We start from the raw sequence: 56,991 nt of genomic DNA, 5'->3' as shown, positions 1-56,991 counted from the left end.
CCAACTGGCCGAAATATTGCCGGTTGGGCAGGCCGGTGAGCGCGTCGAAGCGCACCATGTGCAGGATCTTCTGCTCCGCCTTCACCCGGCTTGACACGTCCTCGAAGATCAGCACGGCGCCACCGTCGGCCCTGCGGCTGGCGGAGAATTCGAGCGACAGGCTCTCGGGAAAATGAATGAGCGTGCGCGACAGGCTGCCCTCGGCGACCTGGGTGAGCTGGCGCAGGATGAGCTCCGGTTGCGAGGCATCCATGAAGCTGTAGCGCGCGCCGTAGCGCAGCACGGCGCCGAGGTCGCGGTCCTTCAGCCGCTCCGGCGCACCGATCTTCAGAAGCTCGCAGGCCTTGCGATTGACCACCTGGATGCGGTTTTCGGCATCGACCATGACGAGGCCGTGCGGCATGTTGTTGAGAGCCGTATCGAAACGGTCGGCAATGATGGTGATTTCCCGGCGCGCAATGACGTTCTCATAGAGAAACTCGCGCACGCCGTTCGCCATGGCCCGCGTCGTCAGCCAGAAAGGAATGAGGAAGATCGACAGAACGCCGCGATAGAAATCTAGCACCAGCAGGCTGCAGACGATCATCGGCAGGCAGCAGAAGAACGTCTGGAGGTCGACTGCGAAGCGCGAGCCGTAGTTGCGGCCGACGACGGAAACCATGGTTGCCATGGTGACGGAAATGCAGGCAAGCTCCGCAAAGGAATCGCGCACGACGAAGATGGCGTAGCCGCTGGCGATGCCGAGGAGCGCCGTGGTGCAGGCTCCACTGGCAACGAGAATCCGCTCCCACCGTTCGATTCCGGCGTGCGACAGGCTCTGCTTGTCGACACGATCGAACTGCCGGAAGATGGCCATGCGAGCGCCGAAGACCAGAAGGAAGGCGACCGACAGCAGGATGTAGATGGAGTATTGTGTCTTGGCAGCCACGGCAAGGCACGTCGCAACATGTACAATCACGCCAACAAGAAGCGTCATGCGATTCCCGGAGAGGGAACTCACAAACGACAGATACACATCTATTGGGACCCTGTTCGGGTTATCTGGCTTCATCCACACTTTCCCTGTGCGCGGGAATTCTAAGCCCAACCCTTTAAAAATTGATTTCAATGGAATCAAACATTTGGTCAAATTTTCTAAAACCACAGGATGAACCGCACAGCCTACGCGAGTTAATGCAGCCTACCGGCGAGATTACTGAAATAATTTATCCACGCCTGGGTTGTTGAAATATTCGACGGCCATATGATCCTACCTGCGCACTTAAGACTATACTCAAACGCGAGGCATTTATCCTTCCAATTTCAAAGGCCGTGGTCTACATCGATTGCAAGAGAGAAAAGCTGCCGGAAAACCGGCGGGACAAGAATAAGGGGAGGCGAATGTCGGTACTTCTGGCCGCAAGCCGGCTGATCGATTCGATCAGTCAGTTCATGGGCAAACTTTCCGAATATATGGTGCTGTTCTGCTGTCTGATCAGCGCCGGTAACGCCATCGTCCGTTATGCCTTCAACTACAGTTCGAACGGCTGGCTGGAGATCCAATGGTATCTCTTCGCCTTCGTCGTCATGCTCGGCGCCTCGCATGCGTTGCGCAACAATGAGCATGTCCGCGTCGATCTGATCTATGGTTCGGTTTCCGACAAGGCGAAGATCTGGATCGACATCGTCGGCCTCATCGTCTTCCTCCTTCCCGCATGCGTCTATCTCACCTGGCTGTGCTGGCCCTTCTTCGCGCTCTCCTACCACCAGGGGGAAATATCGGGCAATGCCGGCGGGCTGATCCGCTGGCCCGTCAAGCTGATCCTCGTCGCCGGCTTCGCGTTGCTGTCCCTTCAGGGACTCTCGGAACTGGTCAAGCGGATCGCAGCGCTCACCGGCTATCTCAGCATCGATACGAAATACGAAAAGCCGCTGCAGTAACGCGGGCTGGGAGACACGGATTTGTTTGATTTCGGCATCATCCCGCCGGCCATGTTCCTGGGCATGATCATTTTCATGCTCTACGGCTTTCCGGTCGCCTTCTCGCTCGCCGCCGTCGGCTTGTTTTTCGCCATCATCGGCATCTTCACCGGCCATTTCGGCGAGGTCTTCCTGCAGGCTCTGCCGCTACGCTTCTTCGGCATCCTTTCCAACGATCTCTTGCTCGCCATTCCCTTCTTCACCTTCATGGGCGCGGTGCTGGAGCGCTGCGGATTAGCCGAGGACCTGCTCGAGGGCACCGGCAAGCTCTTTGGCGGCATACCCGGGGGCCTCGCCTATGCCGTCATCCTCGTCGGCGCCGTTCTCGGCGCGATCACCGGCACGGTGGCTGCCTCGGTCATCACCATGGGGATGATCTCGCTGCCGATCATGTTGCGCTACGGCTACAACCCGCGCCTTGCCACCGGCGTCATCGCCGCCTCGGGCACGATCACACAGGTGATCCCGCCTTCGCTCGTGCTCGTCGTTCTCGCCGATCAGCTCGGCAGGTCGGTCGGCGACATGTATCTCGGCGCGATCGGCCCCTCAATCCTGCAGGTGACGATCTTCGTGCTCTTCATCCTGGTGATGTCGATTATCCGGCCGAAATCGATGCCGCCACTGCCGAAAGAGGTACGCGGCGATTTCAACTGGGCGCTGCTCGTGAGGGTGCTGATGGGCATGGTCCCCTCGATCGTGCTGATCTTCCTGGTGCTCGGCACGATCTTCATGGGCCTTGCAACGCCGACGGAAGCAGGCGCGCTCGGCGTCGTCGGCGCCATTGTGCTTGCCGCCATGAATCGCCGCCTCACCTGGCCGCTGATCCGCGAAGCCATGTCATCGACCACGCACATCACATCCATGGTGGTGATGATCCTGATCGGCTCCACCTGTTTCAGCCTGGTCTTCCAGGGCATGGACGGCTCGCGCTGGATCGAGCACATGCTGTCGGGCATTCCCGGCGGGCCGGTCGGCTTCCTGATCTTCGTCAACATCTTCATCTTCGTGCTCGCCTTCTTCCTCGATTTCTTCGAGATCGCCTTCATCGTCATCCCGATGCTCGCACCCGTCGCCTCCAGTCTCGGCATCGACCTGATCTGGTTCGGCGTCCTGATCTGCGTCAACATGCAGACGAGCTTCATGCATCCGCCCTTCGGCTTCGCGCTTTTCTACCTGCGCTCGATTGCCGGCAAGGATGTCAAGACCTCGGATATTTACATGGGGGCTCTACCCTGGGTGGGTATGCAGCTGATCCTGGTGGCGATCGTGATTTTCTGGCCGCAATCGGTCACCTATTGGCTGGATCACGGCCCGAAGGTCGACCCGAACTCGATCAAGATCGAAGTCCCGGGCTTCGGCGGCCAGCTCGGCCTGCCGCCGATGGGCGGCGGCGGCGGCAATGGCTCGCCGCAGATCCCAGGCCTGACCCTGCCGCCGCTGAACGGCCTGCCGGGAGCACCGCCGCCACCGGCCAAATAGTCCAGCAAAAAGCAAAACCCCGGATGGATATCCGGGGTTTTGTTATTGCGCTCGTCTGAAGCGTCGACGGCGGAGAGCTTAAAGCTTTCCGGCCCGCTGCTGGATCATCATGAACGTATCGAAGGTGTATTCCGAGAGCTGCATCCAGAGATAGGCGTCCCGCTTGAAGGCGGTCTGGTCGTCGTAAATCTTCTTGAAATACTGGTTCGTGCCCGAGATTTCGCTGTAGATGCCCGTGGCTGCCTGGAAGCAGGCTTCCATGATCTCCTGGCTGAACGGGCGCAACGTCGCGCCCTCCGCGACGAGCTGCTTCAGCGCGGTTGGGTTCTTCGTGTCGTACTTCGCCAGCATGTTGGTGTTGGCAAAGGCGCAGGCGTCGGTCAGCGCTGCCTGATAATGCTTGGGCAGGCTGCTCCACTTTTCGAGATTGAAGAATCCATGCACCGTCGGGCCACCTTCCCACCAGCCCGGATAATAGTAGTACTTCGCCACCTTGTGGAAGCCGAGTTTCAGGTCGTCATAGGGGCCGACGAATTCCGCCGCATCGATCGTGCCTTTTTCCAACGCCGGATAGATGTCGCCGCCGGCGATCTGCTGCGGGATGACGCCGACCTTCTCCATGACGCGGCCGGCAAGGCCGGCAATGCGCATCTTGACGCCCTTGAGGTCATCGAGCGTGTTGATTTCCTTGCGGAACCAGCCGCCCATCTGCGCACCGGTATTGCCGGCCGGCAGGGCATACATGCCCTGCGTGGCATAAAACTCGTTCATCAGCTTGTTGCCGTTGCCTTCATAGTACCAGGCATTGGTCAGACGGCTGTTCAGCCCGAATGGAATGGCCGTTCCAATGGCATAGGTCGGGTCCTTGCCGACGAAATAATAGGAGGTGGTATGGGCAGCCTCGACCGTGCCGGCGGCAACGGCATCGACGGCCTGCAGGCCCGGCACGATTTCACCGGCCGCAAAAGGCTGGATCGTGAAATTGCCATCCGTCGCGGCGGCAACATGCTTGGCGATATCCTCGGCTCCACCATAGATCGTATCCAAGCTCTTCGGAAACGACGACGTCATGCGCCACGCGATCTTCGGATTCTCCTGCGCGATCGCAGGCGCTGCCAATGCCGTTGCGGCAACCGCACCGGCGCCGGCGGTTCCCGCCTTCTTGAAAAACGAACGACGATCCATCAAAAACCTCCCGTATAGATGGTACTGCGCGGGCGATCTTCACCCTACCTGCAGTAAGGGCAAACCTAAGCATGGCGGGGGCCGCGATTCAAGCTTTAGTCTATTAGCCTTTGGCATCAAGACGGCAATAAGGCGGCCCCCAGGCGCCCATCAAAATCAGCGGCTTAGCCGCAAACCGGAGAGCCTCCGTACCGCTTCCGCCGCAATTTGGCCACCTCACGCAGCCAAGCGTTGACTTGATGGTCGTTCTGGCGGCAGAAACGGCAAGCACAAAGATTTCACCGGGGCTGATATGACGAAACCGATCGTTGCCATTCCTGCCGATATCCGCAGCTTCGACGGCGCTACCTGGCATGCCGTACAGCATCAATATCTGCGTGCCGCGTTGAATGCCGCCGGCGTCATGGCCTTCATGATCCCGGCCTTCGAGGAAGGCTACGATACCGATGCGATCCTCGACCGCGTCGACGGTCTGCTGGTGTCCGGCTCGGCCAGCAATGTTCATCCCTCGCTCTACGGTGCCGAGGTGAATGACAAGCACGGCCCGTTCGACCCCGCCCGCGACGCCACCAGCCTGCCGCTCATCCGCCGCGCCATCGACCGCGCCGTCCCGCTGCTTGCCATCTGCCGCGGCATCCAGGAACTAAACGTCGCCCTTGGCGGCTCGCTGGCAAGCGAGATCCAGGAACAACCCGGCATCTCGGACCACCGCCGGCCGGAAGGCGTCGACCGGGACGGCATGTACGCCATTCGCCAGACCGTCCACGTCAAGGAAGGCTCCTGCATCGCAGGCATCCTTGGTCCGGGCGAGATCCGCGTGAATTCCCTGCATCGCCAGGCAATCGCCAGAACCGCCCCACGCCTGCAGGTGGAAGCGATCGCCGAAGACGGCACGGTGGAGGCCGTTTCCGTCATCGACGCCAAGGCCTTTGCCGTCGGCGTGCAATGGCATCCGGAATATTGGGCTGAAACCGACAAGTCTTCGAACCAGCTGTTCGCCGCTTTCGGCGACGCCGTCCGCAGCTATGCCGCCGCGAAGCTGCCGATGATCCCCGCGCAGGCGATCGCCTGACGGCGCGGCGCCGGCCAAGGATCGTCCGCGGAGCCAGCTATGCTAAGCCTTCTGCGGCGTCTCCGGCACCGGCGTCAGCGCCGCACCTTTCTCGAACCAGGCAATGAGATTGTCGGCGACGAGATCGGCCATCGCATTGCGTGTCGGCACCGACGCGGAGGCGACATGCGGCAGCAGCACGGCATTGGTCGGTTCCAGCAGGTCGGCCGGCACGGTCGGCTCTTCATAGAAGACGTCGAGACCGGCAGCACCGAGCGCCCCGGAAGCAAGCGCCGCACTCAGCGCCTTCTCGTCCACCGTCCAGCCGCGGCCGACATTGACGAGAATGCCGTCAGGGCCGAGGGCTGCCAGAATATCAGCATCGATCGTCTTGTGCGTCTGCGGCGTCTTCGGAACGATGGCGATCAGCGTATCCACAGCATTCGCCAGCCCCTTCAGCGTCGGGTAATAATCGTAGGACACACCGGCATGGCGCGAACGTGTGTGATAACTGATCTTCACCTTGAACGGCTCCAGCCGCTTGGCAATTTCGAGCCCGATGCGGCCAAGGCCGTAAAGCCCGACATGCCGGCCCTTCAGCGAGAAACGCGACAGCGGATAGGCCGTGCCCGGCTTCCAGTTACCGGCACGCAGCCAGGCTTCGGCCCGCGGCAACTCGCGGACTGTGTTCAGCAGTAGGCCGATCGCCGTATCGGCGACCTCGTCGTTCAGCACATCGGGCGTATTGGTGACGACAATGCCTTTTTCGGCGGCATGTTTTACATCGACGCCGTCATAACCGACACCGAAATTGGCGATCACCTCGACACGCGGCAGTTGGTCCATCCAGGCGCCCGGGAAGGAGCCGGACACGGCGACAGCGCGGATGCGGCCGGCAATCTCGCCGTCAAGCGCAAGCGTCTCCTCGCGCGGGACGGCGACAATCTCAAAACGATCCTTCAACCTGTCGAGAACACGCTCGTGTATCTTCCCAGGAACGAGAATGGCGATGCGGGACATGGCTTTTCCTCTTGGATGGCGGTCTTGGTTCAGGCGCGCGGCCGATGGGGACTGGTGGACTGGCGAATGCGCATTTCCGGCTTGATCAGATGCATACCGTCAGGCTCATGGCTGCCGGCAAGGCGATCGAGCAGCGCCCGGGCGGCTAGGCGCCCGACCTCGGCCTGACCGTTCCAGACGGTCGTTAGCGCGGGCGTAGCGATCGAGGCCTCCTCGAGATCGTCGTAGCCGGTGACGGAAATATCGCGTCCCGGCACCAGGCCGGCGCGCGCAATGCCGTTCATCAAGCCGATCGCCACGAGATCGTTCCAGCAGACGGCTGCGGTCGGCTTCTGCGGCAGCGAAAGGAAATGCACTGCAGCCTCGAAACCGCCCTGTTTCGAGCGCGGACCGGGAATGCGCAGGTTCGGATCGACCTCGATGCCGGCCTTGCGTAGCGAATTGACATAGCCCTGGTAGCGATCGCGACCCGTGGATGTCTGGTCCGTGCCGCCGATCATGGCGATCGAGCGATGACCGAGGCCGATCAGGTGGTTGGTGGCAAGCGAGATACCGTAGCTGTCGTCGCCGCGATAGGTCGGCAGGTCCTGCCCTTCCATCGAGCGGGCGACCAGGATCGCCGGCATGCCGTTGTCTTCCGCCAGTTGCACGTCCTCCGGCGGCGTACCGATCGCCGGCGACATGATGACGCCGTCGCCGCCGAGCTGCAGCAGCGTCTCGATAAAGGTGCGCTGCTTTTCGACATTGTCGTAATGGTTGGAAAGGATGAAGGTGTGCCGGCTGCGGTCGAGCTCGCTTTCGATCGCCTTCAGGATCTCCCCGTAGAACGGGTTCATGATGTCGTGCACGACGACCCCGATGATGCCGGAGCGTGAGGTCCGAAGGCTGGCGGCACGGCGATTGTAGATATAGCCGAGCGCACGCGCCTGTTCCTTGATCTTCTCCCGGGTATTGCCGGCGACGAGCGGACTGTCGCGTAAGGCAAGCGATACAGTCGCCGTTGAAATGCCGAGCGTTTCGGCGATTGTCGAAAGCTTGATCTTCTGGACCACGTGTCCTCCTCCAGGCAGCACGCAAGACAGCCAAGACCCCGCCGTCAAACCGGCGCGGCCCTTAAAATGTTTAATTAAAAGATTTAATCGTTGGAAGCAATTCGTCTTTCAGGGAAATTTCAGTCTTCGTCCGGTTCTTCGATATGAATGGCTTCGGCCTGCAGATTGGCATCGATCGCCTTCAGCAAGCGGACGAGATTGCGAATTTCCTTTTCGGAGAACTCCTGCGTCGCCAGCCTGTCGCAGGCCGAGGCCGCCATCTCGATCCCCTGAACGCTGCCGCGGCCGAGTTCGGTGAGATAGACCTTGGTGAGGCGCGCATCTTCCGCATCGGGCTTGCGCTCGAGAAATCCCTGCGCCTCCATGCGGCCGATCGTGCGCGTCATCGTCGGCGCCTTGACCCCGAGCTTCTGAGCAAGACCGCCTGCCGTCATGCCGTCGCTCTCGGCAAGCGAGAGAATGACGCCGTCCTGGCCGGCATAGAGGCCGCTTTCAAGCAGGTTGCGCGAAAGCACCGTCCGCATGGAACGCGCTGCCTGGGTCAGGGCCGGGGAGAGATCGACGAGCGTATACTCGGTCTGGTCCTTCTTCTTCTTGTTCTTTTTGCCGTCCTTGTGCTTCTTTCCCATAGCCATCCCTTTGATCTTTAAGCCCCGACGCCGCTGCGATATGACATTGCTCAGGATCTCGTCATAAACAAGAGGCAACGACCGGATGATGACACCTTCGCCGCGCTTCGAGGACGGCAACCCGGTCTTTGCGCCTGAGGGGCGCCATCTGATCGCCGTGTTGCCGCTTGGCGCCCATGAACAGCACGGCCCTCACCTGCCATTCGAAACCGACGCCCTGATTGCCGAAGGCATCGCCGGGCGATTGAAGATAGCCTTGCCCACCGGCCTGCCGGTCACCTTCCTGCCCGCCGAATCTGTCGGTTATTCCATAGAGCATATGGATGTTGAAGGAACGAAGACGCTTGCCTTCGACGAAGCGGTATACCGCTGGCTCGGCATTGCCGAGCGGCTTGCAAAGCAGGGTATCCGCAAATTCGTGATGCTGAACGCCCATGGCGGCAATTCGCCCGTCATATCAGTCGTCGCCACCGAGGCGCGGGTCCGCTTTGCCATGCTGGCGGTGGCAACGAGCTGGACCCGTTTCGGCGTGCCGGATGGCGTGATCACGCCGGAGGAAAAGGCGATCGGCATCCATGGCGGCGATATCGAGACCTCGGTGATGCTGGCGCTTCATCCCGATAAGGTGGATATGGCGAAGGCGGCGGACTTTTCCTCGCGACAGACGGAATTCGCCGAGCGTTTCAAACATCTGCGCGCCTACGGGCCGCACGCCTTCGGCTGGAAGATGTCGGATCTCAACACGGAAGGCGCGGCAGGCAACGCCGCGGCTGCGACGGCAGAGAAAGGCGAGGCGCTGATTGCCCATGCGGTAAAAGGACTGGTGGAATTGCTGAGCGATGTCGATGCGTTCGATGTCGTGCAACTGCGATGAATAAGGGGCATCTGCACCGCGCAACGATGTGATCTTATAACATTATAAAACCCTTTGAACTGCCACGCTCAAGCCATTATATGAGACCAACCGTTCAAGCAGCCGATCCCAGCCGCTCGGCCGCACGCCTAATCCTAGAGGTTCTCATGACCGACGCGATCTCCACCCAGAAGCCCATTCCCGTTACCGTGCTCACCGGTTATCTCGGCGCCGGCAAGACGACGCTGCTCAACCGCATTCTCTCCGAAAATCACGGCAAGAAATATGCGGTCATCGTCAACGAGTTCGGCGAAATCGGCATCGACAATGACCTGATCGTCGAGTCGGACGAGGAAATCTACGAAATGAACAACGGCTGCGTCTGCTGCACGGTGCGCGGCGACCTGATCCGCGTCGTCGAAGGCCTGATGCGCCGCCCCGGCCGCTTTGACGGCATCATCGTCGAAACGACCGGCCTTGCCGACCCAGTACCGGTCGCCCAGACCTTTTTTATGGATGACGATGTGCGCGCCAAGACCGAGCTCGACGCCGTCGTCGCCCTCGTCGATGCCAAGCACCTGCCGCTGCGCCTGAAGGACAGCCGCGAGGCCGAAGACCAGATCGCCTTCGCCGACGTCGTCATCATCAACAAGAGCGACCTGGTGACCCCGGAAGAACTTGATGTGATCGAGGATATCGTCCGCGCCATCAACCCGGCCGCCCGCGTCTACAAGACCAGCCGCTCCGGCGTCGACCTCGCCCGCGTGCTCGATCAGGGCGCCTTCAACCTGGAGCGCGCGCTCGAAAACGATCCGCATTTCCTGGAGCACGGCCATGACGACCACGTCTGCGGCCCCGATTGCGATCACGACCACCACCATCATGACCATGATCACCACGGCCACCAGCATGATGGTCACGACCATCATCAACATGGCGCCCATCAACATGGCGCAATGTCGGCGATCCATGATGTGACAGTGCAGTCGGTCTCGCTGCGCGGCGGCGAGATGAATCCGGAGCGTTTCTTCCCCTGGATCCAGAAGATCACCCAGACGCAGGGGCCGAATATTCTGCGTCTCAAGGGCATTATCGCCTTCAAGGAAGATCCCGAGCGTTACGTCGTTCAGGGCGTGCATATGATCATCGAGGGTGATCATCAGCGGCCGTGGAAGGAAGGCGAAAAGCACGAGAGCCGTCTCGTCTTCATCGGCCGCGAACTCGACCGCGAGAAGCTCGAAACCTCCTTCAAGGCATGCGAGGCAGCCGCCTGATGCCGACAGTTGCACCGCTTGATCTCGACGGCCACGTTCTGGCCGTCGAGTTTTTAGGTGATGTTCCCTTCTTCGCAAGCGCAAACGGTACATTCCACCGGCTGAACGGCGGCGACAGGGTTTCTGAAGCCCACCAGGGCATGCTAACCGCGATCCGCGACCCCTACAGCGAGAGCCTGATTTCGGGCGGCGAGGACGGCAAGGTGCTGCGCATTGCCGCCGACGGCAGCGTCAGCGAGATCGCGACCGCGCCGCGCAAGTGGATTTCGCAGGTGGCAGCCGGCCCGCAGGGCGCCGTTGCCTATTCCTACGGCAAGAGTTCGCTCGTGCGCCTTGCCGATGGCACGACCAAGGAATTCCCCGAAGAGCGCACCGTCGAAGGTCTTGCCTTTGCGCCGAAGGGCCTGCGCATCGCGGCCGCGCGCTACAACGGTGTGTCGTTGCACTGGATCGGCATGAATGCCAAGCCGATCGATCTGGAATGGAAGGGTGCGCATACCGGCGTCACCTTCTCGCCTGATGGTAATTTCCTCGTCACCTCGATGCAGGAAAACGCATTGCACGGCTGGAAGCTCGACATCAAGCCCGGCACCGAAGCCCGCCACATGCGCATGACCGGCTACCCTTCCAAGGTGAAATCGCTCTCCTGGTCGGTCAAGGGCAAGTGGCTCGCGTCTTCAGGCGCGCCTGCGGCAATCGTCTGGCCCTTCCAGGGCAAGGACGGGCCGATGGGCAAGGCGCCGCTGGAGCTCGGCACCCGCGCAAATATCATGGCAACCGCGGTGAAATTCCATCCGCTCGAGGACATCCTCGCCATCGGCTTCATCGACGGCATGATCCTCGCCGTGCGCATCGCCGACAGCAAGGAAGCGCTGCTGCGCCGGCCCGGCAAGGGTGCGATCACAGCGATGAGCTGGAGCAAAAACGGCAAGCTGCTCGCCTTCGGCTCGGAAGCCGGCGATTGTGGCGTCATCGATATTTCGGCTTGAGGCCCGTTGCCGGTAATGGACGACGCCCTGACGGAACCCGAAATCATGGCGCTCACCGCCGATCACATGCAAGCCGCGGCCGGAATCAGACGTGTCGCCCTGTGGCAACGGCTGCCCTGGCTGCCGGATGTACATACGCCTGAGGAAGAGGAGCAGTACTGGCGCATGCATCTGCTGCCGAATTGCTCCATCCTCGGCGCTGCCATGGGCAACCGGCTCGTCGGTGTCATCGCCTATGGCGACAGCTGGATAGAGCAGCTTTACGTTCTCCCCGGTTTCCAGGGCATGGGCATCGGCTCTTCACTCCTCGGCCGCGCCAAGGAGGAGATGAACGAGATCAGGCTCTGGACGTTTAAGCGTAATGCAGGCGCTCGTGCTTTCTACGAACGGCACGGTTTTACCGCTGAAAAGGAGACCGATGGCGCCGACAACGAAGAACGGGAGCCTGATGTGCTCTATCATTGGCGCCGGCTTCCGGAGCTGAATCCTCGCCTCCAGCCATCCGGTGGTTAGAATATGCTATCGGACTCAAGGCCGTAGGATATCGGGGGCTTGCCAAACGCCGTGCCCGGGCGAAACATGAACCACGAGCAGGAAGCGCTTTGCGCTGCAGTGGCTGACAGAGGAAACGGAAATGTCGAAATCGACCCGCCTCGGTTTAGCCGGGCAACAGCCGCAGGCTTTGGCCGACGCATCCGTCTGGACCGTGATCCGCGCCGAGGCGGCCGAGTTCGCCGCGCGCGAGCCGATATTGAGGCAGCTGCTTGCCGCTCAAATAACGGACACTGCCAACAATAATGAGATCATCGCCCGCGTGCTGGCCGCGCGGCTCTCCGTAGCGCAGGTGGAAACGGGTGATCTGTTCGATCTCATTCTGTCCACACTTGATGACGATATCATGCGAAAGGTCGAGGCCGATCTCATCGCCGTGCGCGAGCGCGATCCGGCCTGCACGACATTTCTGCACGCACTTCTCAATCTGAAGGGCTTCCATGCGCTTGAGACGCATCGCATCGCCCATGCGCTCTGGATCGCCGGCCGTCCGGAGATCGCCAGTTGGCTCGCCAATCTCGTTTCGCTGGTCTTCGGCCCGGATATCCATCCGGCGGCACAGATCGGCGCATCCATCATGCTTGACCACGGTTCGGGCATCGTCATCGGCGAAACGGCTGTCATCGAGGATGAAGTGTCTATCCTGCAGAACGTCACGCTCGGCGGCACCGGCAAGGAGACCGGCGACCGCCACCCGAAAATCCGCCACGGTGTGATGATCGGCGCAGGCGCCAAAATCCTCGGCAATATCGAAATCGGCGCCTTCAGCAAAGTCGCCGCCGGCAGCGTCGTGCTCAAATCGGTTCCCACGCATTGCACGGTTGCGGGCGTGCCGGCAACGGTCGTGCGCATCCACCGCGCCGACGAAATCCCGGCCGAGACGATGGACCAGAATATCTAGAGCAATTCCAGCAAAAGTGCGTAGCGGTTTTGCGTCCGGAATTGCGCAAAGGCAAAAAGATAGAGCCGCTTCGACATAGGAACATTCGCCCCGTTCCTACGCGGCCTGCTGATTCTCCCCGAAGGCTTCAACCCGGTTGCGGCCTTCGCGCTTCGAACGGTAGAGCGCCTCGTCCGCCTTCTGCATCAGCCGCTCAAAATCTCCGTCGCTTTCCGCACGCGCGGCAACGCCGATGCTCAGCGTCGGAAAGACGGCCAGATCCGGCCGCTGCATGACGGCAGCGGTGAAAGCGAGACGGATACGCTCGGCAATCGCCACCGCATCTTCCCGGGAAACATTTTTCAGCACCGCCAGGAACTCATCTCCACCTTGACGGGCAAGCAGATCGTCCGAGCGCATGATGCCCCTCGAAACACGGGCGAAAAGCCGCAGGACGTCGTCACCGGCGGCATGGCCATGCCTGTCGTTCAGTTGCTTGAAATGATCGATATCGATGATCAGCAGCGATACCGGCTGGGAACCGAGAGCCGGCAGATGCTGGGCAAGGCCGCCGCGATTGAGCGCGCCGGTCAGCGGATCGTGGTGAGCGAGTACGGTCAGCTGATTTCGGCTGCGCTCGGCGGCCATCAGCACCATGGCCATGCTGCGCAGCATGATGAAGGCGACCGCCGATACCGCCATCCAGCTGTGAATTGCACTGCCGCCGAAGGGATCCGGCCCGCCGATCTCACCGGTCGCCGCGAGAATGCTGCGAACCGCAAAGATCGCGGCAGTGCAGGTGTAGAGGCCGACAAGCAAGGCTGCCGAATAAAGCCTCTCGCGCCGGACAATGCCGATCGCCTCCCTTGCAACGGCAAGATCGCAGAGGCAGCAGATGACGGAGACGTAGAGGAGCCTCGCCGAGACTGCCGATGGATCGCTGACGATGAGGACGACAGGAACGCTGACGAGCATGATCGCAAGCCAAAAAGTGCGCTGCTCGAGCGCTCGTCCCGAAAAGACGCGCACGGCAAAGAACATCAGCATATAGCCGGCGATGGTGACGATATTGCCGCCGTCGATCGAGACGGAGGTGGGAACGAGATTGCGCAGCGCGACGAGAAACGAGCCGACACCGACAAGAAGGTTGCTCAAGCCCCACCAGAGCGGCCACCTCTCGAAGCGACCCGTCGCATAGGCTGCAAGCTGGAGAACGCCCAGCACGAAACAGCTCACGGCAACAATGAAATAGATTGTCCTGAGATCCAGCAGCATGGCGCTTTCCCGAAATTCTCGCGGAACTTACAGGAAGCGTTTTGCGGTTTGATTGGAGCCTTCGCTAAAAATTTAACGATCGGGGTTTTTCGCCGCTGCATAATTCAAAGTCCTACAGCGCGTCTGAAAGACGCGCGGCCCTGTCGTCAGGCGGCACGCACCGAGCCGATGATGTCCGCCAACAGACCGTGCAGCAAGTCCCTGTAGCCGCTTCGGGCAGACGGACCGCTCTCTTCCGAGGTCATGACGACGGTGAGATCGAGCGACGGCACGATGTAGAGCATCTGCCCGCCATATCCCCAGGCGAAATGCACCTGCTCGCCGCCGATCTGCCGCGTGAACCAGCCATAGCCATATTCGTCGCCCGAGAAGCGCGAGTTGGTGCGCTGCTGCCACGACTGGGCAATCCAGTCGGCAGGGACGATCTGGCGGCCGTTGGCGGTCTTGCCGCCGTTGCGGTAGAGTTCACCGAAGGCAAGCAGGGACCGGGCGCTCATCGCCATCTGATTGCCGCCCAGATAGATGCCCTGCGGATCGCGCTCCCATGCGCCAATGCGGAAACCTTCGACGGGACCCAGCCATTCGCGCGCCAACACCAGCGTCGGCCGCCGGCCGACCTTGGTGAGAATGGCCGAAAGCAGATGCGTGGATGCGGTGGAATAGAGCATCTCGCCACCTGGCTGATCGACGAAAGGCTGCGACAGCGCAAAGCGCACCCAGTTGCGCGAGGAGACCCAGCGGCCGTAGTTCGCCCCCGACATGCGTTCGAGCCCCGCCTGCATGGAGAGAAGATTGCCGATGGTGATGTCGTTGATGCGCGGGTCTGGTGCTGCCGGAAGATCGGCCTTCAGGATCGGCGCGATCTTCTGGTCCGGCCCCGTCAGCAGGCCTTTGTCGATGGCGATACCGACCAGCGCCGAAATGATCGACTTCGAAGCGGATTTGATATTGGTCGATTCCGAGGGCGAATGACCGTGGAACCCACGTTCGCTGAGCACGCGTCCGTCGCGAGCGACAATCACCGTCCTGAGAGGCCTCATCGCGGGGTCGCTCGCCGCGCGATCGAGACGCGGGCCAAGCCCGCCGACGCCGGAAACCGTGCTCTGAGCAGTCGCCGGCCCCGTTGCGGCAAGCGGCAGGCAGAAGAAAAGCAAAAGGGAAAGAAGGCGGATCATGCGACGCAAGATAGGATATCGCCGCGATATGTTCGCCTGCCGGCGCCCTTTTTCACGCGATTGTGTTCCGCGTGCTGCCGGCGCCTTTTCGAAACTTGATGCCAGAAAGACAATCCGCGCCGCAACCACACCAGGCCCGCCTGCCTGCGTGGTCAAACGGCGCGGATCTTACCAGCCGGGGGAAAAATTCCCAACCTGGCCGGCCGGTCGGCGCAGCCTTACGGCTCTGCGCGTCGTTTCAGGCCCACCCGGCCCAATCCCGTTCTAGGCTGCGCGGCGAACCGGCGCGCTGGCCAGCATGCGTCCCGAGGGCACGATCATGCCGGCCGCGCCGTCAAGCCAACCTTCCGTGAGCTCGAGCGCCAGAAAGCGCGAGCGTTCGAACGGACCTGGCATGACGAGATGGCGAGCCTTTTCGGCAAAGAAGCCGAAACGTTCGTAATAGGCAGCATCGCCGACGAGCAAGACGGCGCCGTGCCCGCGCTTCTTCGCTTCGAGAATCGCCGCGCGCATCAGCGCCGAGCCGATGCCCTTGCCGCCCTGATGCGGCGCAACGGCGAGCGGTCCAAGCAGCAGCGCATTGATCGGTGTGCCTTCGTCATTGACGCCGGCCTCGATGTTCCAGAGCCGCACCGAGCCGATGACATGGCCGTCGCGATCGCGCGCGACGAGCGCAAGGCCCTCGGCCGGGACGCGGTTGCGGCGGATCTTCTCCGACGACTTCTTGCGGCGACCCGGGCCCATGACGCGGTCGAGCAGATTTTCACGCGCAACGACATCCGAGGGATTTTCGGCGTCGATGGCGAAAGTGGTAGGCGCAAAGAATGCGCGGACAGAATCAAGAACAGCGGCCATCTTGGCCTCCCGTACCCAATACCGTTATCAGCGGCGATGAAGGAAAATTGTGAAATTGCCGCCCCGGCTGGTTACGGGGCCGGCGGAAACGACCTTAGATGACGTAGGCCTTCAACGGGTCGAAACCGTTGAAAGCGACCGCCGAATAAGTCGTCGTATAGGCGCCGGTGCCTTCGATCAGGACCTCGTCGCCGATCGAAAGGGAGATCGGCAGCGGATAGAGGTTCTTCTCGTAGAGCACGTCGGCCGAATCGCAGGTCGGACCGGCAATGACGCAGGGCTCCATCTCGTCGCCGTCGTGTTCCGTACGGATCGGATAGCGGATGGCTTCATCCATCGTCTCGGCGAGACCGCCGAACTTGCCGATGTCGAGGAAGACCCAGCGGGCATCGTCATTGTCCGACTTCTTCGAAATCAGAACGACTTCCGCCTTGATGACACCGGCATTGCCGACCATGCCGCGGCCCGGCTCGATGATCGTCTGCGGGATCTGATTGCCGAAATGCGTGCGCAGCGCCTGGTAGATCGACTTGCCGTAAGCTTCTGCGGACGGAACGTCACGCAGGTACTTGGTCGGGAAGCCGCCGCCCATGTTGACCATCTGCAAGTGGATTCCCTGCTTGGCAAGCGATACGAAGACGCGCTTGGCATCGGCAAGCGCCGAATCCCAGGCATCGACCTTGGTCATCTGCGAACCGACATGGAACGAGACGCCATAGGACTGAAGGCCAAGCTGATGGGCGTAGACGAGAACGTCGACAGCCATCTGCGGAACGCAGCCGAACTTGCGCGACAGCGGCCATTCGGCGCCTTCGCCATCGGTGAGCACGCGGCAGAAGACACGGGCGCCGGGAGCGGCGCGCGAAATCTTCTCGACTTCCTCGTGGCTGTCGACGGCAAAGAGGCTGACGCCGAGCGCATGCGCGCGGGCAACGTCACGTTCCTTCTTGATCGTGTTGCCATAGGAGATGCGGGCGGCGGTCGCACCGGCTTCGAGCGCCATTTCGATTTCGGCAACGGATGCACAATCGAAATTGGAGCCGAGGCCTGCAAGAAGCTTCAGCACTTCGGGAGCCGGGTTGGCCTTGACGGCGTAATAGATGGCGCTGTCCGGCATGGCGTGACGGAAGGCGTGGAAATTGTCGCGAACGACGTCGAGGTCAACCACGAGGCAGGGACCATCGGGACGTCGGGTTGCGAGAAAGTCGCGGATGCGCTGAGTGGTCATATCGATTCCCTCTTCCAATTCCAGAGCTCCGGCATGAACCGGAGGACAAAGGGCATACGATAGCTCGCATTGGAACCAGCCGGTGGAGACCCCGGAACCATAGCAAGCGCTCGATGCGCAGATAGTGAACCAACGCCGCGATGCGGTGTAAGTTCGGCTTTGTCTGCCATGGATTGGAGGGAGAATCCCAACCGCACTTCCGGCAATGATGGTGTGCCTCTTCAGTAACCCCCGCTGATGGAAAGCAGGGAGAGAACAAAAAGGCCCGCACCGTCGTTGCTTCAGGCGTCCTCGCATTTTCCGGTTGGCCGGAATAGCGACTGGAGGGGTTAATTCCAGGTACCTTACCGATTTCCTCACCAATTCGAGGGTTCGGCGGACACCCATGGGCACGTGCGACTTTGGGCTGAGTGGGAAATAAGAATATTCGCCTTCATAATCAAGCGATTTTTTGATCTTGGGGCTAAAAAAATTATTGAACAAGACGAGCCAATTTGTTCAACATTCCGAAACAGCCTGAGGGGTGCCATGGATACCTTGACCCGCATACGCGCCTTCATCGATGTCGTCGAGGCCGAAGGCTTCTCCGCTGCGGCACGGCGCACCGGCCGCTCGAAGGCGCTGCTCTCCAAATATGTGCGCGAGTTGGAGGACGAGCTCGGTGCGCTGCTGCTCAACCGCACCACCCGTCAGTTCTCGATGACCGAGGCCGGCCATACCTATTACCGCACCGCCTCCGATATCCTGAAGGAGATCGACAACCTCGCCGATCTCGTGCGTGAAAACAATGCGCAACTCAAGGGACGGCTGCGCATCTCGGTGCCGCGCACCTTTGTCGATGCCGATGTCGGCCAGTCGCTGATCGACTTCGCCAAGGAGAACCCGGACCTTTCGCTGGAGATCGCCGCCGACGACCGGTTCGTCGATCTGATCGAGGAAGGTTTCGACGTGGCGATCCGCATCACCAAGCTCGAAGATTCCGGCATGATCGCCCGCAAGATCTCGGATTTCCGCATCCATATCTGCGCTACCCCTGAATTTCTCGAGCGCTATCCCGATCTCGATCACCCGGCGGCCCTTTCCAGCGTCCCCTTCATCGTCGATACCAATGCGCGCACCCAGGCGAGCATCCGCTTCCACAATCCCGACAACACCTCGTTCGCAGTTGCCGTTTCCGGACCGATAGAGGTGAACAGCCCGCATGCGACATTACGCGCAGCACTGGCCGGCATCGGCGTAGCCTTCATCCCGGATTTCATCGCCCGCAAGCCAATCGAGAGCGGCGAACTGGTGACCCTGTTCAACGATTACATCCCCACCGACCGCGGCATCTATGCCGTTTACCCACACCGGCGCTACCTGCCGGCCAAGGTGAGGATTTTCGTCGATTACCTGCACAACTGGTTCAAGAAGCACCCATGATGCGACAACAGGTTCCATGTTGATCCACATGGCTGAGACGATCGGACGGCGACGATCGGGGAACCGCCAGTGAAGCCTGTCCCAATTCCGTCCCAATTTCTGGCAAGAAGTCAGGGTCACCGAACAGAGCAGCGGAATAGATGAAACATTCAACGATACTGATGGCGGCGCTTCTTTCGCTGGCGCCGGCCGCCGCCTTTGCCCATCCGCACATCTTCGTGGAAGCGCGCCTCGAAGTCGTGGCCGGCAAGGACGGCAGTGTCGAGGAGCTGCGCAATGTCTGGCGCTTCGACGAGGTCTTTTCGTCCTCCGTCGTCATGGATTTCGACAAGAACACCGACCTGAAGCTGGAGCCGAACGAGCTCGCGGAGGTCGGAAAGACGGTGAAGCAGTCGCTTGCCGACTACGATTACTACATGAACCTGACGATCAACGGGAAGAACATCACCGTCCAGAAGCCTGACATCATCCATGTCGACTACAAGGAAGGTCAACTGCTGATGTTCTTTGCGGTGAAGCCGGTGGAGAAGATGCCACTCAAGGGCAGGCTCAGCTTCGGCGTCTATGACCCGACGCTCTATACCTCGATCGACTTTCCCACGGACGGTGAGCTCGCGATCGTCGGAGACGGCTTCAAGGCCTGCAAACATCAGGTAGTGCGGCCCGATGCCGACCAGGTGATATCGGAAAACAAACAGTCGCTGACGGACGCTTTCTTCAACGATCCCACCGGCACCAACATGTCCAAACTCTTCGCCACCCGGCTGGAGGTCACATGCTGACAAAACGCCTGCCCCTCATTTTTTCCGCAGTCGTCCTCGCGCTCCTAGCGGCGGCAAGTCTCGCCCATGCGCAATCTCCGCTTGGCATCGGCACGGCGGAGCCGAGCTTCCAGCCGACCGGCGGTCCGCTCGCACCGCTTTTGCTCTATGTGAATTATGAACAGCAGGCCTTCTACCGGGCGCTGACCGGCGCCTTAAAGGCGATGCGTCAAGACCCATGGCAACTGGCATCGCTGATCGGCCTGTCCTTCGCCTACGGCGTCTTCCATGCAGCCGGCCCGGGCCACGGCAAGGCGGTCATCTCCTCCTATATGATTGCCAACGAGATCGAGCTGAAGCGCGGCGTGATGATTTCCTTCATTTCGGCCTTCATCCAGGGCGTGGTGGCGGTAGCGCTGGTCGGCGGCGCCTGGTTGGTGTTGCGCGGCACCGGCATCACGCTGACGGCAGCGACCCACGCGATGGAGATCGCCAGCTTCATCATGGTCATCCTGTTCGGCGGCTGGCTGCTGTTTCGCAAACTGCGCTCGATAGCCGGCAATATGCCACGGCGCCGGCTGATGGCGACGCCTGCCGGCCCGGTCAGCATGATGCTCGACTGGAAGGATAATGCAGCCGAACGCCAGGCCTATGCCTTCAACGGCAAGGCGCAGGCTGTCGAAGCCGGCCACACCTTTGTTCCCGGCATGGTCTGCGAGACCTGCGGCAATGCCCACGTGCCCGACCCGGCCCTGCTCGGCGGCGATAAGTTCAGCGTCCGCGAGGCCTGGTCGGCAATCGTTGCCGTCGGTCTGCGCCCCTGTTCCGGCGCCTTGCTGATCATGACCTTCTCACTGCTGAACGGGCTCTATCTCGGCGGCGTGCTGTCGATCGTCGCCATGTCGCTCGGCACGGCGATTACCGTTTCCCTACTTGCCACACTTGCCGTCACTGCCAAGAGCGCGGCCGTCCGCCTCTCCGGACGCGGCTCGACCGCCTCGATCTGGGTCGGCAATGCCATCGAAATCCTCGGCGCCGTGCTCGTCATGCTGATGGGCGCCCTGCTGCTTGGGGCCTCGCTGCAGGGTTAAACCTATTTCCCCCGGCTGCGCTGGTAACGCGCCCGCAACCAGAAGACAGCGAAAAACGCCATGATCAGGCAGACGCCGACGACGATCGCCAACGTCGGCGAGAAGTTGCCGATCCACAGAACGATGGTCGGCAGGAAATAGATGACGAGGGCAGCGCTAAGCAGGATGATGCCGGCGGCGGTCGCCTGCGAGCGGCTTTCCGGGCTCATACGAGCCTTTCCTTTTCGAGATCGGCGCGGATATCCTGCAGGCGGCGGATCTGATCGCCCTCGGCGTCGAAATTCGCGGGGGAAAGCCATGCTTCGAAGGCATCGTTGATCACCGGCCATTCGGCATCGATCATCGAGAACCAGGCGGTGTCGCGGTTGCGATGCTTGGAGATCATGTGCTGGCGGAAGACCCCTTCGAAGCTGAAGCCGTAACGCGCGGCCGTCGTCTTGCTCGCCTCGTTCTTATTGTCGCATTTCCATTCGTAGCGGCGGTAGCCGAGATCCTCGAAGACGTGCTTGGCCATCAGGTAATGCGCCTCGGTCGAAAGCGGCGACCGCTTCATCTCGGCCCCGTGCGCCACTCCGCCGATCTCGACGACGCCGTTTGCCGGGTCGGCGCGCATGTAGTTCGCCATGCCGACAATCTTGCCGGTGGCGTTGTCGCGGAAGATATGGGTGAGCCAGCCGGACTTGGTATTGACGGTTTCCAGCCAGTTGGCGAAATCGTCGATACCGGAGAAATCGTCCTGCGCGAAATAGAGAAGCAGCGGGTTGATGCCCATGCCGCCGAGCCCGTCCCACAGCGCCTCGAGATGTTCCGCGCGCCGATAGGGCTCGACAGTGACAAAACGGCCCTTCAGCGTCACCGGCTTCGGCGCCGGGCAGCCGTTGAAATTTGCAAGATCGCGCATCTTCACTCCCCTTTTCGGAAGAGTGGATAGGCCAGCCGCCCGACAAAGGCAACCGGCCTAGATGTCACTGTGACAAGGTCACCTTGGCGGACGACACCGTCGCCTCGATATGGTCGACCAGCTGGTCGGCGAGGCCGAGGCGGCCGGCGAGCAGGTCGAGATAACCGCGCTCGGCGCGTGAATCCGGCTCGATGGTGAGCCGCGAGGCGGTGTAGAGCTCGACGCGCTGTTCTTCCGTCACCGCGGCGGCCACGAGCGCATCGATATCCGTCGGCGAGGCGAGTTCATGCTCGATGAAGGCCGCAGCCTCGCCGCTGACATCGGCGGCCTTGACCTTCTCCATGATGAGGGCGCGTTCGGCATCGTCGATATGGCCGTCGGCCTTGGCGGCGGCAATCATCGCGCGGATCAGCACCAGGGCGAATTCATTGCTGCCGGCAGGCGACGTCGGCCCGAAACCGGATTCGGCAGGCGGCGGCAGAAGCACCGGATTATTGGCCGACGGTGCATCGGAAGGGGCAGCGGGGGCCTGCCCGGCCTGGTAATTCTTGTAGGCTTGGTAACCGAGGCCGGCAATCGCGGCAAGACCGCCGATCGCCAGTGCATTGCCGGCAATACTGCGACCGGTCTTGGTGCCGAGGAGCGCGGCAGCAATGGCACTGGTCTTCATCGGATTGTTCCTGGCCGTCTGAACGGCATCACCCGCCCTGTCGCGGACCGAGCCGCCGAGACCCGGCACCTGCGAACCCAAGAACTGGTCAAGAAGCTTTTTTGCGTCGAACATTCCTCGTCATCTCCCTGTTGAAACTGGAGGAGTACATAGGTTTGCGACGGCTGAAATACAAACTTGGGGAGCGGGATTGAGCCATGAGGCTCACCCGCCCTTGCCGAAAATCAGGCCTTCAGCGCCGCCGCCTCTGCCGCGAGCTTGGTAATGCCGGCCCAGTCGCCGGCCGCGACCAGTTCCTTTGGCGCCACCCACGAGCCGCCGACGCAAATGACGTTCGGCAGCGAGAGATAATCATTGGCATTCTTCAGCGAAATACCGCCGGTCGGGCAAAACAGCGTGCCGGCAAGCGGCGAGGACAGCGCCTTGAGATAGGCGGCGCCACCAGCCTGCTCGGCCGGGAAGAATTTCAGCACCTGGTAGCCTTCTTCGCGCAGCGCCATGACTTCGCTGGCGGTCGCAGCGCCCGGAAGCAGCGGCACGTCGGAATCGGCGGCGGCATCGAGCAGTTCCTGCGTCGTGCCCGGGCTGACGATGAACTTCGAACCGGCCTCGACGGCGGCTTCCCAATGGGCGACATTAAGGATCGTGCCGGCGCCGACTTCGGCCCCCTCGACCTCTGCGGCGACGGCGCGCACGGCCTCGAGCGCCGCCGGCGTGCGCATGGTGATCTCGATCGCCTTCAGGCCGCCCGCGACGAGCGCACGGGCCAGCGGCACCGCCGTCTTCGCATCGTCGACGATCAAGACCGGAACGACAGGCTGGAGTTTCAGGATGGAAAGGAGCTTCTCTGTTTTCTCGCCCATGGTCGCGCGACCTCCTTGAAACGATTGAATTCGGACCCCGAATAACGCCCCCGCGGAACCTTGTCGAGATAAAACCGGACCGCATGCCGAGAAGGGTATGAAATGCGTGGAAATTGGGCTACCGTGCCGCAATCGTCACAAAAGGTTCACCGGTATGGCGAAAGAGATCGAGCGGAAGTTTCTTGTACGCAGCGATGGATGGCGTTCCGCCGTCGAGACGAAGTCTGTCCTCAGGCAGGGTTATATTGCCTCGATGGACGACCGCTCCGTCCGGGTGCGCATCCTCGACGGCAGGAAGGCGAAACTGACGATCAAGATCGGCCGCAGCGCCATCACCCGTGACGAATTCGAATATGACATCCCCATCGCCGATGCCGAAGAGCTGTTGCAGAACGCGATCGGCGTCGTCATCGAGAAGACGCGCTATCGCGTTCCGCATGAGGACTTCGTCTGGGAAGTCGACGTCTTCACCGGCGAGCACCGCGGACTGGTGATCGCCGAGGTGGAAATGACGGCGGAGACCGATGATCCGCCCCTGCCTACCTGGCTCGGCCGCGAAGTGACCGGCGATTTCCGCTATTCCAATCAGGCCCTTGCCACAGAATACGGGCACGACAGGCATGGCCTATCGCATTCGGCCTGACGCCGATTTCACCAAGGCATTCCGCAGCGTCGCGACGGAGCAGCTGGAACGCGCCGTCACTATCCTTGAGGAGCGCCCGGACGGCGCGCATGAGGCGATCCATTCTTTCCGCAAGAACCTGAAACGACTGCGCTCGCTCTACCGCCTCGTGGCCCGCGAGGTGCCGGATTTTCAGGCCAAGGAAAATGCGAGGCTGCGCGATACCGCACGCTCGCTTTCGGCGATCCGCGACGCTGCCGCCCTCATCGGCACCGCGGAATATCTGCAGCACGCAGCCCGCGGAAAAGAGGAGAGCGAGGCGCTCGGCCGCATCGTCACCATTCTCGAAGGACGCCGTGACTGGATGGTGCAGGCCGAAAGCGGCCTGGAACAGCGGCTCGCGGAAACCTCCGACGTTCTGAAGGAAGCGATCACCGCCCTGGATGCCGTCTCCTTTGATGGCGGCCACCGCAAGAATGCCCGCATGCTGGCAAAGAGCTGGCGACGCACGGCGCGGAAGGCCAAGACCGCGCTTGCGGCTTGCCATGGCGAGGCAACGGCCGACGTTTTCCACGATCTGCGCAAACGCACCTACGACTATCGGCTCTACCATGCGCTTTTGCGTGACGTCTGGCCGGGCGCGATGAAGGCCAAGCGCTATGCGGCCAAGGAACTTGTCGAGGATCTCGGCCACATCCACGATCTCACCGTGCTCTCCGAACTGGTCGAGGCCGAACCGCAGCTCTTCACCCGCAATGACGACCTGGCGCATCTGCTCGACATCATCATCTTCCGCCAGCAGGAAGAGCGTCGGCAAGCGCTGGTCAAAGCCGAAGCGGTCTTCGCCGATGATGCCGACGAGGAAGCCCAGCGCATCGAGCTTCTCTGGTTGATGACTGGAAACTGAGAGAAGGCCGCCACTGGCGAAGGCAATTGCGCGGCCCGCCGATTTTCTGTATTTCCCGCCCATGACCGACAGCCCGACACACACCAGCCCGTTCCTCGTGGCCGCACTCTACCATTTCGTTTCCGTGCCGCACTTTGCCGGCCTGCAGGCGCCGTTGCAGACGCTTTGCGAGGAGAACGGCGTCAAGGGAACGCTGCTTCTGGCGCATGAAGGCATCAACGGCACGATCGCAGGCCCGGATGCCGGCATTCACGCCGTGCTCGCTTTCCTGCGCGCCCAGCCGGAATTTTCGGGCCTGGAGCACAAGGAAAGCCGCGCCTCGAAAATGCCCTTCCTGCGCATGAAGGTGAAGCTGAAGAAGGAAATCGTCACCATGGGCGTCGAAGATATCGACCCCAACAAGGTGGTCGGCACCTATGTGGCTGCCAAGGACTGGAACGCGCTGATTTCCGACCCCGACACCATCGTCATCGACACCCGCAACGACTACGAGACGGCGATCGGAACCTTCCGCGGCGCGCTCGACCCGAAGACCAAGAGCTTCCGTGAGTTTCCGGAATGGGTGCGTCAGAATCCCGGTCTGCACAACAAGCCAAAGGTCGCCATGTACTGCACCGGCGGCATACGCTGCGAGAAGGCCACCGCCTTCATGAAGGCTGAAGGCTTCGACGAGGTCTATCATCTGAAGGGCGGCATCCTGAAATATCTGGAGGAAGTGCCGCAGGAGGAGAGCCTCTGGGATGGCGCCTGCTTCGTCTTCGACGAGCGCGTGTCCGTCGAGCACGGTTTGAAGGAAGGCGAACACCGGCTCTGCCACGCCTGCCGCAACCCGATCACCGCCGAGGAAATCACCTCGCCGCTTTACGAGGAAGGCGTTTCCTGCAGCCACTGCTACCACATGCGTACGGAGGAAGACCGGCTGCGTTACCGTCAGCGTCAGCATCAGATCGCCCTGGCGAAAAAGCGCGGCCAGCGACATATCGGCAGCTGAGCCGGAATTCTGATTGGCCTGAGGATCAGGCTGCCGGTCGAGCTGCGCCGACGTGGCGCCGGGCCGCAGGCTCCGCTTTGCGTCGCTCCTGCAGCATCTCGGTGATAAGGTCCGATGTCACAGGCTTTCCGAACCAATAGCCCTGAAGGCAGTCACAGCCGAAGAGGCGCATGGCGATCGCCTGCTCCTCGGTCTCGATACCTTCGGCCGTCACCGGAATATCGAGCGAACGGGCAAGTGCTACCGTCGCCTGCAGCATCTCGCGCTGGCGTTTGTCGTTGACACCCATGACCAGCGAGCGGTCGATCTTGATGCGGTCGAAGCCGAACTGCCTGAGATAACCGATCGAGGAGAAACCGGAACCGAAATCGTCGAGCGCCACCTTGACCCCCAGCCCCTTCAGCCGTTCGATCGACTGGCGGGTGCGCTGCGGATTCTGGATCATGTAGCCTTCGGTGATCTCGAGCGTGATGCGGTCGGCCTCGATCTCCGTCTGTTTCAGCACGTAGCGCACATAGTCGGTAAAGGCGGGATTGCGGAACTGGCCGGGCGAGACGTTAACCGAGACATTGAGTTCCGGCCATTGCTTGGCCGTCTCGCAGGCCTTGCGCAGTACGAACAGGCCGAGCGATTCGATGAGACCGCTGGTCTCGGCAATCGGGATGAACAGCTCGGGCGAAACAGGACCATGGCCCGGGCGGTTCCAGCGCACCAGAGCCTCGACGCCGGTCATCGCATGTGTGCTCGCATCGATCAGCGGCTGGTAGGCGAGCGTCAGGTCGCCGCTTTCGATCGCCATCCGGAGATCGAGCTCCAGCGCATTACGCTGCTCCCGATCCGCATCCATCGACGGATCATAGAGCATCATCCGCGCGCGGCCGGCCTCCTTCGCTTTGTACATGGCAAGATCGGAGCGGCGCACCAGCTCTTCGCGCCCGACCGCACCCAAAGGCGACATGGCGATGCCGATACTGGCTCCGACGACGACCACGCGGCGGCCGATCTCTAGCGGCTCGACCAGAAAATCGAGGATCTGTTCGGCAAGCTGCAGGGCGGCGGCATTCTCGCCGTCGGAGAGAAAGGCGATCGCAAATTCATCGCCGCCGATGCGCGCGAGAACCGCACCCTGCGGAATGAGCACAGCGAGCCCGGCCGCGACCGCACGGATCAGCTGGTCACCGGTGCCGTGGCCATAACTGTCATTGACTTCCTTGAAGCCATCAAGATCAAGATAGAGGAGCAGCACGTTGCGCTTGGCCTGGCATGCCTCGACGACAAAGCGATCGACGGCGAGCCCGAGACCATCGCGGTTGGAAAGACCGCTCAACCTGTCGCGCAACGCCTCCTCGCGGGCGCTGCCTTCCTCTGCCCTCAGGCGGCGGCCGGCAAGCCAGCCGATGACCAGCAGCACTACGAAGAACAATCCGACGAGGCCGAGAGCCTGGATGACCATCGGCCGCACCTGAGCATAGGCGATATCGCCGGGTGAACGCGAGGTCCAGACGAGCTTGCCGAGCGTTGCCCCCGTCGGATCGACGATCGGTACGCGATAGTCGGCAGCAAAACTCGGCGGCGCCAGCCTCAGCCCGCCGATGACATAGGTCTGGCCGAGCGCGGTCACTCTGTCGTCATCGAGATGGCGGGCGAAAACAAGATAGCGGCGCTGGCCGACGGGCGCATCCAGCGCACCGGACTTTTCCCGCACCAATGCCACGCCGACAGCGGCAATGCCGCGTTTGGTGGTGACGAAGCCGACCGCTTGAGGACGATCGGCCGGGCCGGCCGCCTTCACCCTGTCGAGCAGGACCCAGAGCGACGGCGCGAAGAAATCCGTGAGCGGCTCCTCCATCGGTTTGCCGTCGCGATAGGTCATGATCGCCTTCTTCTCGCCATCGATGACGATCGCCACGTCAAACAGCGAGCTATTGACCGACATCTCGCCGTAATTGCTCACCGTCCAGGCCATACCGTCCGGCGCGTAGACGTTGGCGGCGGCATCGTCCCAGGCGGCATAATCGTCGAGCGTCGCGCCGAGCTGATCCTCGAATGTCTTCACCGCGCCGATCGTCGTTTCGCGCGAGCGCTCGTCATCGAGGAGATTGGCGTTTTCGGTCACGCGTTCGAGTGCCGTCAGCACCATGACGGTGACGACGGCGACGATGACCGCGAAGGAGAAAAGTACGCCGGTGACGGTAATGTGACGGCCTATTCCCGATCCCTTGCTCTGCGACTTTCCGACTGCCTGCATAACAGCTCCCTGACCGGTGCACTTTGCCAGCCAAGGGTTCAAAAACGTTTAAACAACCGCCTGTTGCACGTGTCTGACGATCGATTTTTGTCCGTGCCGCCGGTGGTCGCGAAATTGACGGCAAGCAGCGTCAGCTTGCCGTGCCGCCGGACGGGCAAGTTCAAAAGGCGCCTGGATCAAGTGCCCGCTGGAGTAATTGCGCTAACCCGCTTTGTGATTGCCCTTCGGGAACTGAGCCGCCAGTTCGCGATACCACTTGCCGCTCTTCTTTACCGTGCGTAACTGCGTCTGATAATCGACATGGACGAGGCCGAAGCGCATGCGGTAGCCTTCCGCCCATTCGAAATTGTCCATCAGGCTCCAGGCGAAATAGCCGCGCAGGGGATAGCCGTCCTTGACGAGGCCGGCCACGATGTCGAGGTGATCGCCGAGATAGTCGAGGCGCATCACGTCGTCGACCTCGCCGTCGACGACATCGGTATTGTCGCAGGCGCCGTTCTCGGTGATGTAGCATTCCGGCAGGTCGTAGCGCCGGTAGAGGTCCTCGACCGAGAGCTTCAGGCCCGGCGCATAGATTTCCCAGCCGATATCGGTCTTGACGTCGCTTGCCGGCGGCGCTTCCACCGTCCAGGGGAAATCGCCCTTGCGTTCGGCATCGTCGGTGACCCGCTCGGGCTTATAATAGTTCAGGCCCCACCAGTCGAGTTTCTGGCTGATGAGTTTCAGATCGCCATCCTCGATGACGGGCATGCGATCGCCGAGCGCTTCGACGAATTCCTTGGGATACTCGCCCTTGAAGACGGGGTCGAAGAAAGCGCCGTTGTGGAACTGATGCGCTCGCTCGGTGGCGGCGCGATCGGCCGGGCTGTCGGAGCCGGAAATGATCGAGGCGGCATTGAGCACGAGGCCGACCGGCACATTGGGGGCTTCCGAGCGAATCGCCTCGACGCCGAGGCCGTGTGCCAGGTTCATGTAATGCATGGCGTGAAGGGCGGCCTGCATGTTGCGCTCGCCCGGAGCATGGATGCCGTAGAGGTGGCTGAGCCAGACGATGCACCAGGGCTCGTTGAAGGTGGCGACACTGTCAAGGCGATCCCCCAAGCGGTTCATCACCGTCTTGGCGTAGCGCTGATAGGCGTAGGCGGTCGAGCGCGCAGTCCAGCCGCCCTCGCCGGCGAGCAGCAGAGGTAGGTCCCAATGGTAGAGTGTCGCGAAGGTCTTGATGCCCCGCGCCTTGCAGCCGTCAACCAGCCGGTCGTAGAAATCGAGGCCGGCCTCGTTTACCGGACCCGTACCGTCGGGGATAATGCGCGGCCAGGCGATCGAGAACCTGTAGGCTTCGACACCCATCTCCTTGATGAGATCGAGGTCCTGCTCCAGGCGATTGTAGTGGTCGCAGGCAACGTCGCCGTTATCGCGATTATGGACGCGGCCGGGCATATTGCAGAAAGCATCCCAGATGGATGGCTTGCGGCCATCGGCCTTGCTGGCGCCTTCGATCTGGAAGGCGGCGGTGGCAACGCCGAAAGTGAAGTCGCCGGGAAAGCGCTCCGCGAGTTTCTTCGGATCGATCATCTGCAAATCCTATCTCTCAGGTTCAGCCGTTTGCGCCGGATTTAGCCAAGCCCGAGTGCAAAGTACAGGCTGGCGGCGAGAAAATCTGCAACGTTGCAGGAGGAAAAACAGAACAGCTGCAACGCCGCTCCCTATCCGGGCAACCACCCTCATAACGGCATTGTCAGCAGTCGTGACTTGGCCGTTGAGACGGAGATCCTTACACGGGAAATGGAATCACAAATGTGAAAGGAATCCAATGCTCTCTTCGTTCCATTCGCTGCAGCCTCATCTGCTGAGCCTGTTGCGCATCGTCTCGTCACTCGTGCTTTTCAGCTACGGAACACAGAAAATCCTGCATTTTCCGGCTGCGGCAAGCGTGCCGCCCGCGGGCTCGCTTTCCTGGATTGCCGGGCTGCTCGAACTCACCTTCGGCTTCCTGGTCCTGGTGGGATTCCAGACTCGTATCGCAGCCTTCGTGCTCTCGGGCCTGATGGCCTTCGCCTATTTCATCGGGCACGCGTCAAAGGGCATCTATCCTGCGCAGAACGGCGGCGTCGCGGCGATCCTGTTCTGCTTCGTGTTTCTTTATCTGGTGGCGGCAGGTGCCGGACCGTTGAGCGTCGACAATCTGCTGAAGCGCGGGCGCACTGCTACTGCCTGACCAAATAAACAAAATGCCGAGACGGCTTGACCCCGCCTCGGCGCTTTCATGGCGCAATCCAGATCGTTAATTCAGACCTTGACCCAGGCGCCGTTCTTCTTCGAAGACGCGACGCAGGCTTCGACGAAAGCCACACCCTTCACGCCGTCATCGACTGTGGGGTAGACCACTGCCTTGTCGACGGCCTTGTCCTTTTTGCGGGCGTTGATCGCATGTGCGGCTTCCGTATAGATCGTCGCGAAGGCTTCGAGATAACCTTCCGGATGCCCTGACGGTACACGCGTGACACGGCCGGCAGCCGCGCCTGAACCGGCGCCGCCCCGGGTGATCAGCCGCTTCGACTCGCCGAAAGGCGTGTACCACAAGTAGTTCGGGTCCTTCTGGGTCCATTCCAGCCCGCCCTTGGTGCCGTAGACGCGGACCATCAGACCGTTTTCATGGCCGGGCGCCACCTGGCTGCACCAGAGCATGCCCTTGGCTGGCTTCTCCGAGCCCTTCGCCTTGAAGCGCAGCATGACATGCGCGTTATCGTCCAGCCGGCGGCCGGGAACGAAGCTGTCGAGATCGGCAGCGAGGCTGTCGAGCTCCAGGCCAGTGATGAAGGCGGCGAGATTATAGGCATGCGTACCGATATCGCCTGTCGAGCCGCCGACGCCGGACTGTGCCGGATCGGTGCGCCAGGCAGCCTGTTTCTGGCCGGTTTGCTCGACCGCTTCCGTCAGCCAGTCCTGCGGATATTCGGCCTGGACGACGCGGATATCGCCGAGTTCGCCATTCGCGATCATCTCGCGCGCCTGGCGGACCATCGGATAGCCGGTGTAATTATGCGTCAGCACGAACAGCGCGCCGCTCTCGTCGGCGATCTTCTTCAGTTTCTTCGCATCGGCAAGGTTTGACGTCAGCGGCTTGTCGCAGATGACATGAATGCCGCGCTTGAGGAATTCCTTGGCTACATCGTAATGCACATGGTTCGGCGTGACGATCGCCACCGCCTCGATGCCGTTCTTCAGCTTCGCCTCGCGGATTGCCATCTCGCGGTAGCTGGAATAGGTCCGCGACGGATCGAGGCCGAGGTCGCGGCCGGATGCGATCGCCTTTTCGGACGAAGCCGACAGCGCGCCGGCGATGAGATCGTACTGATCGTCGATGCGTGCCGCGATACGGTGCACCGCGCCGATAAACGCGCCCGCGCCGCCGCCCACCATACCGAGCCGGATGCGCGGCTCGCGGGTCTGTTCGGATGATGCTTCGATTGCCATTGATTCCTCCTGAAATTTGAACTTGGTGCGGATATGCCCCTCATCCGACTGCCGCCACCTTCTCCCTGCTCGCGGGGAGAAGGTGTATGCCGCGGCGTCTTTTCCGCTCTCGACGCTTGGTCGGGCAAGTCCCCTCGCCCCGTTTACGGGGAGAGGGTCAGGGTGAGGGGCAACCAACCAATATGAACTGATTTAGGAAAGCCCCAGCATCCGCCGGTTGGCCGCCTGGTCTGTGCCGCTGCCGGCGAAATCGTCGAAGGCTTTCTCGGTGACGCGGATGATATGGGCGGCAACGAATTCGGCGCCTTCGCGGGCACCGTCCTCCGGATGCTTCAGCGCACATTCCCATTCGACCACCGCCCAGCCGTCGAAATTATTCGCCGTCATCTTCGAAAACACCGCGCCGAAATCGACCTGGCCGTCGCCGAGAGAGCGGAACCGGCCGGCGCGTTCGACCCAGCCCTGATAGCCGCCGTAGACGCCCTGGCGTCCGGTCGGATTGAACTCCGCATCCTTGACGTGGAACATCTTGATGCGGTCCTTGTAGATGTCGATATTGTCGAGATAATCGAGGCACTGCAGGACATAGTGCGAGGGATCGTAGAGCATGTTGGCGCGCGGATGGTTCTTCACCCGCTCTAGGAACATCTCGAAGGTGATGCCGTCATGCAGGTCCTCGCCCGGGTGGATCTCGTAGCAGACGTCGATACCGTTCTCGTCCGCATGGTTGAGGATCGGCGTCCAGCGGCGGGCAAGCTCGTCGAAGGCAGTCTCGACCAGACCGGCAGGACGCTGCGGCCAGGGATAGATGAAGGGCCAGGCAAGCGCGCCGGAGAAGGTCGCATGCGCCGTAAGCCCGAGGTTCTTGGATGCGGTCAGCGCCATCTTGACCTGCTCGACCGCCCATTCCTGACGCGCTTTCGGATTGCCACGCACCTCCGGTGCAGCAAACCCGTCGAAGGCTTCGTCATAGGCCGGGTGAACGGCGACGAGCTGGCCTTGCAGATGGGTGGAGAGTTCGGTGATCTCGATGCCGTTTTCGCGCGCCTTGCCGGCGAATTCGTCGCAATAAGCCTTGGATGTGGCAGCCTTCTTCAGATCGATCAGCTGGCTGGCCCAGGTCGGCACCTGGACGCCCTTGTATCCGATGTCGGCCGCCCATCTGGTGATGGCGTCCCACGAATTGAAAGGAGCAGTATCGCCCGCGAACTGGCCAAGGAAAAGGCCGGGGCCCTTGATCGTCTTCATGTCAGATTCCTCCCTGAATATCGACCGTAAACGTTTCTGAAGTGTTGTAGCACGCTATTTGGCGGGAGCAAGGCGCCTCCTCGCCCTTGCGTCGAATTTGGCGCGAGGCCAAATGCGATATGGCTGCGAGCTAATCATGATGGGCTTTGGCGGGCAAGAGGTACGTGCAGCATTTTCGGCCAGCCGCTGTATGGAAGCATAAAAAATGCGCCCATCCTTTCGAATGGGCGCTTGTCTCAAGTCGATGGATTAGAACGGCGAATCCGGGAAATAGAAGTCCTTGGCATTCTCCTTGGTGACGAGCGTCGCATCCAGAATGTAGCTGCCATGAACCGGAACCTGATCGTAGAGGGCCGCCGCCGTCAGCTCCATTGCCGTGCCGACCATTGCCGGCGGATAGAGAACGTCGACGGGGATCATCTTGTCGCCGTCCATGACCTTCTTGACCATGTCCTTGGAGCCGGCGCCGGCGACGACATACTTGATGTCTGTGCGCTTGGCCTGCTCGATCGCCTGAAGAACGCCGACGGCCATGTCGTCGTCCTGGCACCATACGACGTCGATCTTCTGGTACTTGGTCAGGTAGTCCTGCATGACCTTGAAGGCATCGTCGCGGTTCCAGTTGCCATATTGGCGGTCGAGAACCTTGACGTTCGAGCCGGCAATGCCCTTATCGAAGCCGTCCTGGCGCTGCTGATCGATCGGGATCGGCAGACCGCGGATGATGACCACTTCGGCGTCCGGCGTCGTGTCCTTGATGTACTTGCCGGCGACTTCGCCGAGAGCCGGGTTGTTGCCGGCGACATAAAGGTCGCGCACGGAATTGTCGTTGTTGCTCGGCGCGCGGTCGACGAGGGCGACGAACTTGCCTTTGGCCTTGACTTCCTTGATGGCGTTGACGAGCGGATCCGGGTCCGACGGCAGGATGACGAGGGCGTCGATGCCTTGCGTATCGAGATCCTGCACGGCGTTGGCCTGGCTGGCGGCGTCCGGCGAGGTCTTGACGATGACGTTGAGACCGGGATGTTCGGCCATCAGAAGCTTGGCGACGCGTTCGGCATGGAACACGACGCCCGACGTCCAACCGTGGTCGGCGGCCGGAATGGATACGCCGATCGTGAATTTCTTGTCCTGGGCGTGAGCGGCGCCGGCGAACGTCACCGCCGCAACCGCCAGACCCAACATCAATTTACGCATGCTATTTCCTCCCAATAAGGTCAGGGACTTTTCCATACGGGACCGGACGCCCTGTAAGTCCGGTCAATTCATGATTTGGCAATTCAGGCTTTGCGCACCAGCGAGCGCTGGACGAACATGGCGATGATGATGATTGCACCCTGGATGGCGCCGATCAGATACTCGCTGATGAAATTCGAAAGCAGCATGATGTTGCCGACCAATTCGAGAATAAAGGCGCCGCAGATCGTGCCCCAGACCCTGCCCGCGCCACCCTTGAGCGCCGTGCCGCCAACGACGACGGCGGTGATCGCCTGCAGTTCCCACAGGATACCTGTCGTCGCCGAGGTCGAGCCAAGACGGGGAACGTAGAGCAGCACGGCAATGGCGACGCACAATCCCTGGATGACGAAGGCAATCGTCCGCACACGGTTGACCGCGATGCCCGAATAGCGGGCGACATCGCTGTTTGATCCGACCGCGACGACGTGGCGCCCGTAACGGGTGCGGTAGAGGATGAAGGCAGCAACCGCCGTCACCGCCAGGATCACTACGATCGGCACCGGTATGCCGGCGATATTGCCGAAATAAGCAGGGCGATAGAGCGTCTGGATATCCGCGGAGCGAAGCGTGATCGCGCCGCCCTGCGACAGCCATGTCGTCAGGCCGCGATAGATGCCCATCGTGCCGAGCGTCGCGATGAACGGCTCGATCCTGCCGACCGTCGTGATCAGGCCGTTCGCCAGGCCGCAGAGTGCGCCGGCAACCATGGTGAAGACGACCGCGACCACCAGCATCAAAGCAGGGTTTTCGATGGCGCCTGAGTTCATCAGCAGGATCATCAGGCTGGCGACGAAGGCCACCATCGAGCCCACCGACAGGTCGAGATCCCCCGCCGATATCACGAAGGTCGCACCGACCGCGATAATGGCGATGAAGGCGCTGCGCGTCGCGACATTGGCAAGGTTGGTGATGCCGATGAAATTAGGATTGACCAAGGCTCCGACGATCAGCAGCAGCGCCAGGGCGACAAAGGGCGCGACCGCACGCAGGTCGACATCCCGCCAGGATCGGCGCCGGATTTCCCTGGTCTCCTCGTTGACACTCATTTCCAAAACCAACCTCCCGTCCCATATTTTCTGGGAATCTTATCTGTCACCCTGATCGGTAAAGCCCTGCTTCAGCCTTCAGGCAGCTGCCTTCTTCTTGAGCCCGGCGGCGTAACGCATGATCTCCTGCTCGGAAATCTCCTCGCCCTCGAGCACGCCGACGATACGCCCTTCGCGCATCACCGCCACTCTCGTGCAGAGGCCGATGACCTCCGGCATCTCTGACGACACGACGATGATTGACCGGCCGTCCCGGGCGAGTGCCGAGATGAAATGATAGATCTGCTGCTTGGTGCCCACATCGATGCCGCGCGTCGGCTCGTCGATGATGATGATCTGAGGTTCGGTCTCCATGACCTTGGCGAGCAGCAACTTCTGCTGGTTCCCCCCCGACATCCGGCCGGCGACGATATTGCTGTCGCGAACCCTGATATCGAAGCGGCGTTTGGCCTTTGCCATCGCGGCCGCCTCGCTGCCCGGGCTGAGATAACCGTGGCTAGCGTGCCTTCCAAGCGATTGCAGTGTCAGATTGGTCACCATGCCGGAGCGCAGCAAGAGGCCTTTCGACTTGCGGTCCTTGGTCATATAGGCGAGCCCGCAGCGATTGGCGGCATGGACGTCGCCGGAGGGAACCGTTTCGCCCTTGATGACCACCTCGCCCTCGAGACGGGTCCGCAACCCGGCGATTGCTTCCATCAGCTCGGTGCGGCCGGAGCCGATCATGCCTGAAAAACCGATGATCTCGCCCTTGCGCACCTCGAAGCTCGCGTCATTCACATAGCCCGTGGACAACGACGCGACCCTGAGGACAATCTCCTCGTCGATATCAGGCTCGACCTTGGCGGGATAGAGGCTGGAGAGTTCGCGGCCGACCATCAGCTGCGCGATCGATTCTCCGTCCAGAATGGATGTCGGTGAAGTCTTGATCCATTGGCCATCGCGAAGGACGGTGACCCGGTCGGTCAACTCCATCACTTCGTCGAGTTTGTGGGACACGAAGACGAAGCTGGTACCCTGGTCGCGAAGTTTGCGAACCTGCTTGAACAGCATGCTGGTCTCTTCACTCGACAGCACTGCGGTCGGTTCGTCCATGAACACCACCCGCGCATCGCGGCTGATTGCCTTGGCGATTTCCACCATCTGCTTGTCGGCGATGGAAAGTGTGCTGATCAGCGCATTCTCATCAACATGCGAACCGAGCACATTGAGAACCTTGCGTGTCTCCGACCGCATATATTTGCGATCGAGCACGCCGAAGCGCGTGACTTCGCGCCCGAGAAAAAGGCTCTCCGTCACGGTCAAATGTTCGGCGAGGTTGAATTCCTGGTGAATGATGACGATGCCGAGCGCCTCGGCGGCGCCATTCGGCGGCAGGACGACCGGCTTGCCGTCGAGCAGTATTTCGCCGGAACTCGGCTGTTCGAAACCGGACAATACCTTGACGAGCGTGGATTTTCCGGCGCCATTTTCACCCATGAGTGCATGGATTTCGCCGGCGCGGAGATCGAAGTTCACGCTGAAGAGAACCTGCACTCCACTGAAGGATTTGCATATGCGCCTGGCGGACAGCACCACGGGTGCGGTGTCGGCAGCTTCCACAGTCATCCGGTCCTCCCAAAGCGGCATCCCACCCGCTCTGGGGCTTATGTAAACCTTTACATACATCATGTAAAGGTTTACATCGTTGATTTACACAGATCAGTTGAAGCATGCCTTTGACCTCTCGACAAGTCTGTGTAGTGTCGCGGCGAAGACAGCCCCAAGGCAGAGCCAAGTGTCGAATTCCACGCCCGCAACCATCGAAGACGTCGCCCGGATCGCCGAGGTCTCCATCGCGACGGTTTCCCGGGCAATCCACATGCCGGAGAAGGTCGCCAACTCCACCCGCCTCAAGGTCAACCAGGCGATCGCCATCACCGGCTATACGACCAACGCCATGGCGCGCAGCCTGAGGCTTGGCCGCTCCAACATGATCCTCGTCGTGGCGCCCGATATCGGCGATCCCAATTTCTCCAACATTCTCGTCGGGCTGGAAAACGAAGCGCGAGCTCACGGCTACGGCATCCTGATCGGCCACACGCAGAACGATGCGCAGCGCGGTCTGGAATATCTGAAATTCTTCAATTCCAACCAGGCGGCCGGATTGATCCTGTTCACCGGCATCCTGCCCTTCGGGCATCAGACCATGACCGCGCGGCTGCCGCCGAGCGTCGGCGTTTTCGAGCCCGTCTTCAACGGCGGCATTCCCTATGTCGGCGTCGACGACACCGAGGGCGCTCGCAAAGCGGTGGATCTGCTGCTGGCCGAAGGGCATCGCAAGATCGCCTTCATCGGCGATTCGCGCACCCGGCTTGCCTATACCAGACGCCGCATGGGTTACGATGCCGGTCTCGACGCAGCAGGCATCCCGCCCGACACCAGGATCGTGCTCGAAGGCGACGGCACGATCGAAAGCGGGCGGCATGCGGTCGAACAGCTTTTCATGCGCGACACGCTTCCAACCGCCTTCATGTGCGTGAACGACCAGACGGCGATCGGCGTCATGATTGGTCTCGGCGCGCGAGGCTACGACATTCCGCGGGATTTCTCGGTGACCGGTTTCGACGACGTGCCGCAGGCCGTCTTCATATCCCCACCGCTGACCACGGTCCGCCAGCCGAGAACGGCAATCGGCAAGCAGGCAATGGCGCTGCTGCTGGAACTTCTGTCCGATGGCCGGCCGGCCGAAACGGAAATCCTGCTGAGGCCGGATCTGGTGGTTCGGAACTCAGTCTCGGCGCCGTCGCGCAACTGGTCGAAGCGTTGAACCCATATCGCTGAGCGCTTAAGGCGCATTTAGCCGGCAAAATTGCGCCGGCGACCAATGGCCGCCGACGCACTTTATCAAACGTAACGGTTGACGACGTTCTCCAGCAGTTCCTGCTTGCCCGACCGTGGCTGCGGGTTCACGTCGTGGCTCTCGACATAGTGGGTGATCTCATCCAGCGAGTACTCGCCGCGGAAGAGCTTCTGCGCCTCGGCGGATTCCCAGCCGGCGTAACGATCGGCGAGCGGCTGCGACAGAGCCTTGTCCTCGATCATCCTGGCAGCAGCCTTCAGGCCGCGAGCGCAGCAATCCATGCCGCCGATATGGCCGATCAGCAGATCCGCCGGGTCGAGAGACTGACGGCGCAGCTTCGAGTCGAAGTTGGTGCCGCCGGTCTTGAAGCCGCCACCAGCCAGAACATGGTAGTAGGCGAGCGCCATTTCGGGAACATTGTTCGGGAACTGGTCGGTATCCCAGCCGGACTGGTAGTCGTTGCGGTTCATGTCGATCGAGCCGAAGATGCCGAGCGCATTGGCAAGCGCCAGCTCGTGCTCGAAGGAGTGGCCGGCAAGGATCGCGTGACCCTGCTCGATATTGAGCTTCACCTCGTTTTCAAGGCCGTGCTTCTTGAGGAAGCCATAGACGGTGGCAACGTCGTAGTCATACTGGTGCTTGGTCGGCTCCTGCGGCTTCGGCTCGATCAGGATCGTGCCCTTGTAGCCGATCTTGTGCTTGTATTCGACGACGAGGTTGAGGAAGCGGCCGAGTTGGTCGAGCTCGCGGCCAATATCGGTGTTGAGCAGCGTCTCGTAACCTTCGCGGCCGCCCCAGAGCACGTAGTTTTCGCCGCCGAGCTTCTGCGTGGCGTCGATGCAGGTCTTTACCGTCGCGGCTGCGAAAGCGAAGACGTCAGGATCCGGATTGGTCGCAGCGCCCGACATATAGCGGCGGTGGGAGAAGAGGTTCGCCGTGCCCCAGAGCAGCTTGGTGCCGGTTGCGGCCTGCTTCTCGGCGAAATAATCGACGATCTCGTTGAGGTTTTTAGTGTTCTCGGCAAAAGTCTTGCCTTCCGGACGCACGTCGGCGTCATGGAAGCAGTAATAGGGCGAGCCGAGCAGCGAGAAGAATTCGAAGGCGACGTCGGCCTTGAGCTTGGCGGCCTTCATCGTGTCCTCGAACCAGGGACGCAGGAAGGTCTGCCCGCCGAAGGGATCGCCGCCCGGCCAGGTGAAGGTGTGCCAGTAGGCCACCGCAAAGCGCAGATGGTCCTCCATGCGCTTGCCCATGACGATCTCGTCCGGCTGGTAATGGCGGAAGGCCAGCGGATTGGTGCTGTCCGGGCCTTCGTATTTTACTTTCTGAATATCGCCGAAAAATCCGGTGCTCATTTTGGTTCTCCTTGGGTTCGTATCTGTTGGCAGTTCCGAATTCTTGTCTACGCCAGGGGCTCCCTCATCCGCCTGCCGGCACCTTCTCCCCGATGGGGAGAAGAGACTCGCTGCGGCGCTTCTTTTCCCTTCTCCCCTGGGGGAGAAGGTGGCCCGAAGGGTCGGATGAGGGGGCCGCCGTCTCAGTTCTCAGTGCGCCAGCGACTTGATCGCCGGGTACAGCGCACGATAGCGCTTGTAAGCATCCTCATACGCGCCGCTCAGCGACGCCACCGGCTCGATCGTGCCCGCCGTCACCGGCGGCGTGCAGACCGTGATCGGATCCGCGCCCGTTGCCGCGATCAGGCCGAGGCGGGCAGCGCCGAAGGCCGCGCCGAAATCGCCGTCGGCCGGCAGGTCGACGGGAACGCCGAGCGCGGTCGCGATCGACGCCAGCCAGTAACGCGAGCGCGAACCGCCGCCGATTGCCGTGACCCGGGAGATGCCGGTGCCGGCCGAACGCAGCGCTTCGAGATTATCGCGGATGGCGAAGGCGACGCCTTCGAGCACCGCTTGAGTGAGAACGACACGACTGCTTTCATGTTCAAGGCCGATGAAGGCGCCGCGGATGACGGCATCATTGTGCGGCGTGCGCTCGCCGGAGAGATAGGGCAGGAAAGAGACGCCGGTAGGCGCCTTCAGCGTCTCGCCGAGTTCGCCGGTGAGATCGGCGGCCGACTTGCCGGTCACGCCGGAATGCCAGTTCAGCGCATCGGTCGCCGACAGGATGACGCCCATCTGGTGCCAGGTGTTCGGCAGCGCGTGGCAGAAGGCATGCACGGCGCTTTCTGGCTTCGGCAAATAGGAACCGTTGGCGGCAAAAAGCACGCCTGATGTGCCGAGCGAGACGAAGGCGGCGCCATCGCTGACCGTGCCCATGCCGCAGGCCGAGGCCGCGTTGTCGCCGGCACCGCCGGCAACGATGACATCACCTGATATACCCCATTGCGCCGCCAGTTCGGACCGCAGCTTACCAGCCTGCTCGGTGCCTTCGACGAGCGCCGGCATCTGCTCCTCGGAAAGCTTGGTGGCGGCCAGCAGTTCGGAGGACCAGGCGCGCTTGCCGGTGTCCAGCCAGGAGGTGCCGGCCGAATCCGACATTTCCGAGATATAGTCGCCGGTCAGCCAGAGACGCAGATAGTCCTTCGGCAAGAGCACCTTGGCGATCTTGCCGAAGACATCGGGCTCATGCTTTTCGATCCAGGCGAGCTTCGGCGCCGTAAAGCCGGGGAAGACGATGTTGCCAGTGAGCGCGCGAAAGCGCGGATCGGCATCAAGTGCCGCGGCCTCGACGTAGCTGCGCGTATCGTTCCAGAGGATGCAGGGGCGCAGGACCTTGTCGGTGGCATCGATGAGCGTTGCGCCATGCATCTGCCCGGAAAGGCCGATGCCCTTGACCGCCGCCAACTCCTTCGGGTGTTTTGCCTTGAGGCCGGCGACAGCCTCCTCCGTGGCGCGCACCCAGTGGGCCGGCTCCTGCTCCGACCAGCCGGAATGCGGACGCGACACGTCGAGCGAACCGTTGGCCGAGCCGACGATCTTCTGATCACCGTCGATCAGCATCGCCTTGACGCCGGAGGTTCCGAGATCGAGACCCAGATACATGTGGTGTTTCTCCCTTTGCCGTTACGGCAGATTGTCTTTCAGGAATATGTCGAGGCGGATGCGCTCCTGCGCTTCGATGACGGCAAGTCCGTCCGCCTTGGCTTTCAGCACCCGGATCGCGCTGCGCACCTCATGGCCGGCATCCTGATTGAGGATCGCATCGATCGTGTTGTCGATCAGTGCTGCGCGTGTATGGGCGGTCAGTTCGTGGGCAATCACGGTCAGCACGCGGTCGACGGCCTTCTCCTTCAACGCCCGGATCAGGCCGCGGTTGCCGGCGCCGAGGCTGTAGACGCCGATGATCCCGGCATTCCTCGAAAGCGCGTCGGCAACGAGCCTGTGGGCGACCTCCGGGTCGTCGCGGCCTTCGAGAACCGGCAGGATCGCAAGATCGGGAAATTCCTCGGCCATGACAGCGGTGAAGCCCTCCAGCCGCTCGCGATGGTCGCGCACCAGCATGGAGCCGGCGAGCACGGCGATTTCACCCTTTCGCGGCCCGAGGAATCGTCCGAGCAGACGCGCGGCTGTGCGGCCGGCGGCGATATTGTCGACGCCGGCATAGTGATGGCGTAGCGACCCCGTGAGATCGGACACCAGGGTGACGATGGGAAAGCGCTCGCGCACCAGCCGGTCGACGGCGGCGCGCACCTCAGGCGCATCGGTCGCAACCAGTGCGATGCCACAAGGCTTTTCCCGGGAAAGACCCTCGAGCACGGAGACAAGGGCGGCGGGATCGAAGGCCGGCACCTCAATGGTACGGATGTCGGTGCGTTCGGCCGACGAGCGGAGGACCGCCTGTCGAATCTCGGCGTTGAGACCGTGCATGAAGGAATTGTCGCTGGCCGGCAGGATGAAAACCAGCGGATAAGTGCGCCCTTTGGCAAGATTGGCGGCGGCGACGTCTCTGACATAACCGAGCTCGCGGATCGCGGTCTCGACCTTTTCCCGTGTGACGTGGCGCACACCGGGACGCTGGTTGAGAACCCGGTCGACAGTCGCCAGACTGACACCGGCGGCGGCGGCGATATCGTGAACGGTTGGCCTCATCATTCCTCCTGACGAGACCATTAGCGCCAATTTTGATGTACGTAAATCAAAAAATCGAACAGACCGGTTCCACGTCGTTTTTTGGGACTGGCGGGTATCATCGGGCGGACGGCACGGCGCGAAAACAGCAAACAAAAAAGGCCCTCCGAAGAGGGCCTTTTCAAGGGGCGGCAGGCCGGAGGTCAGTGGCCGCCACCGCCTCCCCCGCCTTGCGGCGCGGGTTTCTTGATCATGGCGACACCGAGGATCATGGCAAGGAAGAGTGCGGTCAGGATCAGGAACACGTCGCTGAAGGAGAGAATGATCGCCTGTTTGGTGGCAAGGCCGACCATCTGCTTGATCGCGACCGAGGCGCCGTCCATGCCATAGGTGTTGAAGTTGGCGGCCATGTTGTTCATCTGGTCGATCGCCGCCGGATTGCCCCAGTCCATATTCTCCCGCAGCCGCTCGTAGTGCACGTCCTGCCGGTTGGTGAGCACGGTGTTGATGACCGCGAGGCCGACGGCGCCGCCGAGGTTTCTGGTCAAGTTGAACAGGCCGGAAGCGCCGCGGATGCGCGAGGGCGGCATCGTACCGAGTGCGATGTTGTTGATCGGCACCATGCACATCATCAGCCCGAAGCCGCGCAGGATCTGCGGGATGAAGAGTTCGTAGAAATCCCAATCCGCCGTCAGATGCATCATGATGAAGGTGCCGGCGGCGAAGCTGACAAAGCCGATCACCATCATCAGGCGCAGATCCATCTTGGTCGACAGCCGCCCGGCGATGGGCGCGGTGAAGAACATCGCAAGTCCGGAGACGAACATCGTCTCGCCGATCATCAATGAGTCATAGCCGCGGATGCGCCCGAGATAGACCGGGTAGATATAGGTGAGGCCATAGAGGCCGATGCCCATGACGAAGGAAAACACCGAACCGAAGGAGAAATTTCGGTTCGCAAAGGCCTTGAGGTCGACGACCGGGAAATCCACCGTGAAGGCGCGATAGAAAAAGACGATGGCTGCAGCACCGGAAGCGACTGCCGCTATGGTGATGTAGCTGTCGTTGAACCAGTCGTTGGAATTGCCCTCTTCGAGCACATATTCAAGGCCGCCGAGGAAGACGCCCATCGAGAACAGCCCCCACCAATCGAACTTCTTGAAGAGCGACAGTTCCGGCTTGTCGAAATCGATGAAGTTCCAGGTGACGATCGTGACGATGATGCCCGGAATGATATTGACGAGGAACAGCCAGTGCCAGGAGAAGGCGTGGCTGAGATAGCCGCCGACGGTCGGGCCGATGGTCGGCGCCAGCGTGGCGATCAAGCCGATGATCGGCGAGACGATGCTGCGCTTCGACGGCGGGAAGATGGTGAAGGCGGCCGCGAAGACCGACGGGATCATGCCGCCGCCGATGAAGCCCTGGATGACCCGGTAGACGATCATCTGGTCGATATTCGTCGCGGTCGCGGCAAGCGCGCTCGCCATGGTGAAGCCGGCAGCCGAGATCGCGAAAAGATAACGCGTCGAGATGATGCGCGCCAGCGTGCCCGAAAGCGGGATCATGATCACTTCGGCGATCAGATAGGACGTCTGCACCCAGCCGATCTCGTCGCTGCCGGCCGAAAGGCCGGCCTGGATCTCCGCAAGCGAGGCCGAGACGATCTGGATGTCGAGGATCGACATGAACATGCCGACCACCATCGCGAAGAAGGCGATAAGCTTCTTCGGATCCATGCGCTCGTCGGCACGGGCGGGTGCCGCCGGCATCATTCCCGCCGTTGCTGTCGCGCTGCCGGCCATCAGATCACCTCTGCCTTTCCTGAAGGCTTACTTGCTCGGCGCCGTACGGGTGTCGACATCGACGACGACGCTCAGGCCCGCGCGCAGACGGCCGCTGTCGAGCGTATCCTGCGGCAGCGCAATGCGCACCGGCACGCGCTGGATCACCTTGGTGAAGTTGCCGGTAGCGTTTTCCGGCGGCAGCAGCGAAAAGACCGAGCCGGAAGCCGGCGAGATCGACTCGACGGTGCCGACGATCGGATGGTCGTCATAGGCATCGACATGGACGTTGACCTTCGAGCCCGGCACCAGATGCTGGATCTGCGTTTCCTTGAAATTGGCGTCGATATAGAGTTGTCGCACCGGAACGAGCGCCATCAGGCGCTGGCCAGGAGAGACGAGGTCGCCTTCCTGGACGGAGCGGTTGCCGACAATCCCGTCATAAGGCGCCTTGAGCACGGTGAAGGAAAGGTCACGGACGGCCTTGTCGCGCGAGATCTCAAGCGAACGGACCGAGCCTTCGGCTTCCTTGCGCTGGGCCTGGAGGATGGTGATGTTGGCCTGTGCGGCGGTGATGTTGGCGTCGCCGCCGGCAAGATTGGCCTTGGCCTGGTCGAGGGCGATATTGGCATTGTCGAGATCGGCGGCGGTGCCGACCGACTTCGCCTGAAGGTCGCTCTGGCGCTTCTGGGTGATTTCGGCACCGCGAACGGCCGCTTCGAGTGCCACCTTCTGCGCCTGCGCCTGCACGAGGCTCGCATTCGCGCCTTCGATCTGCGCGTCAATACGCTGCAGAGAAAGCTGTTCGGTGACGATTTGGGCCTGGGCCAAGTCGAGGGCGTTCTGATAGTCGCCGTTATCAAGCGTGGCAAGAACGTCGCCCGCTTTGACTTCCTGGTTGGCGACAACGTTCACCTTCGCGACGTAGCCCGTGACCTTTGGCGAAATCGTTGCGATATCGCCTTCGATATAGGCGTCGTCGGTCGACACCATGAAGCGGCCGTTCGTCCACCATTCGTAACCATACCAGCCGCCGCCCGCGAGAAGGGCGAGCACGACGATCGGCAGCACAAGGCTGCGGCGCTTCTTCGCAGCCGCGGGTGCGGTGACCGAAGCCGGCGCCGACTGCGCGGGAGCTGAAGGAACTTCGCGGGCTTCCGCCGTCGGAGCTTCTACGGCCGCGACATCGGCCTTTACCTCTTCGGTCCCGGCGTTTTCGCTGACGATACGCGCGACGTTGCTCTTCTGGTTGCTCGACATGGCCACTTTACCGATCTGGAGTAAATAATCGAACTGAACGGTTCGGTTCAGTTGACTTAAACCTGTTTTATCGTCATATCAAGATGCATAGAACCAATCGGTTCGATTTCTTTTAAAGAACATGCGAAACCGTCAACACGGTTAAGAGGACATGACGCTGACACCCGACCACGCCGCCGTATTCAGTCCTCCCGCTGCCGGAGGCCGATTTGCCGCAGGCGAAGATCCGGCCAAGCGCCAGCAGATCCTCGCCGGCGCCAAGCGCGTCTTCATGAAGATGGGCTTCGACGCCGCCAGCATGAACGACGTGACCCGCGAGGCCGGAGTCTCCAAGGGAACGCTCTACGTCTATTTCACCAACAAGGAAGAACTGTTTTCGGCGATGATCGAGACCGAGCGCGCCGCCTTCGTGGCGGCTGTGCGCACGGCGCTTGCCGAACATGACGATCCCGAAGCCGGCCTGTACGAATTCGGGATAAGCTTCGTTACCCATATGACCGATGAAAAGGTCATCAGCGCGATGCGCACCGTGCTCGGCGTTCGAGACCGCATGCCTGAGCTCTGTCAACGCTTCTTCAAGGGGCCGGTCAATCTGCGCACCATCATGCGCGATTTCCTGGAACGCCATATCGCCGAAGGCACACTCGAGATCGATGACATCGATCTCGCCGCCGGCCAGTTTCTCGATCTTGCCAGCGGCAGTTTCTTCAAGCTGCGCCTGTTCGGAAGCATGGAAGAGCCGCCGCCGCTTGACGAAATCGAGCGCGTCATCCGCGGCGCGATCCGGGTCTTCATGGCCGCCTACGGCGCGCGCCGGCACGAGACGGCCTGACTGCACCCTTGATTGCTGTCCTCCATCGGCCAAAATTCCGCAACTACGATCAAACCCGGCTGCCGGCTTTTCTTTAAAGAAGAAGCCGCAACCAGGGGAGTGAGAATGAGCGCCGTCGGACGGGCGATCTGGTTCATCGAGAGCCATTTCGAAAGCGATATATCGCTGGAAGAGATATCGGAAGCAGCCGGATTGTCGCGCTACCATCTGTCGCGCGTCTTCGGGCTCGTCACCGGCCACTCGATCAGCGGCTATATAAGAGGGCGCCGCCTCAGCCGCGCCGTCCCGACACTGGTCGGCGGTTCATCCACCATTCTCGAGGTTGCGCTTTGCGCCGGCTACGGCTCGCACGAAGCCTTCACCCGTGCCTTCCGCGACCAGTTCGGCATGACGCCGGATGCGGTGCGCAGACAGGGGCACGCCCGTAACCTTGTCTTGCTGGAGCCGATCAGAATGGACCCCGCCCACCTCAACGACCTCGAACCGCCCCGCTTCGAAACCCTTCAACCGATGCTGTTTGCCGGCTTGCAGGAGACCTACCCCTATGGCGGCAATGCCGCCATCCCCTCCCTCTGGCAGAAATTCAATGCCCATTTCGGTCATATCTCCGGCCAGAAAGGCAACGTCGCCTACGGCATCTGCACCCATATCGATGGTGAAGCAGAGAAATTCCGCTATATGGCCGCGGTTGAAATTTCCGATGCCGGCGATCTGCCGGCGGATTTTGCAACGCTCAAGCTTCCGGGCCAGCGTTACGTCGTCTTTGCCCATCGCGGCCATGTCTCCGGCATTCCGGCGACCATGAACCGGATATTTGGCGCATGGTGGCCAACCTCAGGCCTGGAGCACGGCGAGACACCCGACATGTTCGAACGCTACGACGAGCGCTTCGACCCCTATACCGGCATGGGCATCACCGAAATCTGGTTGCCGGTCAGAGCATGATGCCGGAAAGTGTCAGCGGTTTTCGGACGACATCATGCTCTAACTCTTTAATCTGGAACAGGATTCAAATTTAAGGCCGCCCCGGCCTTAAATCATCCTGTTCTAGGGAATAAAAGTCACATCGGTTTCGTATACCCCCTTGCGGCGCTTGCCTGAGAGGCCGGCAACATTACATTGCGAGCGTCAATACTTACGTGACGCAAAAGGGATATATGCTGATGCAGGAAATCATGACGCTCATTCAGGATCCGGCCGCCTGGGTGGCGCTCATCACGCTGGTGGTGATGGAAGTCGTTCTCGGGATCGACAACCTGATCTTCATTTCCATTCTCACCAACAAACTGCCGCCCGAGCACCGGGAGAAGGCCCGCAAGATCGGTATCGGTCTTGCGCTCGTCATGCGTCTCGTCCTGCTCGGCACCATCGCCTGGATCGTGCAACTGACCGAACCGCTGTTTGAAGCCTTCGGCCACGGCTTCTCCTGGAAGGATCTGATCCTGATTGCCGGCGGTCTGTTCCTCGTCTGGAAGGCCACCAAGGAAATCCACCACAGCGTCGATCCGGAAGATCACGGCGAGGACTTCATCGCAAGTTCGGCCACGACAGGCTTTGCATCGGCCATCGGCCAGATCCTGCTGCTCGATCTCGTCTTCTCCGTCGACAGCATCATCACCGCCGTCGGCATGACGCCGCATCTGCCGATCATGGTAGTCGCAGTCGTCGCCGCCGTCACCGTCATGCTGGTCGCCGCGACGCCGCTTGCCAACTTCATCGAGCGGAATCCGACGATCGTCATGCTGGCGCTCGCCTTCCTGCTGATGATCGGTACGACACTGATCGCCGATGGCATGGGCTTCCACGTGCCGAAGGGCTACGTCTACGCCGCCATGGCCTTCTCGGCGCTGGTCGAGGTGCTGAACATGTTCGCGCGCAACGCCCGCAAGCGGAAACGAGGCGGCGCTCATTGAGGCTGGGGTTGAGAGGGCGCGTCGCAACGGCGCGTCCTCCCTCATCGCCATCAAGCCCTTGCAGGCGTGGTTTTTCTTGACGCGCCCGGTTGAATATGGCCTAAGGCCAGCCGAACGGACGATCGGCGGATAGTGCGGGCGCATGCCCTTTTCCGGCCGGTTTGCCGACGAAGCTATCTGCATCCTTCCGGCCGAACGTCGCTTTCCCATGAAAGCCGTCCGGCATCCATTGACGGGCACACACAATGACAGTTTCCGGGACAGCCACCGGCGTCCGCGTCCGCATCGCTCCCTCGCCGACCGGCGAGCCGCATGTCGGCACCGCTTACATCGCTCTCTTCAACTACCTTTTCGCCAAGAAGCACGGCGGCGAGTTCATTCTGCGCATCGAGGATACCGATGCGACGCGCTCGACCCCTGAATTCGAAACGAAGGTGTTGGACGCACTGAAATGGTGCGGGCTGGAATGGAAGGAAGGCCCTGATATCGGCGGCCCCTACGGCCCCTATCGCCAGTCCGATCGCAAGCCGATGTACCAGCCCTATGCACAGGAGCTGCTGGACAAGGGCCATGCCTTCCGCTGTTTCTGCACGCCCGCGCGCCTGGAACAGATGCGCGAAACCCAGCGTGCCGCCGGCAAGCCACCGAAATATGACGGCCTCTGCCTGAATCTTGCGGCCGAGGAAGTCACCTCGCGCATGGCCGCCGGCGAGACGACCGTCATCCGCATGAAGATCCCGGCCGAAGGCTCCTGCGACTTTACCGACGGCGTCTATGGCGATGTCAGCATCCCGTGGGATTCGGTCGACATGCAGGTGCTCGTCAAGGCCGACGGCATGCCGACCTATCATATGGCCAACGTCATCGACGACCATCTGATGAAGATCACTCATGTGGCGCGCGGCGAGGAGTGGCTGGCTTCGGTGCCGAAGCACATCCTGCTCTATCGCTATTTCGGCTGGGACCAGCCGGTCTTCATGCATCTGTCGCTGATGCGCAATGCCGACAAGTCGAAGCTGTCGAAGCGCAAGAACCCGACCTCGATCTCCTATTACTCCGCGCTCGGCTATATCCCCGAAGCGCTGATGAACTTCCTCGGCCTGTTCTTCATGCAGATCGCCGAAGGCGAAGAGCTGCTTGATATGGACGCTCTCTCCGAGAAGTTCGATCCGGAGAACCTCTCCAAGGCCGGCGCGATCTTCGACATTCAGAAGCTCGACTGGCTGAACGGCCGCTGGATCCGCGAGAAACTGTCGGAAGAGGAATTCCAGGCACGTGTGCTGACCTGGGCGATGGAAAACGACCGCCTGAAGGAAGGTCTGCGCCTGTCGCAGACGCGCATTTCCAAGCTCGGCGAACTGCCCGATCTTGCTGGCTTCCTGCTGAAATCCGATCTCGGCCTGCAGCCTTCCGACTTCGCCAAGATCAAGTCGCCGCCGGAAGAGATACTGGAGATCCTCAACACCGTTCAGCCGGATCTCGAAAAGATCCTGGAATGGAACGTCGAGACGATCGAGGCGGAGCTGCGCGCGATCGCCGACCGCATGGGCAAGAAGCTGAAGGTCGTGGTCTCGCCGCTCTTCGTCGCGGTCTCCGGTTCGTCGCGCTCGCTGCCGCTCTTCGATTCCATGGCGATCCTCGGCCGGTCCGTTGTGCGCCAGCGCCTGAAGCTCGCCTCGCAGGCGGTCGCCGCCCTCGTCGGCTCGAAGTAAGAACAGTCAGAGGATTTCGAAAGTGGCTGACAACAAGACCGAAAACACCCTTTCCTCCGACGCGACGGAAGTGCGCGCCCAGAAGCTGAAGCTGCTGCGTGAGCAGATCGGCGAGGTCTATCCGGCGCATTTCCACCGCACGATGACCAATGCCGAGCTCATCGCGAAATATGAGAACCTGGAACCTGACGTCGAGACGCAGGATGTCGTCACCGTCGCCGGCCGCGTCTACTCATCGCGCAACTCCGGCATGTTCATGGACATCCACGATGCCGGCGGCAAGATCCAGATTTTCAGTCACAAGGACACGACCCCGGAAGAAGCCCGTGCGCTTCTGCCGATGATCGACATCGGCGACATCATCGGCGTCACCGGCATCGTACGCCGCACCAAGCGTGGCGAGCTGACGATCAACGCGCATACGATCACCATGCTGACGAAGTCGCTGCTGCCGATGCCGGAGAAGTGGCACGGTCTCTCCGACATCGAGCTGCGCTACCGCAGGCGTCACCTCGACATCATGACCAACGAGGATTCGAAGCTCCGCTTCCAGCAGCGCTCGAAGATCCTCTCCGGCATCCGCCGCTTCATGGAAAATGACGGCTTCATGGAAGTCGAGACACCGATGCTGCAGTCGGTTTATGGCGGCGCCACCGCTGAGCCGTTCAAGACGCATCACAACACGCTGAAGCTCGACATGTACCTGCGCATCGCGCCGGAACTGTTCCTCAAGCGCACGCTGATCTCGGGGCTGACCGACAAGGTCTTCGAGGTCAACCGGAACTTCCGCAACGAAGGCGTCTCCACCCGGCACAATCCCGAATTCACCATGATGGAGTGTTACTGGGCCTATGTCGATTACGAGGACATCATGGACCTCGTCGAGCGGCTGTTCGAAACCTTGGCGCTCTCCATTCACGGCACGACGGAATTCCCCTTCGGCGACAAGACCATGTCCTTCAAGGGGCCGTTCAAGCGCGTGCCGATGCCCGATGCCGTCAAGGAAGCGACCGGCATCGATTTTCTCGCCATCAAGACCGATGAAGAGGCCCGCGCCGCCGCCAAGGCTGCCGGTTTTGCGGTCGAGAAGGATTGGACCTGGGGTGAATGCCTTGCCTTCATCTTCGAGGAAAAGGTCGAATCCACGCTGATCCAGCCGTCGCATGTCACGCATTTCCCGAAGGATATCTCGCCCTTCGCCAAGGAAGTGCCGGGCGAGCCGCGCCTCGTCGAGCGCTTCGAGACCTATTGCAACGCCTGGGAACTCGGCAACGCCTTCTCGGAACTCAACGATCCCGAAGAGCAGCGCCGCCGCATGGTCGAGCAACTCGAACTGGCGCATGCCCGCGGCGAAAAGGAAAAGCAGCTGGATGAGGAATTCCTCGACGCAATCGACCAAGGCATGCCGCCGGCAGGTGGCCTCGGCATCGGCGTCGACCGTCTCATCATGCTGCTGACCAATGCACCGTCGATCCGCGACGTCATCCTCTTCCCGGCCCGCCGCAGCAAAGCCGACTGACCGGAAGACAGGTCGAAAATGCCAAGCGGAGTGCCTCCCGGCGCTCCGCTTTTTCATGCTCGCTGTTCAGTGGGTCTTGGCGGCTTCAGCCGGCGGCTCTTCGACCGGCGCCTCTGCGACCGCATCTGCGCCGTGGCCGCCTGCAGCCGGCGCGGCTTCGCTTTCGGCTGCCGGCGCTGCGCCATGCCCGCCGCCTGCGGCCTTCTTGCCCTTTTCCTCGCTTCTGGTCGAGGCAACCGCGACCGGGTCGACGCAATCCTCGGGATCCTTGAAAGCGGCGCTGATCATGGCGATCTCGTCGAACGGCATCTCTATCCGCTCGCCGAAGAACAGCCCGTTTTCACTGGCCTTGCCGTCGTAGTAGCGTGCTGTATAGGACTTGTCGTCGAGGCCCGGAACGGCCTTGTCGGGATGTGGGATATAGACGACATCGGCGCCGATCGCCCGGCCGCGAATATCGGCGCGCATCGTCGGTCCGTTTTCGTCGAGCACCACCACCTGCACCAGATCCGGCTTCTGCGCGGCATAAACCGCCTGAGCGACACGAAGCGCGGTCTTGACCCGCGTCATCCCGTCGGTCGGTTCGGTCTTGATGTATTTGCGCACCCAGACGTGATCCTGTTTGCGGATCGTCACCAGGTTGACGTCACTGCATTCGAGTCCGTAGCCACCACCAGTTGCACCGATCAGCCTGTCCTTGCCGACATAGACCGCCGCACCGCCGGACACGCCCATGAGAAGAGCGACTCCGCCAATGATGATTGCCAATTTCCGGGAAGGCCGGAATATGCGCAGTAAGGCCTTCACGCCAACTGCTCCGCCATCTGAAACTCCAACGCAGGACAAGTGCTGAGAACGCTAAGGAAATGACGTTTCCGAAAGTTTAAGTGGGCATGCGAAGCCCGCTCCATTTTAGGAAAATACCAAAAAAGGTCCGCTTTTTTCGGCCGCTTGCCACGGCCCGTTCCGCCATGCTCTAAAACCCCATGGCCTTCACGCTTCGCCAGGTTCAATATTTTGTCGCCGTCGCCGAACAGGGTTCGGTGACGCGAGCCGCACAGAACCTTTCGATCTCCCAATCCTCGGTGACGGAAGCGTTGAAGGAGCTCGAAACCGACCTCGGCGTCGAGCTGTTCGAGCGCCATCCGCGCGGCCTGACAATCACCCATAACGGACACCAGTTCCTGCGTCATGCGACGAAGATCCTGGCCTCCGTCTCCGATGCACGGACCAGCTTTTCCGGCCAGCAAAGCGCCCTCTCCGGCACACTGAACATCGGCGTCACCTCGCTTGTCGCCGGCTACGTGCTCTCTGATCTCCTGGCGCGATACCGGCGCGCCTGTCCCGGCATCGAGGTCAGCGCCATCGAGGACAATGGCGGTTACCTCGAACATCTCCTGGTCGGCGGCGAGCTGGATGTCGCCGTGATGGTGATATCAAACCTGCGCGACCGCATGGCGCTGCAGGCGGAAATCCTCGAAACCTCGCCCTATCGACTATGGCTGCCGATGGGCCATCCGCTGGTGTCGGCCGACATCATCTCGGTCGCCGACATCGCCCGCGAACCGCTGATCATGCTGACGGTCGACGAAATCGAAGAGAATACCGGCAAGCTGCTCTCAGCCCTCGGCGCCCGCCCGCATGTCGCCTTCCGCACCCGCTCGGTGGAGGCGGTGCGCAGCCTGGTTGCAACAGGCGCCGGCGTAGCCCTGCTTCCCGATCTCGTCTACCGACCATGGTCGCTGGAAGGCGACCGCATCGAGAGCCGCGACGTCTCGGGATCGCTGCCGGTCGTCCAGGTCGGAATGGTCTGGCGCAAGGGCTCCAGCCTGCCGCAGGCGGCGCGCGATTTCGTCGGCATCGCCGAAAGCTTGCGCTCCGGGCGTATCCGCTGATATCGGAATTTCCGATACCGCCTTTCTGATAAATGAATTTGCGAAAGCGGCTTTTTCGCGTCACCTTTTCATTCGGGAACAAACCGCCACAAAAGTGGCAAACCGGGAGACGGATGATGACGAATCTGTTGAAATCCTGCACGGCAGCGCTCGCCTGCCTGAGCTTCGCGACGCAGGGAATCGCCGCCGAACCGCTGAAGGCCTTGGGCAAGGGCGAAGGTGCTGTCAGCATCGTCGCCTGGGCCGGCTATATCGAACGCGGCGAAACCGACAAGAACTACGACTGGGTCACCGATTTCGAAAAGGAGACCGGCTGCAAGGTTTCCGTCAAGACCGCCGCCACCTCGGATGAAATGGTGTCGCTGATGAACGAAGGCGGCTTTGATCTCGTCACGGCATCGGGCGACGCCTCGCTCCGCCTCATCGCCGGCAAGCGTGTCCAGCCGATCAACACCGATCTGATCCCGAGCTTCAAGACCGTCGACGAGCGCCTGCAGAACGGCCCGTGGTATACGGTCGGCGGCGTGCACTACGGCGTGCCCTATCTCTGGGGGCCGAATGTGCTGATGTATAATACTGATGCCTTCAAGGACAAGGCGCCGACCAGCTGGAACGTCGTCTTCGAGGAGCAGACACTGCCCGACGGCAAGTCGAACAAGGGCCGCGTCCAGGCCTATGACGGCGCGATCTACATCGCCGATGCCGCCATGTATCTGATGGCCCACAAGCCGGATCTCGGCATCAAGGATCCCTACGAACTGACCGAGGACCAGTACAAGGCCGCCCTCGACCTGTTGCGCGGCCAGCGCAAGCTCGTCTCCCGCTACTGGCACGATGCAATGATCCAGATCGACGACTTCAAGAATGAAGGTGTCGTCGCCTCCGGCTCCTGGCCTTTCCAGGTGAACCTGCTGCAGGCCGACAAGCAGAAGATCGCCTCCACCTTCCCGGATGAAGGTGTCACCGGCTGGGCAGACACCACCATGCTGCACGCCGACAGCGAACATCCGAACTGCGCCTATATGTGGATGGAACATTCGCTGAAGGCCAAGGTCCAGGGTGACGCTGGAGCCTGGTTCGGCGCCGTGCCCTCCGTTCCCGCCGCCTGTAAGGGCAACGAACTGATGGGTGATAGCGGCTGCGCCACCAACGGCTTCGATCACTTCGACAAGATCAAGTTCTGGAAGACCCCGGTCGCCAAATGCACGACGCAGAGCGAATGCGTGCCCTATCATCGCTGGGTGTCGGATTATATCGGCGTGATCGGCGGACGGTAATTTACGTCCTCACTGAGATGACCGTTGTAGCGTGAGACCCCTCCCCAACCTCTCCCCATAAGAGGGAGGGGCTCCGAGTGGCACCGCCGAATTCCTGCCGAAACGCCAAGGTATTTGCGAAAGGGGTACGGCAGATTAAGCCCCTCCCCCTTGTGGGGAGGGGTTTGGGGCGGGGTCTTTGTTGGCCAGACCGAACCCTCTCTGAACACACACGACCCGGAGCCCCCATGACGTCAGCCGTCCGCTTCCAGCAGGTATCGCGCCATTTCGGCCAGGTTCGCGCCGTCGACGGCGTCGATCTCGAGATCGCGCCCGGCGAATTCTTTGCCATGCTCGGGCCATCCGGCTCCGGCAAGACGACGTGCCTGCGATTGATCGCCGGCTTCGAACAGCCGACCGCGGGCCATATCCAGATCTTCGGCGAGACGGCTGACGGCGTTCCGCCCTATCGCCGCAACGTCAACACCGTGTTCCAGGACTACGCGCTCTTTCCGCATCTCAATATCCTCGACAATGTTGCCTATGGACTGATGGTCAGAGGCGTCGGCAAGGCGGAGCGGATGAAGGCGGCAGGCGATGCCCTCGAGCTCGTCAAGCTACCGGGCTACGGCGCCCGGCGCCCCGGCCAGCTGTCCGGCGGCCAGCGGCAGCGCGTGGCGCTCGCCCGCGCGCTCGTCAACAAGCCGAAGGTGCTGTTGCTCGATGAGCCGCTCGGCGCGCTGGACCTGAAGCTACGCGAACAGATGCAGGAAGAATTGAAGAGCCTGCAGCGCGCGCTCGGCATCACCTTCGTCTTCGTCACCCACGATCAGGGCGAGGCGCTGTCCATGGCCGACCGCGTCGCCGTCTTCAACGATGGCAACATCGTCCAGGAGGGCACGCCGCAGGATATCTACAGCTGCCCGAAGACCCGCTTCGTCGCCGATTTCGTCGGCTCGTCGAACGTCATCCCGCCTGATCTCATGGCCTTGCTCGGCGGCGCGAAACGCTGGGCGAGCCTGCGCCCCGAGGCGATCCGGCTGGCAAGCGACGGCGTCGAGGCGAAAGTCGAAAATGCAAGCTTCCTCGGCGCCGTCACACGTCTCAGCGTCAACCTCAAGGGCAGCCGGCTGCATGTCATGCTGCCGGCGGGCGCGCCTGTGCCGGATCTCGGCGCCCGCATCCGCCTCGCCTGGCAACCGGCCGATATCCACTACATGGATGATGCGGCATGACGGCGCTCACCATGTCAGGCGGCAAGACATCGATCCTTCCGGGCCGAGGCGGGTTCTTCGGCCAACTGTCGGATGCCTTCTGGCGGCATCCGAAACTGTTGCTCTTCCTGATGCTGACGCCGCCGCTGCTCTGGCTCGGCATCATCTATATCGGCTCATTGATCGCCCTGCTTCTCCAGAGCTTCTTCTCGATCGACGATTTCTCCGGGCTGGTGAATACCGAATTCACCCTCTCGACCTATGCCCAGCTGCTGAATCCTGCAAATTTCGATATCATCATCCGTACCCTTGTGATGTCGGCGCTGGTCACCCTCGCTGCCGCCCTGATCGGCTTCCCGATCGCTTACTATGCGGCGCGTTATGCGCAAGGCAAATGGAAGGCGCTCTTCTATCTCGGCGTCATGCTGCCGCTCTGGTCGAGCTATCTCGTCAAGATCTACGCCTGGAAGCTGATCCTCGCCAAGGAAGGCATCCTCACCTGGATCTTCGAGAAGCTCCATCTCTCCTGGCTGCTTGACGCGACCCTGAACCTGCCCGTGATTGGCGGTAATTCGCTTTCGGTGAGTTACCTCGGCACCTTCATCGTCTTCGTCTATATCTGGCTTCCCTACATGATCCTGCCGACGCAGGCGGCCCTCGAGCGTGTGCCCGGCAACCTGATCGAGGCCTCGGCGGATCTCGGCGCCACGCCGCGCCAGACCTTCCGCACCGTGCTCCTGCCCTTAGCGCTCCCCGGCATCGTCGCTGGTTCGATCTTCACCTTCTCGCTGACATTGGGTGATTACATCATCCCGCAGATCATCGGCTCGTCCAGGCTCTTCATCGGCCAGGCGGTCTATGCCCAGCAGGGAACGGCCGGCAATGTGCCGCTCGCCGCCGCCTTCTCCGTCGTGCCGATCGTCATCATGGCGCTTTATCTGTCGCTCGCCAGGAAATTGGGGGCTTTCGATGCGCTCTGACCTCAAGAGATCGCCACTGCCCCTGAAAATCGCCGCAGCCGCCGGACTGCTCTTCCTGCACCTGCCGATCCTGCTGATCTTCGTCTATGCCTTCACGACGGAGGAGAAGAGCTATCAATGGCCGCCGCGCGGGCTGACCCTGCAATGGTTTGCCGTCGCCTGGAACCGGCCGGACGTCTGGTCAGCGCTCAGCCTTTCCGTGCAGGTCGCCGTTATCGCCACGGCGATCGCGTTGGTCCTCGGCACGCTCTGTGCGGCGGCCGTCAGCCAGACGAAATTCTTCGGCCGCGAGGCGATCTCGCTGCTGGTCATCCTGCCGATCGCCCTTCCCGGCATCATCACCGGAATTGCGCTCCGATCAGCCTTCAGCCTGTTCGATATCCCGTTTTCGGTCTGGACCATCGTGCTCGGTCACGCCACCTTCTGCGTCGTGGTCGTCTACAACAATGCGGTCGCCCGCTTCCGCCGCACCTCCGGCTCGCTGATCGAGGCCTCGATGGATCTCGGCGCTGACGGCTTTCAGACCTTCCGTCATGTCATCCTGCCGAATATCGGCACCGCCCTTCTTGCCGGCGGCATGCTTGCCTTCGCGCTTTCCTTCGATGAGGTCATCGTCACCACCTTCACCGGTGGCCAGCAATCGACCTTGCCGATCTGGATGCTCGAAGAACTCATCCGCCCGCGCCAGCGCCCCGTCACCAATGTGGTCGCCATGGTCGTGGTGCTCGTCACCTTCCTGCCAATCCTGGCAGCCTATTACCTCACCCGCGACGGCGACCAGATCGCCGGCGCCGGCAAATAAAGGGAGAACATCATGGATATC

The 56,991-nt window shown here is 61.4% G+C and carries 53 protein-coding genes (2 of these 53 only partly in view); 27 read left to right on the top strand and 26 right to left on the bottom strand.

From position 1 onward, the window contains the following. On the bottom strand, positions 1-1,051 hold the start of the coding sequence (locus RWJ89_RS25630) for a putative bifunctional diguanylate cyclase/phosphodiesterase (RefSeq protein ID WP_072640546.1). It extends 1,253 nt beyond the left edge of the window; 1,051 of the gene's 2,304 nt are visible here — the first part of the coding sequence; the start codon lies at positions 1,049-1,051; the stop codon falls past the left edge of the window. 329 nt (positions 1,052-1,380) lie between these two features. On the opposite strand from RWJ89_RS25630, the gene RWJ89_RS25625 reads away from it, so the two are divergent. Next, entirely contained in the window at positions 1,381-1,920 is a 540-nt protein-coding gene (locus tag RWJ89_RS25625; protein ID WP_026265450.1) for a TRAP transporter small permease subunit, read from the top strand. Positions 1,921-1,941: 21 nt separating this feature from the next. Next, positions 1,942-3,438: a TRAP transporter large permease gene (locus RWJ89_RS25620; protein ID WP_131641702.1), complete on the top strand. Its 1,497-nt coding sequence runs from the start codon at positions 1,942-1,944 to the stop codon at positions 3,436-3,438. A gap of 78 nt (positions 3,439-3,516) precedes the next feature. On the opposite strand, the gene RWJ89_RS25615 is transcribed toward RWJ89_RS25620, so the two are convergent. Continuing rightward, positions 3,517-4,623: a TRAP transporter substrate-binding protein gene (locus RWJ89_RS25615; protein ID WP_003552852.1), complete on the bottom strand. Its 1,107-nt coding sequence runs from the start codon at positions 4,621-4,623 to the stop codon at positions 3,517-3,519. A 292-nt stretch (positions 4,624-4,915) separates the two neighbouring features. On the opposite strand from RWJ89_RS25615, the gene RWJ89_RS25610 reads away from it, so the two are divergent. Then, complete coding sequence (locus RWJ89_RS25610) at positions 4,916-5,695, top strand: gamma-glutamyl-gamma-aminobutyrate hydrolase family protein (RefSeq protein WP_131664435.1); 780 nt, start codon at positions 4,916-4,918, stop codon at positions 5,693-5,695. A 42-nt stretch (positions 5,696-5,737) separates the two neighbouring features. Here the strand turns inward: RWJ89_RS25610 and RWJ89_RS25605 are convergent, their stop codons facing one another. The 3 genes from RWJ89_RS25605 to RWJ89_RS25595 form a co-directional block, all read right to left on the bottom strand. Further along, positions 5,738-6,694, bottom strand: a complete 957-nt coding sequence (locus tag RWJ89_RS25605; RefSeq protein ID WP_131664436.1) for a 2-hydroxyacid dehydrogenase — start codon at positions 6,692-6,694, stop codon at positions 5,738-5,740. Positions 6,695-6,723: 29 nt separating this feature from the next. Further along, the gene (locus tag RWJ89_RS25600; protein ID WP_003542973.1) at positions 6,724-7,746 is read right to left on the bottom strand and encodes a LacI family DNA-binding transcriptional regulator; all 1,023 of its coding nucleotides are present in this window, start codon (positions 7,744-7,746) and stop codon (positions 6,724-6,726) included. Between the two features lie 119 nt (positions 7,747-7,865). Continuing rightward, a complete protein-coding gene (locus tag RWJ89_RS25595) occupies positions 7,866-8,375 on the bottom strand; it encodes a MarR family winged helix-turn-helix transcriptional regulator (RefSeq protein ID WP_168256436.1) in 510 nt (169 codons plus the stop codon). Between the two features lie 85 nt (positions 8,376-8,460). Here RWJ89_RS25595 and RWJ89_RS25590 point away from each other — a divergent pair, with 85 nt between their 5' ends. From RWJ89_RS25590 to cysE, 5 genes are all read left to right on the top strand, one after another. Beyond that, a complete protein-coding gene (locus RWJ89_RS25590; protein WP_168283083.1) occupies positions 8,461-9,249 on the top strand; it encodes a creatininase family protein in 789 nt (262 codons plus the stop codon). 146 nt (positions 9,250-9,395) lie between these two features. Next, the gene (locus RWJ89_RS25585) at positions 9,396-10,502 is read left to right on the top strand and encodes a CobW family GTP-binding protein (RefSeq protein ID WP_316031655.1); all 1,107 of its coding nucleotides are present in this window, start codon (positions 9,396-9,398) and stop codon (positions 10,500-10,502) included. Further along, positions 10,502-11,491, top strand: a complete 990-nt coding sequence (locus tag RWJ89_RS25580; protein WP_316031654.1) for a WD40 repeat domain-containing protein — start codon at positions 10,502-10,504, stop codon at positions 11,489-11,491. The genes RWJ89_RS25585 and RWJ89_RS25580 overlap by 1 nt, the downstream gene beginning before the upstream one ends. Before the next feature lie 15 nt (positions 11,492-11,506). Then, complete coding sequence (locus RWJ89_RS25575; RefSeq protein ID WP_316031653.1) at positions 11,507-12,004, top strand: GNAT family N-acetyltransferase; 498 nt, start codon at positions 11,507-11,509, stop codon at positions 12,002-12,004. Between the two features lie 121 nt (positions 12,005-12,125). Further along, positions 12,126-12,944 (top strand): serine O-acetyltransferase, encoded by an 819-nt coding sequence (gene cysE / locus RWJ89_RS25570; RefSeq protein ID WP_222055257.1) that lies wholly within the window; start codon positions 12,126-12,128, stop codon positions 12,942-12,944. A gap of 96 nt (positions 12,945-13,040) precedes the next feature. Here cysE and RWJ89_RS25565 read toward each other — a convergent pair whose 3' ends face one another. The 4 genes from RWJ89_RS25565 to odc2 all read right to left on the bottom strand — a co-directional run bounded on the left by RWJ89_RS25565 (position 13,041) and on the right by odc2 (position 17,456). Next, the gene (locus RWJ89_RS25565; protein ID WP_222010914.1) at positions 13,041-14,198 is read right to left on the bottom strand and encodes a GGDEF domain-containing protein; all 1,158 of its coding nucleotides are present in this window, start codon (positions 14,196-14,198) and stop codon (positions 13,041-13,043) included. 146 nt (positions 14,199-14,344) lie between these two features. Further along, entirely contained in the window at positions 14,345-15,373 is a 1,029-nt protein-coding gene (locus tag RWJ89_RS25560; RefSeq protein ID WP_168258708.1) for a serine hydrolase domain-containing protein, read from the bottom strand. A 264-nt stretch (positions 15,374-15,637) separates the two neighbouring features. After that, positions 15,638-16,228, bottom strand: a complete 591-nt coding sequence (locus tag RWJ89_RS25555; RefSeq protein WP_131664445.1) for a GNAT family N-acetyltransferase — start codon at positions 16,226-16,228, stop codon at positions 15,638-15,640. A gap of 94 nt (positions 16,229-16,322) precedes the next feature. Next, complete coding sequence (odc2, locus tag RWJ89_RS25550) at positions 16,323-17,456, bottom strand: ornithine/lysine decarboxylase (RefSeq protein ID WP_003542992.1); 1,134 nt, start codon at positions 17,454-17,456, stop codon at positions 16,323-16,325. A 528-nt stretch (positions 17,457-17,984) separates the two neighbouring features. On the opposite strand from odc2, the gene RWJ89_RS25545 reads away from it, so the two are divergent. The 3 genes from RWJ89_RS25545 to RWJ89_RS25535 all read left to right on the top strand — a co-directional run bounded on the left by RWJ89_RS25545 (position 17,985) and on the right by RWJ89_RS25535 (position 20,730). Next, positions 17,985-18,878: a LysR family transcriptional regulator gene (locus tag RWJ89_RS25545; RefSeq protein ID WP_077979456.1), complete on the top strand. Its 894-nt coding sequence runs from the start codon at positions 17,985-17,987 to the stop codon at positions 18,876-18,878. Positions 18,879-19,018: 140 nt separating this feature from the next. After that, positions 19,019-19,660 (top strand): DUF1007 family protein, encoded by a 642-nt coding sequence (locus RWJ89_RS25540; RefSeq protein WP_065281302.1) that lies wholly within the window; start codon positions 19,019-19,021, stop codon positions 19,658-19,660. After that, positions 19,654-20,730 carry a nickel/cobalt transporter gene (locus RWJ89_RS25535; protein ID WP_168258647.1) on the top strand — a complete coding sequence of 359 codons (1,077 nt, stop codon included), beginning with the start codon at positions 19,654-19,656 and terminating at the stop codon, positions 20,728-20,730. Before RWJ89_RS25540 ends, RWJ89_RS25535 begins: the two co-directional genes overlap by 7 nt. 2 nt (positions 20,731-20,732) lie before the next feature. On the opposite strand, the gene RWJ89_RS25530 is transcribed toward RWJ89_RS25535, so the two are convergent. From RWJ89_RS25530 to RWJ89_RS25515, 4 genes are all read right to left on the bottom strand, one after another. Beyond that, entirely contained in the window at positions 20,733-20,939 is a 207-nt protein-coding gene (locus RWJ89_RS25530) for a hypothetical protein (RefSeq protein WP_017962148.1), read from the bottom strand. Continuing rightward, positions 20,936-21,631: a GNAT family N-acetyltransferase gene (locus RWJ89_RS25525; protein WP_132612374.1), complete on the bottom strand. Its 696-nt coding sequence runs from the start codon at positions 21,629-21,631 to the stop codon at positions 20,936-20,938. Before RWJ89_RS25525 ends, RWJ89_RS25530 begins: the two co-directional genes overlap by 4 nt. A 64-nt stretch (positions 21,632-21,695) precedes the next feature. Next, on the bottom strand, positions 21,696-22,415 hold the full coding sequence (locus tag RWJ89_RS25520; RefSeq protein WP_132612376.1) for a tellurite resistance TerB family protein: 720 nt from the start codon (positions 22,413-22,415) through the stop codon (positions 21,696-21,698). 110 nt (positions 22,416-22,525) lie between these two features. Further along, a complete protein-coding gene (locus RWJ89_RS25515; RefSeq protein WP_003543005.1) occupies positions 22,526-23,164 on the bottom strand; it encodes a 2-dehydro-3-deoxy-phosphogluconate aldolase in 639 nt (212 codons plus the stop codon). Between the two features lie 154 nt (positions 23,165-23,318). On the opposite strand from RWJ89_RS25515, the gene RWJ89_RS25510 reads away from it, so the two are divergent. From RWJ89_RS25510 to trhO, 3 genes are all read left to right on the top strand, one after another. Continuing rightward, positions 23,319-23,807: a CYTH domain-containing protein gene (locus tag RWJ89_RS25510; protein WP_168258644.1), complete on the top strand. Its 489-nt coding sequence runs from the start codon at positions 23,319-23,321 to the stop codon at positions 23,805-23,807. Beyond that, positions 23,785-24,693 carry a CHAD domain-containing protein gene (locus RWJ89_RS25505; RefSeq protein WP_132612378.1) on the top strand — a complete coding sequence of 303 codons (909 nt, stop codon included), beginning with the start codon at positions 23,785-23,787 and terminating at the stop codon, positions 24,691-24,693. Before RWJ89_RS25510 ends, RWJ89_RS25505 begins: the two co-directional genes overlap by 23 nt. A gap of 61 nt (positions 24,694-24,754) precedes the next feature. Continuing rightward, on the top strand, positions 24,755-25,684 hold the full coding sequence (trhO, locus tag RWJ89_RS25500) for an oxygen-dependent tRNA uridine(34) hydroxylase TrhO (protein WP_168258643.1): 930 nt from the start codon (positions 24,755-24,757) through the stop codon (positions 25,682-25,684). Positions 25,685-25,709: 25 nt separating this feature from the next. On the opposite strand, the gene RWJ89_RS25495 is transcribed toward trhO, so the two are convergent. Continuing rightward, positions 25,710-27,932: a putative bifunctional diguanylate cyclase/phosphodiesterase gene (locus tag RWJ89_RS25495; RefSeq protein WP_168258642.1), complete on the bottom strand. Its 2,223-nt coding sequence runs from the start codon at positions 27,930-27,932 to the stop codon at positions 25,710-25,712. Between the two features lie 201 nt (positions 27,933-28,133). Continuing rightward, positions 28,134-29,507: a GH1 family beta-glucosidase gene (locus tag RWJ89_RS25490; RefSeq protein WP_132612384.1), complete on the bottom strand. Its 1,374-nt coding sequence runs from the start codon at positions 29,505-29,507 to the stop codon at positions 28,134-28,136. A 238-nt stretch (positions 29,508-29,745) separates the two neighbouring features. On the opposite strand from RWJ89_RS25490, the gene RWJ89_RS25485 reads away from it, so the two are divergent. After that, the gene (locus RWJ89_RS25485) at positions 29,746-30,150 is read left to right on the top strand and encodes a DoxX family protein (RefSeq protein ID WP_077979448.1); all 405 of its coding nucleotides are present in this window, start codon (positions 29,746-29,748) and stop codon (positions 30,148-30,150) included. 71 nt (positions 30,151-30,221) lie between these two features. On the opposite strand, the gene RWJ89_RS25480 is transcribed toward RWJ89_RS25485, so the two are convergent. The 5 genes from RWJ89_RS25480 to RWJ89_RS25460 form a co-directional block, all read right to left on the bottom strand. Next, positions 30,222-31,409, bottom strand: coding sequence for a Gfo/Idh/MocA family protein (locus RWJ89_RS25480; protein ID WP_316031652.1), 1,188 nt, complete (start codon positions 31,407-31,409; stop codon positions 30,222-30,224). A gap of 192 nt (positions 31,410-31,601) precedes the next feature. Continuing rightward, positions 31,602-32,657 carry a sugar phosphate isomerase/epimerase family protein gene (locus RWJ89_RS25475; protein WP_168256397.1) on the bottom strand — a complete coding sequence of 352 codons (1,056 nt, stop codon included), beginning with the start codon at positions 32,655-32,657 and terminating at the stop codon, positions 31,602-31,604. A gap of 249 nt (positions 32,658-32,906) precedes the next feature. After that, positions 32,907-33,854, bottom strand: coding sequence for a substrate-binding domain-containing protein (locus tag RWJ89_RS25470; RefSeq protein ID WP_025396077.1), 948 nt, complete (start codon positions 33,852-33,854; stop codon positions 32,907-32,909). Positions 33,855-33,937: 83 nt separating this feature from the next. After that, positions 33,938-34,942 carry an ABC transporter permease gene (locus RWJ89_RS25465; protein WP_025396078.1) on the bottom strand — a complete coding sequence of 335 codons (1,005 nt, stop codon included), beginning with the start codon at positions 34,940-34,942 and terminating at the stop codon, positions 33,938-33,940. Positions 34,943-35,020: 78 nt separating this feature from the next. Then, positions 35,021-36,547 carry a sugar ABC transporter ATP-binding protein gene (locus RWJ89_RS25460; RefSeq protein WP_316031651.1) on the bottom strand — a complete coding sequence of 509 codons (1,527 nt, stop codon included), beginning with the start codon at positions 36,545-36,547 and terminating at the stop codon, positions 35,021-35,023. A gap of 169 nt (positions 36,548-36,716) precedes the next feature. Between RWJ89_RS25460 and RWJ89_RS25455 the strand changes: the two genes are divergently transcribed. Further along, complete coding sequence (locus RWJ89_RS25455) at positions 36,717-37,748, top strand: LacI family DNA-binding transcriptional regulator (protein ID WP_077979445.1); 1,032 nt, start codon at positions 36,717-36,719, stop codon at positions 37,746-37,748. A gap of 77 nt (positions 37,749-37,825) precedes the next feature. On the opposite strand, the gene xylA is transcribed toward RWJ89_RS25455, so the two are convergent. From xylA to RWJ89_RS25430, 5 genes are all read right to left on the bottom strand, one after another. Continuing rightward, positions 37,826-39,136, bottom strand: a complete 1,311-nt coding sequence (xylA, locus tag RWJ89_RS25450; protein WP_017989459.1) for a xylose isomerase — start codon at positions 39,134-39,136, stop codon at positions 37,826-37,828. Between the two features lie 189 nt (positions 39,137-39,325). Next, a complete protein-coding gene (gene xylB / locus RWJ89_RS25445) occupies positions 39,326-40,780 on the bottom strand; it encodes a xylulokinase (RefSeq protein ID WP_221958626.1) in 1,455 nt (484 codons plus the stop codon). A gap of 21 nt (positions 40,781-40,801) precedes the next feature. After that, complete coding sequence (locus tag RWJ89_RS25440) at positions 40,802-41,827, bottom strand: LacI family DNA-binding transcriptional regulator (RefSeq protein WP_221958625.1); 1,026 nt, start codon at positions 41,825-41,827, stop codon at positions 40,802-40,804. Between the two features lie 182 nt (positions 41,828-42,009). Further along, positions 42,010-43,608, bottom strand: a complete 1,599-nt coding sequence (locus tag RWJ89_RS25435; protein WP_131641717.1) for a DHA2 family efflux MFS transporter permease subunit — start codon at positions 43,606-43,608, stop codon at positions 42,010-42,012. Between the two features lie 27 nt (positions 43,609-43,635). Beyond that, positions 43,636-44,847 carry an HlyD family secretion protein gene (locus RWJ89_RS25430; RefSeq protein WP_168283070.1) on the bottom strand — a complete coding sequence of 404 codons (1,212 nt, stop codon included), beginning with the start codon at positions 44,845-44,847 and terminating at the stop codon, positions 43,636-43,638. A 151-nt stretch (positions 44,848-44,998) separates the two neighbouring features. Here RWJ89_RS25430 and RWJ89_RS25425 point away from each other — a divergent pair, with 151 nt between their 5' ends. The 5 genes from RWJ89_RS25425 (at position 44,999) to lysS (ending at position 50,823) form a co-directional block, all read left to right on the top strand. Beyond that, positions 44,999-45,679 (top strand): TetR/AcrR family transcriptional regulator, encoded by a 681-nt coding sequence (locus RWJ89_RS25425; RefSeq protein ID WP_025396084.1) that lies wholly within the window; start codon positions 44,999-45,001, stop codon positions 45,677-45,679. Positions 45,680-45,784: 105 nt separating this feature from the next. After that, positions 45,785-46,624, top strand: coding sequence for an AraC family transcriptional regulator (locus tag RWJ89_RS25420; protein ID WP_168283069.1), 840 nt, complete (start codon positions 45,785-45,787; stop codon positions 46,622-46,624). 212 nt (positions 46,625-46,836) lie between these two features. After that, a complete protein-coding gene (locus RWJ89_RS25415) occupies positions 46,837-47,592 on the top strand; it encodes a TerC family protein (protein WP_171605453.1) in 756 nt (251 codons plus the stop codon). A gap of 245 nt (positions 47,593-47,837) precedes the next feature. Next, complete coding sequence (gene gltX, locus RWJ89_RS25410; protein WP_168283068.1) at positions 47,838-49,304, top strand: glutamate--tRNA ligase; 1,467 nt, start codon at positions 47,838-47,840, stop codon at positions 49,302-49,304. A gap of 22 nt (positions 49,305-49,326) precedes the next feature. Then, entirely contained in the window at positions 49,327-50,823 is a 1,497-nt protein-coding gene (gene lysS / locus RWJ89_RS25405; RefSeq protein ID WP_316031650.1) for a lysine--tRNA ligase, read from the top strand. Between the two features lie 66 nt (positions 50,824-50,889). Here lysS and RWJ89_RS25400 read toward each other — a convergent pair whose 3' ends face one another. Beyond that, positions 50,890-51,630, bottom strand: a complete 741-nt coding sequence (locus RWJ89_RS25400; protein WP_132612405.1) for a hypothetical protein — start codon at positions 51,628-51,630, stop codon at positions 50,890-50,892. A gap of 179 nt (positions 51,631-51,809) precedes the next feature. Here RWJ89_RS25400 and RWJ89_RS25395 point away from each other — a divergent pair, with 179 nt between their 5' ends. The 6 genes from RWJ89_RS25395 to RWJ89_RS25370 form a co-directional block, all read left to right on the top strand. Further along, positions 51,810-52,718 carry a LysR family transcriptional regulator gene (locus RWJ89_RS25395; RefSeq protein ID WP_003566676.1) on the top strand — a complete coding sequence of 303 codons (909 nt, stop codon included), beginning with the start codon at positions 51,810-51,812 and terminating at the stop codon, positions 52,716-52,718. Positions 52,719-52,834: 116 nt separating this feature from the next. After that, a complete protein-coding gene (locus RWJ89_RS25390) occupies positions 52,835-53,995 on the top strand; it encodes an ABC transporter substrate-binding protein (protein ID WP_132612409.1) in 1,161 nt (386 codons plus the stop codon). 227 nt (positions 53,996-54,222) lie between these two features. Then, positions 54,223-55,209 (top strand): ABC transporter ATP-binding protein, encoded by a 987-nt coding sequence (locus RWJ89_RS25385; RefSeq protein WP_132612411.1) that lies wholly within the window; start codon positions 54,223-54,225, stop codon positions 55,207-55,209. Further along, entirely contained in the window at positions 55,206-56,168 is a 963-nt protein-coding gene (locus RWJ89_RS25380) for an ABC transporter permease (protein ID WP_168283067.1), read from the top strand. Before RWJ89_RS25385 ends, RWJ89_RS25380 begins: the two co-directional genes overlap by 4 nt. Further along, positions 56,158-56,970, top strand: a complete 813-nt coding sequence (locus RWJ89_RS25375) for an ABC transporter permease (RefSeq protein WP_316031649.1) — start codon at positions 56,158-56,160, stop codon at positions 56,968-56,970. The genes RWJ89_RS25380 and RWJ89_RS25375 overlap by 11 nt, the downstream gene beginning before the upstream one ends. Before the next feature lie 12 nt (positions 56,971-56,982). Beyond that, on the top strand, positions 56,983-56,991 hold the 5' end (the start) of the coding sequence (locus tag RWJ89_RS25370; protein ID WP_168283066.1) for a gamma-aminobutyraldehyde dehydrogenase. Its footprint extends 1,419 nt past the window's final position; 9 of the gene's 1,428 nt are visible here — the first part of the coding sequence; its start codon is at positions 56,983-56,985; its stop codon lies off the right edge, out of view.

It is taken from the genome of Rhizobium sp. 10PS4, from assembly GCF_032464805.1.
Classification (GTDB): domain Bacteria; phylum Pseudomonadota; class Alphaproteobacteria; order Rhizobiales; family Rhizobiaceae; genus Rhizobium; species Rhizobium laguerreae.
The sequence above is the reverse complement of the archived record's forward strand: the minus strand, read 5'-3'. Positions and strand labels throughout refer to the sequence as shown.

Coding starts and splice junctions, on each gene's coding strand:
- RWJ89_RS25470 (WP_025396077.1), bottom strand. CDS start 33,854: ATGCGTAAATTGATGTTGGGTCTGGCGGTTGCGGCGGTGACGTTCGCC.
- RWJ89_RS25560 (WP_168258708.1), bottom strand. CDS start 15,373: ATGATCCGCCTTCTTTCCCTTTTGCTTTTCTTCTGCCTGCCGCTTGCC.
- RWJ89_RS25565 (WP_222010914.1), bottom strand. CDS start 14,198: ATGCTGCTGGATCTCAGGACAATCTATTTCATTGTTGCCGTGAGCTGT.
- RWJ89_RS25525 (WP_132612374.1), bottom strand. CDS start 21,631: ATGCGCGATCTTGCAAATTTCAACGGCTGCCCGGCGCCGAAGCCGGTG.
- RWJ89_RS25605 (WP_131664436.1), bottom strand. CDS start 6,694: ATGTCCCGCATCGCCATTCTCGTTCCTGGGAAGATACACGAGCGTGTT.
- xylB (WP_221958626.1), bottom strand. CDS start 40,780: ATGTATCTGGGTCTCGATCTCGGAACCTCCGGCGTCAAGGCGATGCTG.
- RWJ89_RS25530 (WP_017962148.1), bottom strand. CDS start 20,939: ATGAGCCCGGAAAGCCGCTCGCAGGCGACCGCCGCCGGCATCATCCTG.
- RWJ89_RS25440 (WP_221958625.1), bottom strand. CDS start 41,827: ATGAGGCCAACCGTTCACGATATCGCCGCCGCCGCCGGTGTCAGTCTG.
- RWJ89_RS25610 (WP_131664435.1), top strand. CDS start 4,916: ATGACGAAACCGATCGTTGCCATTCCTGCCGATATCCGCAGCTTCGAC.
- RWJ89_RS25545 (WP_077979456.1), top strand. CDS start 17,985: ATGGATACCTTGACCCGCATACGCGCCTTCATCGATGTCGTCGAGGCC.
- xylA (WP_017989459.1), bottom strand. CDS start 39,136: ATGAGCACCGGATTTTTCGGCGATATTCAGAAAGTAAAATACGAAGGC.
- RWJ89_RS25575 (WP_316031653.1), top strand. CDS start 11,507: ATGGACGACGCCCTGACGGAACCCGAAATCATGGCGCTCACCGCCGAT.
- RWJ89_RS25505 (WP_132612378.1), top strand. CDS start 23,785: ATGGCCTATCGCATTCGGCCTGACGCCGATTTCACCAAGGCATTCCGC.
- RWJ89_RS25460 (WP_316031651.1), bottom strand. CDS start 36,547: ATGACTGTGGAAGCTGCCGACACCGCACCCGTGGTGCTGTCCGCCAGG.
- RWJ89_RS25535 (WP_168258647.1), top strand. CDS start 19,654: ATGCTGACAAAACGCCTGCCCCTCATTTTTTCCGCAGTCGTCCTCGCG.
- RWJ89_RS25485 (WP_077979448.1), top strand. CDS start 29,746: ATGCTCTCTTCGTTCCATTCGCTGCAGCCTCATCTGCTGAGCCTGTTG.
- RWJ89_RS25430 (WP_168283070.1), bottom strand. CDS start 44,847: ATGTCGAGCAACCAGAAGAGCAACGTCGCGCGTATCGTCAGCGAAAAC.
- RWJ89_RS25425 (WP_025396084.1), top strand. CDS start 44,999: ATGACGCTGACACCCGACCACGCCGCCGTATTCAGTCCTCCCGCTGCC.
- RWJ89_RS25390 (WP_132612409.1), top strand. CDS start 52,835: ATGACGAATCTGTTGAAATCCTGCACGGCAGCGCTCGCCTGCCTGAGC.
- RWJ89_RS25415 (WP_171605453.1), top strand. CDS start 46,837: ATGCTGATGCAGGAAATCATGACGCTCATTCAGGATCCGGCCGCCTGG.
- RWJ89_RS25480 (WP_316031652.1), bottom strand. CDS start 31,409: ATGGCAATCGAAGCATCATCCGAACAGACCCGCGAGCCGCGCATCCGG.
- RWJ89_RS25515 (WP_003543005.1), bottom strand. CDS start 23,164: ATGGGCGAGAAAACAGAGAAGCTCCTTTCCATCCTGAAACTCCAGCCT.
- RWJ89_RS25625 (WP_026265450.1), top strand. CDS start 1,381: ATGTCGGTACTTCTGGCCGCAAGCCGGCTGATCGATTCGATCAGTCAG.
- RWJ89_RS25520 (WP_132612376.1), bottom strand. CDS start 22,415: ATGTTCGACGCAAAAAAGCTTCTTGACCAGTTCTTGGGTTCGCAGGTG.
- RWJ89_RS25555 (WP_131664445.1), bottom strand. CDS start 16,228: ATGGCCGCTGTTCTTGATTCTGTCCGCGCATTCTTTGCGCCTACCACT.
- RWJ89_RS25580 (WP_316031654.1), top strand. CDS start 10,502: ATGCCGACAGTTGCACCGCTTGATCTCGACGGCCACGTTCTGGCCGTC.
- RWJ89_RS25540 (WP_065281302.1), top strand. CDS start 19,019: ATGAAACATTCAACGATACTGATGGCGGCGCTTCTTTCGCTGGCGCCG.
- RWJ89_RS25375 (WP_316031649.1), top strand. CDS start 56,158: ATGCGCTCTGACCTCAAGAGATCGCCACTGCCCCTGAAAATCGCCGCA.
- RWJ89_RS25395 (WP_003566676.1), top strand. CDS start 51,810: ATGGCCTTCACGCTTCGCCAGGTTCAATATTTTGTCGCCGTCGCCGAA.
- trhO (WP_168258643.1), top strand. CDS start 24,755: ATGACCGACAGCCCGACACACACCAGCCCGTTCCTCGTGGCCGCACTC.
- RWJ89_RS25490 (WP_132612384.1), bottom strand. CDS start 29,507: ATGATCGATCCGAAGAAACTCGCGGAGCGCTTTCCCGGCGACTTCACT.
- RWJ89_RS25590 (WP_168283083.1), top strand. CDS start 8,461: ATGATGACACCTTCGCCGCGCTTCGAGGACGGCAACCCGGTCTTTGCG.
- RWJ89_RS25510 (WP_168258644.1), top strand. CDS start 23,319: ATGGCGAAAGAGATCGAGCGGAAGTTTCTTGTACGCAGCGATGGATGG.
- RWJ89_RS25465 (WP_025396078.1), bottom strand. CDS start 34,942: ATGAGTGTCAACGAGGAGACCAGGGAAATCCGGCGCCGATCCTGGCGG.
- RWJ89_RS25495 (WP_168258642.1), bottom strand. CDS start 27,932: ATGCAGGCAGTCGGAAAGTCGCAGAGCAAGGGATCGGGAATAGGCCGT.
- RWJ89_RS25595 (WP_168256436.1), bottom strand. CDS start 8,375: ATGGGAAAGAAGCACAAGGACGGCAAAAAGAACAAGAAGAAGAAGGAC.
- RWJ89_RS25420 (WP_168283069.1), top strand. CDS start 45,785: ATGAGCGCCGTCGGACGGGCGATCTGGTTCATCGAGAGCCATTTCGAA.
- cysE (WP_222055257.1), top strand. CDS start 12,126: ATGTCGAAATCGACCCGCCTCGGTTTAGCCGGGCAACAGCCGCAGGCT.
- RWJ89_RS25585 (WP_316031655.1), top strand. CDS start 9,396: ATGACCGACGCGATCTCCACCCAGAAGCCCATTCCCGTTACCGTGCTC.
- RWJ89_RS25475 (WP_168256397.1), bottom strand. CDS start 32,657: ATGAAGACGATCAAGGGCCCCGGCCTTTTCCTTGGCCAGTTCGCGGGC.
- odc2 (WP_003542992.1), bottom strand. CDS start 17,456: ATGACCACTCAGCGCATCCGCGACTTTCTCGCAACCCGACGTCCCGAT.
- gltX (WP_168283068.1), top strand. CDS start 47,838: ATGACAGTTTCCGGGACAGCCACCGGCGTCCGCGTCCGCATCGCTCCC.
- RWJ89_RS25380 (WP_168283067.1), top strand. CDS start 55,206: ATGACGGCGCTCACCATGTCAGGCGGCAAGACATCGATCCTTCCGGGC.
- RWJ89_RS25615 (WP_003552852.1), bottom strand. CDS start 4,623: ATGGATCGTCGTTCGTTTTTCAAGAAGGCGGGAACCGCCGGCGCCGGT.
- RWJ89_RS25385 (WP_132612411.1), top strand. CDS start 54,223: ATGACGTCAGCCGTCCGCTTCCAGCAGGTATCGCGCCATTTCGGCCAG.
- RWJ89_RS25435 (WP_131641717.1), bottom strand. CDS start 43,608: ATGGCCGGCAGCGCGACAGCAACGGCGGGAATGATGCCGGCGGCACCC.